Below are 57,392 nucleotides of genomic sequence, written 5' to 3' on the forward strand. Positions count from 1 at the left end.
CTGTTTGTGGAACAGGCATCTTGCCTGTTGGTGCGGGCGGGCTCTCCGGCCCACCCCACAAGAGAATTTACTGTTTGTGGAACAGGCATCTTGCCTGTTCAGCGATAAAGGTGCAACATCTCAGCAAAAAAAAGTTTAAAAAAGGGGTTGACAAACTTAGGCGAGTTTGGTAACGTAATAAATGTCGAGCGAAAGAGATGCAGCGCATCAAGTTTAACGCAGACACAGGATTCAAAGTTTTCAAAGCTTTCCTGGTGCTTATGATGTAATGGAACCACTCCGATCCATCCCGAACTCGGTTGTTAAACGTTGCTATGGCGAAGATACTCGGCGGGTCACTGCCCGGTAAAATAGCTCGGTGCCAGGTTAATAATAAATTAAAGCTCTTTTCCCACAACAACGGAAAGGAGCTTTAGTTTTTTGGGGAAGTTGTTACTCATTGTGAATCAGCAATTTAAACTTTTAATTTATTGGGCAATAAAAAGTGAAACCTATTAGATTAACTAATCATGCTCAGGAACAAGCGATTGAAAGAGGTACAAATGAATCAGAAATTATTGATACCATTATGACGGGTAATCGACAACCTGCTAAAAATGGTAGGTACAAATATCAAGCTACTTTTCAGTATAATAATGATTGGCAGGATAAGTTCTACTCTCTCAAGAAAGTAGTACCGATTGTTGCTGAGACTGATACTGAGTTAGTCGTTATCACAGTATATACTTTTTATTTTTGAGGTGAAAATTTATGAAGATTAGTTATGATTCCGAAATTGACGCTCTCTATATTAGACTTGTAGAAGGTAAGCATCAGTGTCGCACTTTACAGTTAACTGACGAAATTGCTTTAAATATTGGGGAAAATGAGTTATTGGTAGGGATAGAAGTTTTAGATGCTACACAGGTTTTAGGTAGTGGAAATGTACCTAATGTGGTGCTAGAAAATATAGCTTTTACTGTAGCTTAAACAGGGAAAGCGATCGCTACCTGTGCAAATCTAAGTAAGGATGAGTGGAAAAATGATCCGTACTTTTGATGCAAAATCTTATACAGATTTAGTGGTTCGGTATCAACCAAAACCGATCGCCAATGAAGCAGAAAACGAGGCTGCGATCGCTCTCGCTTGCGAACTGGAACACGGCCCTATGCGATCGCAGGAGGAAGAGCTATTTCTGGAGCTTTTGATAACGCTGATTGAAAAATTTGAGGCTGAAAATTATCCAATTCCCGCAGGAAATGGTGGTTCAATGTTGCAACATTTAATGGATGCGAGAGATTTGGACAAATCCGATCTGATTCCTGTTTTGGGAACGGAAACTGAGGTTGATAAAGTTTTTGTTAGTGGAAGGGCGATCGAAATAGATGAAGCCAGAAAATTAGCCGATTTTTTCCACGTGGATATTAGTTTGTTTCTTTAATTGCGATCGCAGTTATCGGTTGGGAAGGGCGGGTTTATCAAGATTATCGGTGGGTGGCAAGAGCGATCGGTGAACCCGCCCTTACAATTTTTATTCAATATCGCCCTTAAACCAACTCCACATCACACTGGAAATGCCGAATGACCGTAGGGGCGGTGCCCCCGTGCCCGCCCGATTATAGCCGTTATCGCCGCGTCAAGCCCTCTACCGAAGTAACCGTATAGACGTTCTCCAAGAAATCTAGGGGATTAGGAGCTCCAAGAAGATCGAATGATAGTTGTTTGTAATCATTAGCAAATAGTCCTCCTCCCCGTCCATTCCCAATCCCAACGTCTAAGAAATTATCCAAGCTTTCACTACCCGGTCCTCCTAGCTCTCTCCCGCGATTTGTCAAAGTGAAATTTAACTCTCCTTGACCCTTTTTATCTTCTGGAATTAGAAAACTGGTAGATCCCAGACCTTTTTGACCACTACCCGTGATCTCTACAATTCTGCTGTCGTTGGCCGGATTCGAGTATTTGACATTCAGGTTAGCAGTCCCCAGATAAGGGATAGCAGACGGTTTTATCTCTATTTTTAAGGAGGCAGTGGCTGGTGCTGGGGGACTTGGATTTGTACTTGGCGGTGGCGGAACTGTCGGAGATTGCGGATCGCAAGCATTGATTCCTAATTCTTTGCGAAGATTAGATGATAGTTCGCCTTTACCATCAAAGAAAAATTTGTTGATGCCACTAAATAAGTTTTGAACTGAATCGCCAATCTTAAGAAGTTTTGTCAGTGGCCCAGGAAGAGGAATTTTATCTTCGGCCGCTCCTGTTACTGCTTTTTTGAGGGCTTCGTCGTTGCCAAACAAAGCTGTACAAATAACACCAGAAGTTTGACTGATTACTTCAAATTCCTCAATGGCACTGCTACTCCCATTTACTGGTAATCGAAATTTTTCCAACACAGATCCAACCTTTGCAGCACCATCTTTCCATTTACTTACCATATCTGCTGTTTGCTCAAATGCGTCACAAAAACCTTTGCCAAAAATGCAACTAATCTCTAATGCTAAATTTCTGGCAAAGTCAGTTCCAAAGTCTCCTATTTTCCCAACTTCGGTTTCGCCTGTCGCACTTTTCTCTATTACGCTGCCTGATTTATTGTCAATTCGTTGCAGGATAACTGAGTTGGAGGAACCTGCTTTTTGAAGTTCGCCTCTTGTCCCATCTGGATTGTAGCGAACTGTGAATGGTTGAAGGCCACTGTTGCCCTGATTCGATGGTGTGTATCTGACAGATTCCTGATACACTTGAGTGTCAGTTTTTTTGATGGTAGAAACAAACTGACTTCCATCACTGCCTGCAAGAGTCATTTCATAAGTATCGGCTGATATCTGTCTGGCTTTTGGGATGTCATAAGTTACAATGTTTGCTTTTACTAAGCGTCCTCGCACGTCTGTTGGTGACACTCCTGCAACTCGACCCAAGATCGCACCAGTAGCACTATTTTTAATTACCGTATCTGAACTTCCTGGTACGATAGAAGCTGCTTCTAAAGTCACTCCTGCTTCTGTTAAACCGTCAGTTAATCCAATAAAATCATCGCCTTTATTGAAGTCGGTGATTATATCGGCAGCAGAGGTCGTGATCGCAGCACTACCACTGGGCAAAACAAAAATATCTTGACCCGTACTGCCAGTCAAAGTATCTATCCCAAAGTCACCGTACAGGACATCATCACCATTGCCACCGTCTATTAAGTCATCACCCTTTCCCCCATAAATTGTGTCGTTCCCTTCGCCGCCGGAAAGATTATCGTTCCCTTGATTTCCGTTCAGAAAATCGTTTCCCGCGCCACCCTTGAGCAAATCAGCACCACCTCGGCCCTCAATTCGGTCATTTCCTTCGTCGCCATAGACGATATCCCCGGATTCTGAGCCTGTAATCGAATCCGCACCGCCTAAGCCTCGCAAACCACCTAAAAGAGTATCGAGCAAGCCAAGGGGAATCGTAAATGTGTCGCTTCCCTCTGTCAAAATGTAAGCACTACCATCGATCGAAAGTGAGCCACTACCGACTTGAGAAGTCGATCGCCCAATATCGCCATCAGCACTACCGGAGATAAAGTCGTTTCCTGTGTTACCATTCAAAAAGTCTTGCGTGACAGAACTTTCTAGCGTATCGTTGCTTCCCAAGCTAAAGATATTCTGGATATTCTGAGAATTTGATAGCGTCTCTTGAGTCGCGGCTTTTTTCGATCCACAGCCACAATCCTCTCGATCCTTGGTGCTGCTACCGTTCAATATGTCATCGTTCTTGTCCAGCAAAGCTAAATTGTCAGGCATACACTGTTGGTTTGTGTTGGTGATTTAAGAAATCTACCTCACCTGTCTCATCTATGTCATGGCTGAAAAAGCCCGAAAAAGACTGAAAAAGCCCGAAGTTTCCTTAACTTTATATTTCTTCACTTAACCCATGCAGCCCAACGACGATCGCCCGTTGCAAGCCGTCCCTGACGATAACGAACTGCTGAAATTGGTCGATGGTCTAATATTTGAAAAAACAGGCAAACATCTCAACACGCTACAACAGTTAGTGTTGCAGGGAATGTATGATGGCAAAACCTACGAAACGATCGCCCGCGACACCCGCTACACTACAAAATATGTCCGAGAAGTCGGCTACAAGCTGCTCAAAACTCTCTCCGCAGTGATGGATGAAGAGATGCAAAAAGGCAATCTCAAAGCTGCGCTAGATCGTAGAAATATCAGCAATACTTCAAACTTCGGCAGAGATTATATTCATCAATACGTCAAATACGTTCACACCCTCAACCTCAAACCCTGTCCTTCTGGACCTAGCAACTCTGACAACAATCGCCCCACTGAATCGAAATTCAAAACTCAGATCGAACGGCTGGAAATTGATGTCGCTGAAGTCGTTTGCAAATTGCACAGTCAAGGTATCGAACCATCTCAAATCGCTCAGTTGCTTGGTTTGCCGGATGCGGTAATCGACAAAATATTGCGTGAATTATCATAGCTAAGGGCGATATTCAATAATTTATGCTGCTTTATAACTTAATTCTTTACTGTCTTCCAAGTACCAGAGAAAAGTATGGGTATCCAGTATAATATTCATGTTTATATATAATCCTTTAAATCTTCGAGAGGTTCATCAAAATCATCAGACATCGAGATTTTATCTTTCCAAATTCCCAGTCCGCCTCGCTTGGCAGCTTTTTCGGTTTGAGGAGCCTCTTGGGCGTATCGGTTAACCATGTATTCCTTCATATCCTCAAGCGGCTCATCAAAGTCATCAGGCAGCGGTAGAACAAACATTCCTTTCATTGTTCCGGCAACTCGACGCTTCTTTGTTGGCTTTTCTTGGGTTGAGTTTTTAGCCTGCTTTTCTATCAAAAACTCAATGTAATGAAGCACTTCTGTCTGAAGAGACTCAGGGAGTTCTTCTAATTTTTCTAAAATGACTGGCTGTATCATGGTTTCTGCTCGCGATCGCCCCATCTACTCCATTAAAGCACCAAAACCCAATGTCAGCAACAGAATAGCCGATTATCTAGCCCGATCGCCCAAAATCGCACTCACACCATCATCATTCTGCAACTTGCCGAAAATCACCCGATCGACTATTATTCCTAGTAGCAGTCCTAGACGCACGGGTAGTCAGAAACCGGGTTTTTTCCGAGATTCTTTGTTACAGCCCAATTCAATCGCAAAAACCCGGTTTCTTGGGTTTTGATGCGTAATTCCTATTGATATAACAACCGACAAAAACATGACAGCAATATTGCCACCTTGGATAGTTTTAGACTCCCTACTGCACAACTGGCTGCTAGAAGATATCGGTAGGGGCGATCGCACAACATCGGCTTTATTCCCCGCAGCCAGCATCCAGGGTACTGCTAAATGGATTGTCAAGGAGGCTGGAGTCGTCGCTGGATTGCCGATCGCACATCGCACATTTAAACTTTTAGACAGCAGCCTCAGTTTCATACCCCAAGTACCCGAAGGGAAACTGTGCGAAAAAGGAGAAGTAATCGCCGAGATTTCCGGCAATTTCGATGCGCTGCTAACCGGAGAAAGAGTTGCATTAAACTTGGCAATGCGTTTGAGCGGCATCGCTACTTTAACTCAAAAATATGTTGACAAAATTGCCGATTTGCCCGTGCAATTAGTGGATACCCGCAAGACAACACCAGGATTGAGATTGTTGGAAAAATACGCGACTCAAGTCGGCGGTGCTTGCAATCACCGCATGGGATTAGATGATGCGGTGATGATTAAAGACAATCATATTGCGGCGGCTGGGGGAATTGCCGAGGCGATCGCCCTAATTCGCAATTCTATCCCCTATCCGCTGACGATCGAAGTTGAAACGGAAACTCTGGCGGAGGTGGAGACAGCTTTGCAGCACAAGGCGGATATCATCATGTTAGATAATATGTCCTTCGATTTGATGCGGCAGGCTGTGGCAATAATTCGGGAAAAGAGCGATCGGGTAAAAATTGAAGCTTCCGGGAATGTGACTTTGGAAACTATTCGGAGTGTGGCGGAAACCGGAGTTGACTATATTTCTACGAGTGCTCCAATTACGCGATCGACTTGGCTGGATTTAAGTATGAAAATCAGTTGACAGTTGACAGTTGACAGTTGACAGTTGACAGTTGACAGTTGACAGTTGACAGTTGTCAGTGGGAGCATCTCAGTTTTTTATCTATAGTGCGAGCGTCCCCGCTCGCGTTTTTTATCTATAGTGCGAGCGTCCCCGCTCGCGTATTGTACAATACGCGAGCGGGGACAGCACTATAATAAGACAAATGCTTTTTATAAAAATGAGATACTCCGGTTTACAACTATCAACTGACTACTGTTAACAGTCAATTATTAGACATCTCCCATAATTGTTGTGGAACAGGCATCCTGCCTGTTCAAAATTGGCATTTTGGGAGGGTTCTATTGGTTAGTTATTACCAATAACAAATAACAAATAACCAATAACCAATAACTACTTCGAGATAAAATGCACCCAAAAATTCCCATCAGCCATACAAACGCTGCGGATTAAGCGATAGGAATAGTGCAAGTAAGAACCGCTGACAGTTGTGTCATAACCCGTGGGGAACCATTCGCCATAGGGATCGTGAACGAAGAATCCTTCGCTGTCGTAGCCTGTGGCAACTATAATGTGACCGAAAGACGTGAAGTATCCGTGGATGACAGCGGGATTTCCGCTGGCGAGCCAATCTTGAACGTCATCAATCGTTGCATTCTCGGTAAAGTAATCTTGAGCGCCGTAATCTCTAACAATTTTGGCTAAATCTCTCGGTTCCCAGCGACTGTAACCTTTGTCGATCGCATATTGGTAGAGTTCATCTTCATATTGTCCGGTTTTTTGGCGCCGGGGAACTCTCAAAAAGTCCAAACACATCGCGATGGAAGTAACATTGCAAGAACCTGTAGGATTGTACAAGTTATCCATTTGCGATCGATAAGGAATGCCCAGTCTGACAGTCGGCGGATTCGGTTTGGGATACAGCAAAACGCCGTCTAGAGTAACTTGAGCGTGTCCTCCGTAAACATACCAAATCCCTGAACCTTTGAAAGACTCGTTGCGGAGAGCAACTCTAATATGGCCGCGAATCGGAGCAAAAGCCAGCAGTTCAAACTCTTTTCCCGCTGGGATTACTTGTTTTTCCGCTTCCTGAAGTTGAGAAGACGCCAGCGGTTTTGATTTAAAAATTGTGTCTTTGAGGATTTTCAGGATGGGGCGAGGTTTGGGAATGTCCGCCGGTTTGGTTTCGATCAGCTTTTGGGCTGTGATTGCTCCCAAAAAACCCGGCTCGCCGCACTTCATCAGGGTTTGAAATCGGTGGAGGGCTGCGGTAGAAAGAGGGCCAAAGATGCCGTCTACTGGAGGTTTCAGTAAACCTAGGTCAATGAGGCGACTTTGAATTTGGCGGCTCAGTTCGTCGTCCGCAGCGATCGCCCTAGAATCATACCTAATTTTTGACTTGAGAAAGTTTTGTAATTTCATGATTCCCTGCGCGCTTCAATGATTCCAAGTTTATCCTCTCAGAAAATTACGGCAATTTTACCGATCGTCCGCACCTTAAGGGCTTTGTATTCATGATTCGATACAAACCTTTAAGGCGACAGCCGATCGAACTTGATATCGTGTCCGGTCGATCGATCGCAATAAGATTGGTTCGTAGTACGGACTTTAGTCCGCTCTTAAGTTGCGGACTAAAGTCCGTACTACGAACCTTTTTTTGTGACGATCGTAGATCGGACGTGATATGACGCAGTATTCTCTAATCTAAGATGACGATAATTTAACTTTTTTGTGCCGTTGCAAGTCTCCCTAGCTTAGCCATGAAACGATCGCGCTGTTTAGCAAAAAGTCGATTTTATGCTTCGCTGGGGCGAATTACCACCACACCCATCGCGTCGGGAGATAGGTATTTGACGGCGGCTTCCCGAAGATCCTCGGCAGTTTGAGCTTGGATGCAGGCGGCATAGTTGAGGGCGGGAGCGATATCTCCTACCATCGACTGATAGTAACCGTACAAACTTGCTCGATCGCTCGGAGTTTCGTTACCGAAGATAAACCGATTTGCTACTTGGGTGCGGATGCGGGAAATTTCGGCATCTGTCACCAGTTCGGTTTGCAGGGTGCGGATGTGTCCGACGATGGCTGCTTCCACTTCTTCTATATTTTCTGTCGCTAGTTGAGCAGAAATCGAGAATACACCGCCCAGCCGCTGAGTCATGTTGCTGACTGAAATTGACGAGACTAGCCCTCTGTCTTCGCGCAAATCCTTAACCAAGCGAGTTGTGCGCCCGTGGCCCAAGACTGTCGCCAAAACGTCGAGGGCATAGGTTTCGGACATTTCCACGAAACCTGGCACCCGCCACATGACAATCAGTCGGGCTTGCTGAAGTGCTGAGTCTACAAATTCGCGGCGGACTGTTTCGGTAAATGGCGATTCTTGGCCGTAGTTGAGAATTTCCGATTCTGGGTGAAAGCTGCTGACGGCGGGCAGATTTATGGTGCTGTTTTGTGCTGTGCTTTTGGCGGCAAAACTTTCTGCGACAATTTCAATTAGTCGATCGACCGGCAAGTTACCTACAGCGACTGCTGTCATCGCCCCTGGCTGGTATCTGCTGCTGTGAAAATCCCGCATTTGTTGGGCGGTAAGATTTTCGATGACGGAAGTCGGGCCGAGTACGGGTCGTTTGTAGGGCAGGACTTCAAAGGCTAATTGCATCGATCGCTGATAGGTGCGGCGGCGCGGATTGTCTTCGGATCGTCTAATTTCTTCTAATACTACCAGCCGTTCGCGATCGAAGGCGTCATCGGGAATGCTGGCGTTGAGCAAGACATCGACTTGCAGCGGGGCTAGTTCGGCAAAATCTTTAGGAGCTGTAGTGATGTAATAGTTCGTGTAATCTTGGCTGGTAGCTGCATTAGTGACAGCGCCGCGTTGTTCGATCGCCCGCTCAAATTCTCCGCTCGGAATGCTGGGAGTTCCCTTAAAAATCATGTGTTCTAAAAAGTGCGCCATACCGTTGATTTCGTCGGATTCAACGGCTGAGCCTAAATTCATCCACACGCTGAGGTTAACGGCATCGACCGGCAAGTGTTCGGCTATAACTGTGAGGCCGTTGGGGAAATGGCGCACTGTTGGGGCGTTGAGGGGCGATTTGGAGGAGGCTTTGAGTAGGGTTGATGTCATGCGCTTTTAAAATTATCTTGTTATCTATATCTTAAAGGGTCTTTTACGAAGGGATCGGGCATTTGGCATCTGCCATTGGCTATAAAAACTGCGATCGTTCTGGTTTTTCACTCTTGGACGCACCAAATGGCTAAAAACCCGGTTTCTTCCTAGATACCTCGTTACCAAACCGAATATTCTGCGAGAAACCGGGTTTTTTCCTCACTCCTAGGCGGAAGTCCTGTTAAGATTTCTGCGATGGCTGCTCCGTCGTTGCCGATCGCGATCGTTAATTTATTTTAATAATTTGTGCAAAGTCCTCAGTTTTTTGGTGACAGCACTCAATGGACAATCGAAAATTGCATAAAAATTTAATATTTTCACAGCCTGCTTGGCAGCGATTTGGGCGATCGACCTCTGGGAAAATCGGCTTAATTTTGACTGTAGCGCTGATTGTTGTGGCAGTGTTAGCCCCCCTAATTTACCCTTATAATGCTGCGGTCGATCGCGATTATTTGTCGCGCTTAGTGGCTCCTAGCGTCAAACATTGGTTCGGAACCGACAGTTTGGGGCGAGATTTGCTGGTGCGGGTATGGCACGGATTGGGGATATCTTTGATTGTCAGCCTGGTTTCTGTGGGTGCGGGATTATTTGTGGGCTCTCTGTTGGGGCTCTTCGCTGGGTATTTTCGAGGGTGGGTGGAAGGTGCGATCGGGATTTTGGCGGATATTTTGCTAGCTTTCCCTTCGATCTTACTGGCGATCGCCATTGTTACCGTCACCGGGCCCAGCTTGCAAAGCGTAATTATCGCCGTCAGCGTCGTCCAAATTCCGATTTACATCCGCCTCACACGCAGCATGGTGCTATCCCTGCGAGAACAAGAATTTGTGTTAGCTGTCAAGGCCTTAGGCGCCAGCGACTTGCGGATTATTTTTCGCCACATTTTGCCGGGAAGTCTCGCCCCGCTTGTTGTACAAGCAACTCTTTCCACAGGTACAGCGACGCTAGAAGCTGCTGGTTTGGGTTTTCTCGGTTTGGGCGCGCAGCCACCAGCCCCAGAGTTGGGGACGATGCTTTCCGATGCTTTCAAAGGCGGATACGCTCTTTCGTCTCCTTGGACGATTTTGTTTCCCGGTTTGCTGATTACCTTGACAGTTCTGGGTTTCAACCTTTTAGGCGACGGGCTGCGAGACGTTTTAGACCCCAGGGGGAATTAAAGGGGAGAGTCGGACAGTGGGAGAATTTATACTTTTGGCTTCAAAATCTAAAATCTAAAATCTAAAATCTAAAATCAACTTGACTGGTGTCACAATGTACGCGAAACTTTACATACAACTGATGTATTGCTTCTACCTATTAATAACTTCTGTTAAGTTGTGACTCAAAACCTATCAATTAGTCAAAATTGATATAGCGGTTTGTCAGTCCGCCAACTCTTAAGAAGCGACCTCAGGAGGCATCGTCCCCGGCTTGCTGGTGTCGGTGTCATTATTGTTCCTATTCAGTCAGCCCGGATTATGGAAACACTAGAATTTGTCATTTATCCAGATGGCCGCGTACAGGAAACAGTCACCGGCATTGTCGGTGCTTCCTGCGCTGAGGTAACGGCAGCAATTGAAGCCCAGCTCGGTGTGGTGCTTCATCAAGAGTCAACATCTGAATATTTCGCGCAAGTGCTGCATCAGTCAGCCGAAGCGACGGCCCAAGTGGCTTTTAGCGATTGGTAATCTTTTTTGTTCAGTTCACTTAAATTTTTTTGGAACCACCATGTCACACTTTAGCCAAATTAAAACCCAGATCCGCAATTTGAATTCTTTGGAAGCTGCTTTAACTGACTTGGGTATCGACTGGAAGTCTGGCCCCACTGAGGTGCGCGGCTATCGCGGCCTCACCAGCACTGCTGAGGTGGTGATTGAGCAAAAAAACGGCTATGACTTAGGTTTTAGCTGGAACGGGACTGAGTATGAATTGGTGGCGGATTTGCAATTTTGGCAGCAAGCTTGGTCTGTCGATCGTTTTCTGAATAAGGTGACTCAGCGCTACGCTTACCATACTGTGGTGAATGAAAGCGCTAAGCAGGGTTTCCAAGTTTCTGAGCAAAAGCAAAATCAAGACGGTTCGATCCGCTTGGTGGTTCAGCGCTGGTGCGCTTAAGGGTTGTTTGAGATTTTTACAATTCAAGTCTCATCTCAAGTCCGCCCGTGCGGACTTATTTATTATCAGAAAATTGGGTTGAAAACCCTGTCCTTGTAGCACGGCTTTTTGCCATTTTTAAGTAAAATAAAAAATCCATCTTCACCGAATAGCGGGGGTTTGAAGCCCCTGCCTTTAGGCAGATTGTGATAAGAACGGAGTTTAAATCTCCGTTCTTATCACTTCGCTGTCAACTGTCAACTGTCAACTGTCAACTGTCAACTGTTTAAAAATGAATATGGTAGGATAAACAAATCAGACAAGATTTAAAAACCTACCCCCGGACTGGGGGAAAGTCTACGCCCAAAACATTTTTGAGGAGATATGACTACGCACTTGAGAGTGCAAACGTAGTCAGCCTGGGAACCCACGCTTGCGCGGGATATTTTGACAGAAATGTCTTAAGAATCCCCGTACCTTTAGGTCGGGGAGTGTCAATATTGTGAGGGATCTAAATGTCTGAGCTTTCTGGACTCGGAATAGATACAGCAGGCGATCGCACTGGTTTAGAACCGGAGTTGGGCGGATTTTTGCGGGATGCGCCCGATCGCACTGGTTTAGAACCGGAGTTGGGCGGATTTTTGCGCCAAAAAGGCGTCTATGTTGACGAGATTACCTGCATCGGCTGCAAGCATTGCGCCCATGTTGCTCGCAATACTTTCTACATTGAGCCGGATTACGGGCGATCGCGCGTAGTCCGACAAGACGGAGATTCCGAAGAGTTGATTGCTGAGGCGATCGACACTTGTCCGGTAAATTGCATTCACTGGGTTGACTACACCGAACTCAAGAACCTCGAAGAAGAGCGTAAGGATCAGGTGATTCCCGTAGTTGGTTTTCCCGTGGATATGGCTACAGTTCAGGCGGGTGTTCGCCAGCGCCAGAAGGCTAAGGGCGATCGTAAGTTCAAACACAACTATTGAAACCCACAATCAAAATCCACAGCTTGAAACCTGTGGCGACAAAAACAAAGCCCGCCTGCGCGGGCATTTTTTATACAAAATATAACTTTCTCCGACTCTTAGTCCGCGGAGGCGGACTTCGTTTGTATAGCAGCGGTTTCAACCGCCGAGTCAACCCCCAAGTTATGAACAACAGATTATTTCAAAGGATGGTGATCCGCGAGAATTTTCTCAACTCTAGCCTCATCAATTCTCGCAGTCAATCTAGTTGCCTCATTGTTATCCCGAATCGTTTTTGCTAAAGTAAAAGACGAACCAACCGAAAAAGTTAAACCCATACCCACGAAACTTTTTACCCAGATATCTACGGGCAGATAAATGACACCTATAGCCGTAGTGGAAATAGCTAGAATAAAGGAAACCCAGCACTGTAAAATCCAAGCATTAGTATCTCTTTGACGTACAATTTGTTGCTGCATAATGCCTCTATCTAAAATATATCTTTTGGTTCATTAACTTCAATAATAGAGAGTATAAATGAAGCGATCGGGAGAGATAGGGACAGTTTGGATAAGTGCACAGGGCGATCGATATTTTTAGTAAAAATGCGATCGCTGTAGATAGGGTTTAAGGCTCTCTAAAGACTTGGTGGGAGTAGACAGTTAGGAAACTGCACTAAGGGAGATTGATTTGGGATGATTTACTCACTGGTTTTAGAGCATTCTCAAAAGTTCTTTTCGGTTCTTGCAGGGCTTTACCAAACCCGACTGGTACACCTTAGCGATGAAAGGTGATTGATTCCCACGAATAAATCGTTGCATATTTTCCAAGGCATTTACAAAAGCTTGTGCCACTACAACTCCAGAAACATCGCCACCCACAAATGCAAACAGCCGTACATTACCTTGAGCCACAGCCAATAACTCCAAAGGACGACTAGCAATTTTCTTGTCCTTTGTAAGTACAACCCAATTGCTTTCTCCAACTATCCTCAGCCAATCCTCATCCTTGACATCTTGCTTAAAATGATCGTCATGAATTTCTACTGTCGCCCCCGCATTTCGTAATGAATCTGCCAGTTTTTTTCCTAAACATCTGTCAATAAAAAATATCTCATTCATGCTACTAGCGGAAGTTCGCAGCGAATACCTTCCTCTATTTGGAGGCGCGAGCAATTGTAGTCCTCGGCAAGTTCGTCTATGGAATCACCCGCCTTGTAACGTTCTGCCAGCATAGCTGTAGGAATGCCAGTTCCAGCTAAAACAGGGCGGCCAAAGGAGATTGTGGGGTCAATCATCACTGTTTTAGGTTCGTCGGAACCTGGTAGCTTCGTGAAAGGGAAGAGTTTGATAGGTAATCCAGCTTCATCTCGTACAATGCGATCGAAATAAGTGTCTAGAATCTGCCTCGCTTCCTGCTTCCTGTCCGATGTTGCAAGCTTCTGTCCGCATTTCTCAAACAAAAGAGCAATTCCCTCGACTTGAAACTCAATTCGAGCGTATAAGTGAGGATTAGAAAAATTACGGTTGACGCATTTGAGAGCCGTACTAAGTTCCTGGCGGGAGAAGCCTGTAGCCTTAACAATAGCAATCAACACATGAGCCTCTACCAAATTGGTGAAAGAAAGTAGTCTAGTTTTGGACTGGGGCAGCAGTTCAAGATTATTGTGTTGAGGTAACTCAATCAACGGCTCAAAGAAGTGCTTGTCCGTTTTTGTTTGCGAGTACCAGCCAACAACCCAATGTCGCAACATATCTCTCCGCAGCCTGAGATATTGTGCTGCTTGAGGGATAGAATATATCGGAATATCCCGCAGTTCAAAGTTGTTAGTATCAGCCATAGCAGTTGTCCTAATTCTAAATACTTATATTTTTGCACAGTTCGCGGGCGATCGCAAAAATCTCTCCCGACCATACCCAGATACCCGACTTCTTCAAGAAACCGGGTATCTAAAGCAACCTATTTAGCTGCTGACAGCGCTGCGGATTACTTATTTTTCTGCTGAGTCTTGGCTTGTTCGATCGCAATTTCCCTCACAGCTTGGAAAGAACTCAAATTCGACGAACCCTCAATCGCCTTCACCGCCAAATCTTGAACCTGTTTCAAAGCAGAATCAAGCTGTTTCGACAAACTCGCAATCCGCGATTCCTGATTTTGAATTGTCTGCAACATTCCTTGAATTTGCAATTCATAATTTTGCTTTTGTCCCTCGATATCCTTAGCAGACAAATCAGCCTTAACCTTAGCTTGATAATTGCCAATATTGCGACCATTATCTTTCCCATTCTTGATATTAGCTTCCAGTTCCTTCGGGAAAGCTTCCACCTTAGCCTTAACTTCAGCAGACAATTTTTCCCGTTCCGAAATAGATTTTTCCCGTTCCGCCCACTGTTTCTCCTGTTCCTGACGAAACTCTTCAATTTCTTGATACAGTCTTTTCTGACGCTGTTCGTATCCTTCGATATCCAAATCTCGCTGAAGATTCAGATCGTAATCATACAACTCTTCATCCCGATCGCAATTTTTTTGCTGATTCTCATTGCGTTCTGTAACAGCCAACTTTTGCAACTCCTGCTCTTTTTCCCAAGCTAGACGCTGTTCCAGCAATTCCTGTTCAACAGTATCGCGCTGTTCGGTGAGTTCGTTAGTAAAAGTTTTCGCACTTTGTTCGTACTGTTGAATTAAATTATCCAGCGTATCTTCCGCAACATCTTCTAAACTGTGCAACTCTTGCAGTTGTTGAACTTCCTCCCCCACAGTGCGCCGCAATTCTTCCAGTTTAGCAGCTTCCGAAGTTAATTTTTCCGACAACTCGCTGACAGCGCCACCAAAGCCAAATTGTAGCAAGATTAAATTATCAATTGTGGACTGCATTTTTTGTTGAGATTGACTTAAAGCCATTGGTTTTTGTGCCTCCACAATAGGTTTTTCTGGTGCTGCTGCTGCTGCTGATGGTTGTTTTGGAGAAGCATTTAGCTGTTTAATTTGCAATTCTAACGCAGCTTTTTCTTGCGCGGCTTCCTTGTACGCTTCTAAGATTTCAGCCTTAGTGCTTTTGTCCGTAAGTTTTTTGTTCATGGCTTTTCATTTGTTAATATTTGGGAATTTGTTTCGTAGTAAGGACTTCAGTCCTCAAGTGTTGAGAAAATAATGAATAAAGTCCTCACTGCGAACCGGGGAAAGGACTAAAAGCCTCACTACCAACCGGATTTTAAGCTTTGCTCGCAAAAGCTTTCATTGCCAAATCTTGTGCTTGCTTCATCGTAGCTTGCAGTTGTGCAGAAATTTCGGCGATTTGTTCAGTTTGGCGCTGCATTGTCTGCTGTAAAGATTGTACTTTCAACTCATATCCCTGCTTGCTTCCTTCCCATTCTTTATCCGCTAAATCTGCCTTGACTTTAGCTTCGCGGGAAACTTCTTGAATTGCTTCTTCTTTAGCTTTGATGTAAGCCTGTTTGAGTTCTTCTTCAAATCCCGCAGCTTTGGTCTGATTCTTTTCAAACTCCGCTTGATTGTCGCTGAGGACTTTTTCTCTTTCTGCCCAGTTTTTATCTTTTTCGCGGGTAGACTCTTGCAATTCCCGTTCTAGTTTGCGCTTCGTTTCTTCGTATTCGTCGGTTTCAATTTTGCGATCGCGCTGCAATTCGTATTGATAATCTGCCGCTTCCTGCTGGCGCTGTTTAGTTGTGAATGCAGTTTTTTCGGAAACTGCGGTGTCAAATTCTTGCTGTTCTTTCCCCCAAGTCTTGCGTTTTTGGGTCGTGTCTTTTTCGATAATTTCACGTTGGTTCGCAGCATTTTGTTCGAGTACAGTCAATTTTTCTTGATGCTCTTGAGTTAAAATGTGGAGGGCATCTGCTACAACTCGAATTTGCTGCAACTCCTGTAATTGTTGAGCTTCAATGTCGATCGCCTTTTTTAACTCATCTAATTTTGAAGATTCCGCCTTCAGTTTTTCGGAAAGTCCGCTGGTGATGCTACCGAAATCTAATTGTAAGTCGGCCAAGCCTTTGACAATGCTGTCAATTGTGTAGGTAGAGGCGACTTCGAGGAGTTGTTTGTTTTTAGCTTTTTCGGCTGATTGTTCTTTCGTTTCGACTTTAGATTCAATTTTTTTCTTTTCAGCTAAAATCTGCTGAAAATTTTGCAAAATTTTGGCTTTGCTATCTTTAACATTTGCTAGTGTCATAATGCTTGTTGCTCCTGATTCAAACTTTTCGAGACCTTGTTACTAAGACGTGTTGAACTATCCTAAGTTCCGGAGTTGGCTGAGAATAGATCGATATTTTTTGGCTGCATTTGGTGGGAAGTTTGGATGATTGCTCTCAAGAGATTTGAGAATTTTTTTACAGCGAGCGCACCGATTGGCTTGCCAGCACTCGCAATCGTCAACTATACTTACAAGTGTGTCTTTAAGCAGTTGATTTTCTGAGAGCAAAGCTTGGTAATTTCGCCGGATAGATTCGGCAACTACACTCATGTGCTGGAAGTCTTCGGTGAGACTTTCGATGTCGTTAATTGTATCTGCCCGAATTTGGTCGAGTAGCTCGCAATTTTCTCGCAAACGGCTTTCTTGCAGGTTTGGTTTGGTTTTAATTTTCGTTAATTTCTTCATTTTACTTTTCGCTGTCACAGTTACGGAAAAGGCGCGATTAAATCGCGCCTTTTCCACAAAATTAGAACAAGTCAGCAGTTGCTCTGTCTTCCGCTGATGGCAGCGACATATTACCGTTGGAATTCAAAGCAATAGCATCGCTTTCACCGTTGGCGTGAGCGGCCATCAAGGATGCAACTTGTGCTGCTGGTAGGTTATCTAAACAAATCATAGCCCTGGTTCCTTCCAAGTCAATCATCCGCGATTGATTGCTCAGATCGGATAAAACTGCTGCTGCTTGATCGATAACTCCCCAGTCTTTTCGCTCCATCCACGACCATTTTAAACTGTAGTAATTAATCGGTTTTACTACTCCGCTGTCGTCGGGTTTTTGACCGGAATGTTTGACAAATTCGGGGATAAAAATTCCGGTTGCTGGCTCTACGCCGCGCGATTGAACTGATGCGACTAAACGGTTAAAATCGTTCAAGCTGCGGTTTTTGATGTAGGTCACCATCACAACTCCTTGGGGCAGTTCGCCTGTTTCTGCGACGAACCAAAGTTGACCCCAAAGTGTGTGGGAAGTTTGACCGAGGGAACCGAAGAATTTGGCAAATTTGAGGATGGTGATCGAACACTTGGAACCGTAGTCTGTGTCGCCGATCGCCCATTGGCCGCTTTGGCAGTTGTTGCGAACTGCGATCGGGATTTCTGGTACTAGCAAAGCATTGCTCGGTTTGGCTCCAAATACTGAAAATGTAGGTCTTTCTTTTGTAGTAGTCATTGTTCGTTTTTCCTTGGTTATTTATTTGCTGGTAATTGGTAATGGGTAATTGGTAATGGGGAATTGGTAATGGGTAAGTCACAAAAATCTAATTATTTCTCTTCCCTCTTTCCTCTTCCTTCTTCCTTCTTCCCTCTTCCTTCTTCCTTCGATTGATTACCGAATAAGATGTGTTGTCGCTTTTGGTTCTGGATATGTGTACTCAAGCATCGCCTCTTGTTGAGCTTGAATAATTCGCAGCGCGGTGAGCAAATGCTCTAACGTTTCTAAGTGCGCTGGGGTGAAGTGGATGCTGAAGCCTTCGCCATCCCGTGCGTAGCCCGGACAAACCAGTGAGGCCGAGCTTTGTTCTTCGTGGGTGGCGATGTATAGCCAGTCATCGTCTTCGAGCTTGTAATGCGTGTCTGTCCAGGTTCTCAGCATTTGCTATCTGTTCCTCCTTAATTTGCTGCGTACAAGCGTTTTGACGCCCAGCGCCGATCGCTCCTCTAAAGTTAATGGTGCTATATCTAGTGTTTTGTCTGGGATATTTTGCACCCTCAACCATACCTGTGCGGTTAAGTTGGTTGATTAAACCGTCAACTAAACCTATGGTAGCCTGTGTTGATTTTCCCGTCAAGTATTTTGTTGAACTTTTCATCAAAACAGGCTAGAATGCCTGTCAGGAGGCGAAAAACCGTGGAACAAACATTTGGAAGACTGATCCGTCAAGCTCGCAAGGACAAAGCTTACTCACAACGTGAGCTAGCGGGTATGTTAAGTGTGGATTTTACTTATTTGTCGAAGCTGGAGAACGATCGCGCCGATTATGCGCCAAAAGAGGAGGTAATCCGAGCATTAGCGCGGAATCTCGATATCAACGAAGAGGAATTGATTTTTCTGGCGGGGAGACTGCCTCAGCAGTACGAAGCGCTGCTGAAGCAGAATCCGAAGGAAATGCAGGCTCTTTTCCGGCGGATGCAAGAAAATCCAGATTGGCTCAAACAATCTTTTGAAGCGTAACAGAGGCCTATCACAGTGAGTATTTTTAAACCGTATTGCTTCTATCCCAAAGAATCGATCGAGCGTTTGGCTTCGGACATCCTGATGCAGATGCAGAAAACGCAAAATTTTGCTCCGAAATGGCCTTTTGAAGCGACAACGGTGGCTGATTTCCTGGATTTGGGCGTAGTCTGGGACTGCATTGAGCCCGATGAGGAAGGTGCGATCGCCGCCAGGATTTTACCCCAGCAGCGGTTAATCGAAATCAACGAATTGATTCTCGAAAAACCGCCGGGGTTCATCGAATCGACGATCGCCCACGAAATCGGCCACTGGGTGCTGCACGTCAATCAAGACGAAGCAGACGGAACTGTGAAACAGTTGGAACTCAACCTGGGCGATACAGAAAAAACCGCCCAGGATGTCGAGGAACCGTTTGTGTGTCGGGGCGCGGGTGCGGATAATAAGGTTTTGTCGATCGAATGGCAAGCGCAATATTTCGCAAGCTGCTTGTTAATGCCCCGATGTATTTTGGAAGATAAAAGACAGGGACGGGATTTAACAAAGTGGTCGCATTTATACAAAATGAGAGATGAATTGGGAGTGAGCATTTCCAATTTAACAAACCGCTTGCAAGAGTTTGGTTGGATTTACATTCCCAAGGGAACCCGCGAGATTTATGCCGGGAAAGAGGCAGCAAACGGTCAGCAGCGGTTGTTCGGGTAAAATTTGATTGAATTTGAGATTTGAGAGAGATTCTCGAATCTCAGCTTTTTTTGGTGTCAGGAATGGCGGAAATAATATCAGGGAATAGCGAAGAAGAGCGAAACAGGAGACAAGACAAGCTGCTTACCAAGCAGGAGATTGAGAGATTGAAAATAGGAGGAGTTGACATTCACGAAATCAAAAATGAAGAAAATGCTTCTAAAAAAGACCTTTACAAAGACAGAGATGGAAACATCTACGTCAAACCTAAATGCGGCATGAGTCCGGGCGAACCAACAGATCTAAACATTAATGATTTCTAATCACATTTAACAGGAGTCTGAGGATGGAATCAGAAATTTACGCTTATTTTGCCTTAATTGGAACTGACTTATCTCCAGAAGAGGTAACAGAAAAAGTGGGCATAAAACCAACTAAAACTTGGAAAATTGGCGACTTAATTCACTCAAAGGCTACTATCCGCAAAAAGTATAATGGCTGGAGAGTAGATTCTCAACTTAGCAAGTCGGACGACTTAGAATCTCACATTAAATCTGTGATGGAACAACTTCAACCGGGATGGCTATCTTTGGTAGAGTTGTGCAAGCATTGTAAAGCCGAGATTGCTTGCGTCATTTATTACAGAAGTGGCAGTGTGCCAGCGATTCATTTTGATAAAAGTATCGTTGAAAAGGTACATCAATTGAATGCGGCAATTGATGTTGATTTTTTTGTTTTGCCAGAGGAGACTGCCTCGGATGAAGCAGTAGCAGCATGAGGGGCATAGCCTTGTGCACACACAAAGAGCGATCGCCCTTCTGGGTTCCTTGCTTCCTACTGTGGTACAGTATGAATGAAAAAAATCAGGGCTTACCAGAAAGAATTGGTTGAAAGCCCCAAGCCGGAGCGGGGAGAAATTAAAATTAGACTATTCATTACTCCAATCCTCTTCCTTCTAGGTAGAGGTCGCTCTCAAACTGTCAACTGTCAACTGTCAACTGTCAACTGTCAACTGTTGAAGCATGGTGGCTAGAAACCGGGTTTCTACGATTTTTACATTGAGTGACGAGAAATAGACGAAGAAACCCGGTTTAGTAAAGTCAGCGCGCGCAACTCATAAACAAATATACTGTGCAAATTATGCAGACAAATATCAGTCTGATTCTCGAAGCTTGTCAAGAGTTAAATATCAGTTATGAAATCCTCGCACCAAACCAAAACTTAGTTAGAATCAAACTGAACGGTCAAGACTATTATTTTGTCAATTTCAGTATGCCGTTTAACAACGAGCAAATCGTACACATATTTAAAGACAAAGAATATACCTATCACTTGCTAAAAGGCAAGATTCAAACTCCTCACACCCTAGGATTTCTCTCGCCTTTTTGCGAGGAAAAGTATCACAAATATTTAGAGTTTAAAGATTGTGCAGAAATTGCAGCCGAAGTGAGTAAAACATTTTCGCTACCCGTGATTGTGAAAAGAAATCGCGGTTCGGCGGGAAACAATGTATTGCTTTGTGAAACGAAAGAGCAAGTTCAAGCAGCGATTGAACTTGTATTTAATGTCAATAGCAAAGATTATGACTATGTTTGTCTAGCTCAAGAGTACATTGATATCCGACACGAATATCGGGCGGTTTTTTTCAATCACAAGCTGGTTTTGCTGTATGAAAAAGATAAATCAGACGCTAAATTTGCGGGGAATTTAAGCCCGCTGCACTGGGAGGGTGCAAAAGCTAAGCATATTACCGACTCAGAGATTATTTCGGAAATTGAAAATTTTGTTCGCCCTGTTTTTGAAGAGATTCGGATTAATTATGGTGGGTTTGATATTGCGCTAGATACAAATGGGAAATATTGGTTAATTGAAATTAATTCAAGTCCTAATTTTGAGATTTTTGTGAGAGATAATCATCGCCGGATTGCTGTAAAGATGTTTAAAGATATGTTGGAGAGCTTGACTATTAATCAAAAGCCGTAAATGTTCGATTTTAGAGATGCGCTACAATTAACTAAATCCAACAATTACACAAGAAAACATAATGACAGGACAAGTATTAGAAGTAGAGGGTACGTGGGAAGAGATTGTAGCCCTATCCGAAAAATTTGCTGGACGCAGAGTTCGCATCATCCTTCTTGCTAACGAAGACGAAGAAGCACTCCCATCTCCAGAAGAGAGCTTTCGGCAAGCATGGCTGGAAATAAAGACCGGAAAAACTAGACCTGTATCGGAACTGTGGGAAGGTATTGATGCAGCGATCGAGATGATGGAGTCTCTGCCAGAAAATTTACAGCAGCAAGTAGCAGAATACTTGAAAGAGTATATCGCAGACTTAAAAGATGAGCTTCAATGGGAAGAATCTTTCAAAAAAACACAACCGCAACTTGTGGCGGCTGCCAAACGCGCAAAACAAGAAATTGCTCTTGCTAAGGAACCGCTGAAGTCAGCAGAAGAGTGTTTTCGCCAAGGATGGTACGAAGCAATGACAGGGCAGACTATACCGCTTTCTGAACTGTGGGATGGAATTGATGCAGAATAATCCTCCTTTAAGGCAGATTATACCCACGCGAGAATTCCAACGCGACTTACGCGCTCTTTCTAAAAAGTACCGCCATATCCGATCGGATGTTCAGCCAATTATTGAAAAACTGCAAGCTGGAGAGTTGCTGGGAGTTCCGATACCTGGGATTGGTTACGAAATATTTAAGGTGCGTGTTAAAAACAGCGATGTTCAAAAAGGAAAAAGCGGTGGATATAGATTCATTTACTACCTTCAAACAATGACGATCGTTATCTTGATTGCCATTTATTCAAAATCAGAACAATCAGATATTGCCGCCGATCGAGTTTTAGCAATTATCAGCGAATTTAACGAGTTGATTGAAGACGCAGGAGAAACGACAGAAGAAATACAAGATAAGGACTAAAGTCCTCACTACAAACCTTAGATTACATCCTCTCCAACACTTGAATCCCTAACAATCCTAATCCTAACTTCAAAGTCCGTGCCGTCAAATCGCACAAAATTAACCGCGAAGTCCGTAACGGTTCCTCCGCTTTCAACACCGGACATTGCTCAAAGAATTGATTGAACTTTTGACTTAATTCAAACAAATACTGACAGATTCGATTCGGCAACAAATCGCCGCCAACAGCATTTACAACTTCATTCAACTGCAATAAATGCTTGGCTAAAACTAACTCCGCATCCGACTCCAAAATTACTTTTGCACTAGCATCTAAGTTGTCAAAATTAATCTCACCTTTGCGACGAATTCCCTGCACGCGCACGTAAGCATACAGCATATAAGGTGCGGTGTTTCCTTGCAATGCGAGCATTTTGTCGTAACTAAATACATAGTTGCTCGCCCGGTTTTGACTTAAATCGGCGTACTTAACGGCGCTCAAACCAACTATGTGAGATACGTTGGCTATAAACTCTTCTGTCTCCTGTCTTTCTTCTGTGACTAATCTCTCTTCTAAATCTTGGCGCGTGCGGACGATCGCCTCATCGAGCAAATCTTGCAACCGCACTGCATCCCCAGAACGAGTTTTTAATCTTTTGCCATCTTCTCCGCATACCAAACCGAAGGGAATGTGGACAATCTCGACATCTTCGGGAATCCAATTGGCTTTTCTGGCGACTGCAAATACTTGGGCGAAATGGTTGGATTGTCCGGAATCTGTGACGTAAATTATGCGCTTTGCCTTGTCGTTTTGAATGCGGTAGCGGATGGCAGCTAAGTCTGTTGTGGCGTAGTTGTAGCCGCCGTCGGTTTTTTGGACGATTAGCGGTAATGGTTCGCCTTCTTTGTTGGTGAATCCGTCTACAAATACGCATTTGGCGCCGTCACTTTCTACTAGCAAACCGAGATTGGTTAAATCTTCGACTACTCCGGGCAATAATGGATTGTAAAATGATTCGCCGCGTTCGGTTAATTTGATGTCGAGCAAATCGTAGATTACTTGGAATTCGCGGCGGGATTGATCGCACAGCAGTTTCCAGGCGCGTCTGGTGTCTTCGGCGCCGGCTTGCAGTTTTACGACTTCTTGTCTCGCGGTTTCTTTGAAGATTTCGTCTGCGTCGAAGCGCTGTTTTGCTTGGCGGTAAAATGCAACTAAATCGCCTAAGTCTAGGGCGTCAGCAGTTGTTAAAGCTTCGGGGTGAACTTCGCGCAAATAGGCGATTAGCATTCCGAATTGGGTGCCCCAGTCGCCGATGTGGTTGATTCTGATTACGTCGTGGCCTTGAAATTCGAGGGTGCGGGCGATCGCATCTCCGATGATTGTCGATCGCAAATGTCCGACGTGCATTTCTTTGGCGATATTCGGGCTCGAAAAGTCGATCGCGATTCTCTGAGGCGTTTGAGTCGGTGAAATCCCCAAACGGGTGTCGGCGGCGATCGCGCTTATCTGCGCTTCCAAATAAGCCGGTTTCAGCTTCAAATTGATAAAACCCGGGCCGGCGATTTCTGGAGTTTCGCAGATGTCGGCAATATCTAGGTTTTCGACGATCGTAGAGGCGATCGCCCGCGGTGGCTTGCCTAACTTTTTGCCCAAACTCATCGCCGCGTTGCACTGAAAATCCCCAAACTTGGGATTATTCGCAGGCGCTAGCATCAGATCCGTATCGGCATAACTCTCGCCGAATGCGGAGGTGAAGGCTTTTTCAAATCTTGTTTTTAACTGTTGGGCGATCGAGTTCATCTTTTATATTTTGATTGGATACTTATTTTAAACTCTAGATTAAGCACTTTGTGTCAATAATACTCTTACAACTCAGGCAATTTCCCTCTCCCCCTCTTTCCCTCTCCCCCTCTTTCCCGATTCCCAATAAAATTTTGTGTGCTTAGGTTTGAGCTGCTGGTGCAGTCGAAATCACTGACCGCATTAACACATAGTACATTTTATCACAGTTGCGATCGCTACACAAAGCAAAAAAGATCACATATAGTCAACGATCGCGATCGCTAGATAATTTATTTAAATGAGTTACATTAACGTATGTTAATATTTTTTTAATGCTCCCGAAAATTCTACCCAAGGAAGTAGTTATGTTATCTCAACCTGTTTTTGGCGATCGTTCTCTGACCCAAGCCTTTTATCAAGCTGTAATCGATCGCTTCGATGACCCTCTGAGTCTTTCGACTCAAGCACTATTACGAGAGTGTACCCTCGGTTTCGCCCCTTGTCCCGAGGGAGTCAAAACCTTTTTCATTATCGCGCCGAGTCTGGAGGCTGCCGAGCAACTAATTGGCAAAATGGACAACATTTTAGAGCGAGTTGCCGAACTCATGGCTGGAGTCGGACAAGTTGCCCTGTGCATCGTTCCCCCCGGCAGCGAGGTCGAGGAACAAGTAGATCTGCAAAACTTAGAAAAAGTTCCCCCCGATTGTCTCGCTTGCAAATTCTTTACAATTATGTGTGCTGATGCTGCGAGCGATCGGTAAAATTGACACTTAGCAACCAGCAACTTGCTGTGTTGCGCCGAACCTGTGCCAGTACCGGCGCGGGAGACATTGCCTACTTAGTAACAATCCCTGGAATCATCAGGGCAAAGCGTGCAGGTAATTCGATCGAAAGCAAGGTTGCACTCGCTATCAAAGATTGTTCAACAAGCAGGCACAATTAACATACCTTCATGCCCGCTTATCAGTCGATCTGATTTTTACCTGCCGGCTCAAGCAGCCGTGCATCTACTTTTTAGCTCCCCAATCAAAGCCGCCAAAAAGCCGCACTAACTTTCCTCGGTGTCTCGCTTCAAAAGATAGCAAACAGTTGACAGTTGACAGTTGACAGTTGACAGTTGACAGTTGTTAGCTGTTAGTTAGTTGGTAGGGGCGGTGGATGGTGCAGGCCCGCCGTCTTAGTCATCAGTCATCAGGAAGAAGGAAGTTCATCCGAACTTGCAATGTACGGAATGTAACGGATTTAAAAGTCAAGGAAGAGAGAAGAAGGCTTGCTTCGGCTACGCGATCGCGTCAAAAGAAGGAAGAGGTTCGAGGGCAGAAGATATACACAGCAAGCTTTTTAACAAGAGATATTTTAGGTTGAATTAGGTGCATTTACTGCTCGTTGCAAAAGAGAGTTTTGCTTGACATTCATTAAGTTTGCAGCGAGCAGAAATATTGGAAAAAATAGATAGTTAGTAGTTAGTAGGGTGCATCAGTCGGGTGCATCTGGGTTTGGCGAATACATCCGTAGGGGCGAAGCATGACCGCAGAAAATATGGGATGATAACTAATAATTTATATGCGGTCATGCTTCGCCTCCCAAGTTTTGACACAATTTAAACACAGAGAAACTGACGCAGTTTACCAAGAAGAATGGGTTTAAAGCCTCCTCCTTAAGCAGGGGGAAATAAAACAAAATTATTTACTGCTTCAATACTCGGACTTCTAGGTAGAGGTCGATCTCAAACTGTCAACTGTCAACTGTCAACTGTCAACTGTTGAAGGGGATATATAGTGCGATCGCATCCCAGGCTCATAGAATTTGTTAAAAATTTAAGTTGAAAAATTGAATTATTAAATTTTATGCCTAGCATTGGCGATAAAATCTAAGATTGCAATTCTCAAATCTCCAATCAAGCCATCATGGTAAAACTGACACCGAACCCTAGCTTTAGTTTAACGATTCGCGTTGCTCTGCCGAACCAGCCGGGAATGCTAGCAAGCGTCACCAGTGCGATCGGCTCTGTGGGCGGCAACTTCGGCCAAATCGACTTGATCGAGCAAACCCGCGCCACTACAGTTCGCGATATCACCGTCGATGCTTACAGCACCGAGCACAGCGAAGAAATAGTCCAAGCAGTGAAAGCGCTAGCGGATATCAAAGTGATCGACGTGTACGATCGCACTTTCAACCTGCACCGCGGCGGTAAAATCAGCGTAGAAAGCAAAATTTCCCTCAAACGCCAGTCAGATTTGGCAATGGCCTACACTCCAGGAGTCGCTCGCATCTGTACTGCGATCGCCAATGACCCCCAACAAGTTTACAACCTGACTATCAAACAAAATACTGTTGCCATTGTTACCGACGGTAGCGCAGTTTTGGGACTGGGAAACTTGGGGCCCGAAGCCGCCCTGCCAGTCATGGAAGGCAAAGCCATGCTATTTAAAGAATTTGCCGGAATTGACGCCTTTCCTATCTGTTTGAATACCCAAGATACTGACGAAATTATTCGCACAGTGCAGAATATCGCCCCGGTTTTTGGTGGTGTTAACCTCGAAGATATTTCTTCACCTCGCTGCTTTGAAATTGAAGCAAGATTGCGGGAAACCTTAAATATTCCGATTTTTCACGACGATCAACACGGAACTGCGATTGTTAGTTTGGCAGCATTAATTAATGCCTTGAAACTCGTCAAAAAAACAATGGCAGAAGTGTGTATCGTAATTAACGGCGCCGGTGCGGCCGGAGTCGCGATCGCCCGTTTGCTGCGGAAAGCAGGTGCCGAAAACATCATCATGTGCGACTCCAAAGGCGTCCTTTCCAAAGATCGCACGGATATGAACCCAGAAAAACTGGAATTTGCTGTAGCTTCGAGCGGTACTTTGGAAGATGCGATCGCCGGTGCGGATGTATTTTTAGGTGTCAGCGCCCCTGGCGTGCTCACGCGATCGATGGTGCGATCGATGGCCGAGAATCCGATCGTTTTTGCCATGGCAAATCCCATTCCCGAAATTCAGCCAGAATTAATTATGGAGGATGCGGCGATTATTGCTACCGGACGCAGCGATTACCCGAATCAAATTAACAATGTTTTGGCGTTTCCGGGGATATTTCGAGGTGCTTTGGACTGCAAAGCTCGCACGATTACGACCAGTATGTATCTAGGTGCAGCTTACGCGATCGCCTCTTTAGTCAGTCCTTCACAGCTTGACAAAGAACACATTATACCCTCAGTTTTTGACGAGCGAGTTGCCATTGCTGTCGCCGGTGCAGTGCAGTTGGCCGCCCGATCCGAAGGTATCGCCCGCGATTAACAGAAGGAACAGTTGACAGTTGACAGTTGACAGTTGACAGTTGACAGTTGACTCCGAAAGCAGGAAAGCAGTTGACAGTCGAGAATAGTTGACAGTTGAGGGAGAAAAGAGGGAAGAGGGAAGAAGGAAGGGGGAAGATACCATGTATAAATTCATGGTCTTTGTCGCAGTTTTGTACTTCTTGTTTTGGGATTTTTCTGGTTTATTCTCATTCTCCGTTTCCTCCTTCCCGTTCATTCTTACTCCTTTTTTCTTCCCCATCCTCTCTTTGTCCCTCTCTCCTCCCTCAGCGGATCGGCATTAAATTCCGTACACTGCTAGTTGCCGAACTTCCCTCGAACCTCGAACCTTTAACCTCTTCCTTCTGCCCCCGAACCTCAACATCTATCCCTTACCAGAAATCATTGGTTGAAAGCCTCTCCGTTTTAGGGATAAATTAAAATCAGACGATTCATTACTCCAATCCTCGGACTTCCAGGTAGAAGTTGCCCTCAAGCGGTCAACTGTCAACTGTCAACTGTCAACTGTCAACTGAATGAAATCCGTTATACAATCCGTTGCCGAACTTCCTTCTTCCTGCTTTTTTGCTGAGTGATAAAAATCACACCAATAAACCAGATAATCGACATAATAAAGATATAATTAATTATCCCAAGCCCAGCTAGGTCAGATGCAAAGCCAGTTAGGAGAAGAGCGCAGCAACAGCAAATTATTAGAACCGTCCCCGCTCGGGCTGGCATTGTGCCGGACGGACGGGACTTTTCTTGACGTAAATCCAGCTTTTGCGAATATTATTGGTCGGACAGTTGTAGAAACTCTCAACCTCAACTACTGGGAAATTGTGCAAACACAGTGTACTGCCAGAGACAAGTATCTAGAAATTCCAACCAAAAATAGGTGCGCGGGCACGTGTGCAGCAGCATACAAACATAAAAACAACCATCTCGTACCCGTGCGAGTGTCGGAGCGGGCAATTGAAACAGACGGAGAGTGGGCGATTTGGTTGAGTGCTGAACAAGTTGTTAATTGGGAGCCTGAAAATAGCGAGCTGCTGGAATCAGCGCCGCCGCACTGCAATTGTCATCTAGAAAAATTGCTGGAAAACCAGAATACTGAGTTGGCAAAAACTCACGAACTACTCCAAGAAAAAATCGCCGAACTCGAACTTGCAAAATCGCAACTGCAACTCCAAAATCAGATTTTAGAGCAAATTCGCGAAGCCGTAATTTGCACGGATGCTGGCGGCTCAATCACCAGTTGGAATAAACAGGCTCAAAGACTCTACGGATATGAGAATAGTGAAGTAATCGGTCAAAATATTGCTCTACTTTATCTGCAAGAACAGCGAGAATTACTATCTATATTAGTGGCTCAACAGCTAGAAGAAACAGGCGAGTCGGATCTAGAGATTACCATGCAGCGCAAGTCTGGAGAAAATTTTTACTCGCACTTGTCACTTTCTCTGTTAAAAGACGTTCGTGGCGAAATTATTGGAAGTGTCGGCTGCATCAGAGACATTAGCGATCGCAAAAAAATAGAACAAGAATTAGCACAGAGACAAGCACTATTTGATTCCTTTTTGCAGGAGGCACCCGCAGGATTTTGCATTTTTGATTCCCAACTTCGGTACGTGCAAATTAATCAATTTCTAGCCGAAATAAATAGCCTGAGTCCTGCTGAACACATTGGCAAGACTTTACGCGAAATATTGCCGGAAATCGCTCCAATGGTAGAGCCTTTATACGAACAAATATTGAGAACCAAGCAACCTCTAATTAACATGGAAATGAGCGCTGAGAATCCCAGAAATCCGGGGATTATGCGACACATGACAGCTTCTTATTTTCCTCTACTCGACAAAGACGGTGAGGCGATCGGCATGGGTGCACTGGTTATTGACATTAGCGATCGCAAACAAGCAGAAGCAGCCCTCCAAAAAAGCGAACAGCTCTACCGCACTATGGCAAGCAACATTCCCAACAGTGCGGTGATGCTGTTCGATCGCGAAATGCGCTTTACCCTGGTAGAAGGCACAGAATTAGCAGGAGTCGGGCTTTCTAAAGAGTTAATGGAAGGCAAGACAATCTGGGAAGTATTCCAGCCGGATTTTTGCGCTGCTGTCGAGCCAAATTATCTGGCGGCCCTGGCTGGAGAAACAGTTGTTACAGAATTTACCTATGGCGATCGCATTTACCTCGCTTATACTTTGCCAGTCAGAAACGAACGGCAAGAAATCACCGGCGGATTGCTAATGACTCAAAACATTACGGCTCGCCAATTAGCAGAAGAAGCCCTCAGAGAAAGCGAAGAAAAATATCGCTGCATTGTCGAAACAGCCGATGAAGGCATTTGGATGATCGATGCGGAGGGTAAAACTACTTTTGTCAACCAAAAAATGGCTGATATGCTAGGCTGCACCGCAGAGGATGCGATCGGGCAGTCACTATTTGCTTTCATGGATGCAGAAGGCATCGCGATCGCCCAAGCCAATCTCAACCGCCGCAGTCAAGGAATTCGCGAACAGCACGATTTTAAGTTCCTGCGCCGAGACGGGAGCGAGTTGTGGGCGATGCTTTCTACTAATCCATTGCCAGACAAAGAAGGGCGCTATATCGGCGCTTTGGCAATGGTTGCCGACATTACCGATCGCAAGCAAACAGAAGCCGCATTACAGCAGTCAGAAGCCAAATTTCGATTACTTTACGAATCAACCAGCTTGGCTGTTTTAATGTTAGATGAAAACGGTATCCGCAATGTCAACAACGCCACCATAGAACTATTTGGAGCCACTAGCCAAGGGCAGTTTGTCGGCAAGAATCCAGGCGAATTGTCGCCTCCTTTCCAACCCAACGGCAGAGACTCTTTGAGCATGGCGAATGAGATGATGGCGATCGCCTTTGAATGTGGTAATCACCGTTTTGATTGGGTTCACCAGCGTTTAGACGGTACGAATTTTCCCGCAGAAGTCGTGCTGACAGTCATCGAAGTTGGAAATGAAAGCGTTATTCAAGCAGTCGTCCAAGATTTAACCGATCGCTTCCTTGCAGAAGAAACATTAGTGCGATCGGAACAAGCCCTCAGACAGCAAGCTCAGAGAGAACAACTACTCAATCAAATAGCCAACCAAATTCGCATTTCTTTAGATTTAGACACAATTTTAGCAACCGCCGTTCAAGAAATTCACAATCTCATGCAGCCAGATTGGTGCATCTTCACTTGGTACCGTCCCAACAGCAATCCTCCGGTTTGGAATATAGTCTGCGAAGCCAAAAATGTAGCTTTGCCAAGTTTCCTAGGTACTTATGTTGTAGAGGACACATCTAGTGCAGGAGTAGAACAAATTTTGCGCCGAGAAATTCTGCAAGTTGATGATGTTAGCACTTTTGACAATGTAGAATTGCGCCAAGCTTTCCAGGCAATAGAAGTTAACTCAGTGCTGTCGCTACCAATTCACACTGCTTCCGGCGATATTGGGGCGATTACGTGCTATCAGGCTTTGTATGTGCGACATTGGAGCGACTCAGAAGTCGAACTGATGCAAGCGGTGATTGCTCAAATTGCGATCGCGATCGACCACGCAAAATTGTACACCCAAACCCGCACAACCGCTCGATTAGCTCAAGCTCAAACTCAACAGCTAGAACAAACTTTACACCAACTTCAACGCACCCAAACTCAATTAATTCAAAGTGAAAAAATGTCTAGTTTGGGACAATTAGTAGCAGGTGTCGCCCACGAAATCAACAACCCAGTTAACTTTATCTACGGTAATCTCAGCTACGTCAGCGAATACACTCAAAACTTGCTAAAAATGCTGCAATTTTACCAGCGTGAATACCCCGAGCCTAGTGCAGCAATTTTAAATGCCAGAGAATCCTTGGAAATTGATTATATTTTTGAAGATTTACCAAAAATTGTCACATCTATGAAAGTCGGAGCCGATCGCATCCGCGACATAGTTTTGAGCCTGCGGACTTTCTCAAGATTGGACGAAGCCGAAATGAAGCAAGTTGACATTCACGAAGGCATAGAAAGCACGCTGATGATTTTGCAAAATCGCCTAAAGAATAAAGCCGATCGCCCGCAAATTAATATTATTAAAGAATACGGTAACTTGCCTTTAGTTGAATGTTATCCCGGCCAGTTAAATCAAGTATTTATGAATTTGTTGAGCAATGCGATCGACGCATTGGAAATGGAGACAAATAAACCAGAATGCAAGGAAGGGAAGGATTTAGCAATTAGAATTCGCACCGAAGTAACCGACAATAACTGCGTAATGATGCGGATAGCTGACACAGGCCCCGGGATGAGCGAAAACGTGAAACGGCGCTTGTTTGACCCATTTTTCACCACAAAACCCATCGGCAAAGGCACAGGCTTAGGATTGGCGATTTCGCACTCTATTGTCGTAGAAAAACACGGAGGCGAGCTGACCTGCAATTCTGTATTGGGAGAAGGTTCCGAATTTGCGATCGAGATTCCGCTGCGGCAAAAAAGAAATTAGTTATTGGTTATTGGTTATTGGTTATTGGTTATTGGTTATTCGTAGGGTGCGTCAGTTAGGGATTCAAATAGCACAGAAAATGGGAGCATCTCAGTTTTGCAAGAAGCATTTTTTCTTGTAGTGCGAGCGTCCCCGCTCGCGTGCTTGTAAGCACGCGAGCGGGGACAGCACTGTAAATACAAAACTGAGATGCTCCCCAGAAAATCCTGTAAGCTGACGCACCTTTCAACAAACTATGGTGCGTCAGCCACTAGCTTCTCAACATCACCAAATATCGCGCATACTGACGCACCCTACGACACTACGACAAACTACCCTTTACCACCAGACGCACACCGCCAGCGGGCGCCATTGTCAAACCGCGACGTACTGGCAAAATCGGACGATTTTCTGCAAGTTCCAAAGAATATCGCGACAGCACTTTCGCCAAAACTAACTTCATTTCAAACATCGCAAATGCCGCGCCAATACAGCGACGGTTCCCTCCCCCAAACGGCAAATATTCGTAAGGTGAAAATTGCCTTTCTAGAAAACGTTCTGGTTTAAAACGATTTGGTTCGGGGTAAAGATCCTCTCGGTGATGAACCAAATAAATGCAGGTAGAAAGCATGACTCCTTTGGGAATATCATAACCCATTAACTGCATCGGAGCTTGCGGAACGCGCGGAAATGCAAAAAATACGATCGGATAAATTCGCAGCGTTTCCGAACAGACAGCATTCAAATACGGCAGTTTAGCAATTTCCATCCCATCGCAATTGTCAACATCAATAGAAGAGAGTTCTTGCAGCAGTTTTTCGCGAACTTCCGGGAGATAGTGAATCCAATACAAAGCCCAGGCTAAAGCTGTAGCTGTAGTTTCGTGTCCCGCGAATAACATTGTCATTAATTCATCGCGCAATTCAACATCGCTCATCGGCTCTCCGGCTTCGTCGCGGGCTGAAACCAACAAGCTGAGGATGTCTTCGCCCAAGGGTTGAGATTGAGTTTTGCGATCGCGAATTTCTTGATAAAGCAGTTCATCCAAACGCTGTCTCTGCCGCAAAAACCGTCCCCAAGGACTCCAAGCCCCCAAATCTTTTTGCAGTGACTTTACCAGCAAAAAGGTAGCATTTAATGGATTACTAAACACGCTGAACATATCAACCATTAATTGGTGAATTTGTTGGTAGCGTTCTCCTTCGCTCAGCCCAAAAACTGCGTGCAAAATCACATCCAAAGAAATGTTTTGCATGGTTGCTTGGGCGACGAAAGTATTACCAGGAGTCCAAGTATTAATTGCTTTTTCGGTGATGTCGCGGATGATTTCTCCGTAAGCTTTCATACGTTCACCGTGCAAAGGTGGCATTAAAAGCTTGCGCTGCTGCAAATGTTGATCGCCATCTAACAACAATAAGGAATTGGGGCCTACTAAAGGTAACGTTACTTGGTTTCCCGTACCAGATTCAAAGAATTTACTATCCGCTGTGAAAATTTCTTGAATTGCTTGAGGATTGCTAATAACTACCTGGGGCGGAAAGTTGCTGAATTGGGTGGTGAAAATGTCGCCGTATGTCTTATAATTTTTCTCTAAATAATAGAGGGGATTTAAAATCCCCCGGACTGTCTGAACAAATCTCCCCTGTTTAGGGCCGTCTAGCAATTTGTTGCTAGTGTTATTTTGAGATTGAGAATTTTCTGTGAGGATAGTCATTGGTTTTTATCCTGCTTTTGTTGTTTCAGATGACTGAAAGCATTATTACTATTTCCAAGCGATCGCGAATCTCTATTCTAGCTTGTTGACGCCGAGAGATTTTACGTAAACCCGATCGCACCTTGCTGTTTCCACACCCGTTGTCGGTAGATATCCGCTAGTTTCGTACATTTTAACAGCTTCTTTGAGAACGCTAGCAGTTTCGATCCAGATTTCATCAAAGCCGCGAGCCATTATTTTACTTTCCAATTCTTGCAGTAAAAATTTCCCCAAACCTTGTCCCCTTGCTGCTGGCAAAATATACATTTTGCGAATTTCCACAGCATTCTTCCCGCGCTCGATGGGATAGTAAGCCGCCGTACCGACTATTTGATCGTGCTTTTCAACTACCCAAAATTCCCCGCCCTTCTTCTGATAGTGTAGTTCTACATCATAGACATCTCGATCTGCGCCATGAACTTCGCATTGTAAACCGTACTCTACCAAAACATTCTGAATTAAATGGAATGCCTCAGCCCGATCGCGCGTTTCCCACGAACGAATTAAAAAATCCCGATGTTGGGTTCTCATTAGTTGTTACTAATTATACTTATTTTTGGACTTTGGCAACTGTAATTTTACTGATAATTAGTGTTTTACAGTCTGGAAATGCACCCAACTTTTAACTATGAATTCTCGGTTCAGGATAAAGAGTTGCCAGCAACTCGCTCTCTATCAATGATAATTGCTCCAGCCGCTCAATAACAAGAGCGCGATCGAAATAAGTTGTTGCCAAAATCCAATATACCCCGTAATGGCGCGCTTCCGAAGCCATCAAACTGCGGTAAAACTTAGCTAATTCTGCGTCGGGACAGTGTTCGCCTAGCAGCCCCAACCGCTCGTGACTCCGCGCTTCAATCAAACCAGAAACCAACAAAGAATCCAAAAGTCTCTCCGGTTCCTGCTTGCGAATTTGGGCGGACAAACCCCCACCGTAGGGAGGCGCAGCCAAAGGGCCCAAAGCGATCCCGCGCTCTTCTAAGCGCTGGTTGACTTGCTCGAAATGCTCCAATTCTTCGCGGGCGATGGCGGTTAACATCCGCACCAATTTTTCCCGCGCTGGGTAGCGAAACATTAAATTTAACGCTACTCCGGCCGCTTTCCGCTCGCAGTGGGAATGATCTAATGAGATTGTATCCAAATGGGCGATCGCCTGTTCGATCCAAGCTGGCGAAGTCGGCTGTTTCAAAAACTTAATTGTTGGCAGTGTTGAACTCATATTATTTGACATTTTAGATGTGAGATTTTAGATCATTTCCGTTTAATTCGTCCTGGTATTCGATCGAGTTCTGTAGGGGCGGGTTCGCCGAAATATTAGATAAGTATCGACAAATTATATAAACCCGCCCCGCCCCTACGCCCGACGATGTAACCGGATTTGATTTGATATGATATCATGTCCGGTCGATCGTAATATCCGGTCGGGGCGGGTTTATTGGATTTAGGATTTGTGTTGAATATCAGGGTGAACCAGCCCCTACAACAATCACGATCTATTGACCAGATTTGATACAATCTAGTTTATTTTTGCCTCGGTAAGGATAGGCAACCGAGGACAATCTACTGTGCCGTTTTCCTACTTCTGGGAATTGACTTTACCTAACTTTTCAAACACCGCATACATATCACCAGCAAACTTTTTCGGATTCCACAACGGCGACAAATTGGCTGCGTCTTTAGATTTCATCAACTGTGCTTGAATTGCCTTTCTTAATTCACCATCTTTACCCAATTTTACACCCATATCCACATATTCAGCCCAAGACCAAGCCACACCAGTTTCAATTCCCAAAGCCTGCAAAAACGAATAACCCATTCTCGACAAAAACTGTTCTCCCGTGCGAGTCACCACCGGCAAATTAAACCACAAAGCCTCTAAAGTGTGAGTACCTCCATTGTAAGGATAAGAATCTAACAAAACATCGGCCAGCAAATAGACAATTCTGTGTTCTTCCTCCGTAGCAAACCTGGGCAAAAACTTAATTCTGTGCCGGCTAACTCCCTCAGCTTCACAAGCTTGATGGTACGCACCTTCAAATACGGCAGCATCGCCCAAAGCTTTGTGAATTAAAATACTGTTCGGCACTTGTTTGAGAATCGCAATTTGTGCTTTTACTAAGTCGGAATTGAATTTTCTGCCGGGAGTGACGCACAAGTAAACTATTTGATCTAAACCGATGCGATTCGACTTTCTCAACGCCACCGGATCGACTCCATACCTCTGAAAACCTGACACTGCGACAAAGGAATCCGGCATTCTAATTAGCTGCTCGTCATAATATTTTTCCCTACCTGCTGGGTGCGAATGCCAGTCGGTAAGAAAGTAATTTTCTGAGGATATGTAAGGGGCGTCAAATCCGAGCCAAGAGACACAAACTGGTGCGGGTTTTTGGTGAAGAATTTCAGCGTGAATTGGGACGCAGAGAGAATCTAAATCGACTAAAATATCCAATTCATCTTGCTGAATTTGGTTGATAATTTCTGCGGAATTGGCAAGTCCATTTGGGTAAGTTTTAGGGAAAGTGAGTTTTCCCAAACTATCAAATTGCTGAGTGCGATCGTCAGGAGTAATTCTTTCGGAAGCGTACAGATATAAATTGGGTGTGAACTCGGACAATTCGCGAATGATGTCAGCGCTGCACCAACCTACAGAATGACGGCTGAAGTGATTGGACAAAAACCCGATTTTTAATTTGCTGGCTGGGGATTGTGGTTTTAAACTGTAATTTGCGGGTTGAGAAAAATTAGGTTTGATACATTTTTCGATATATTTTTGGGCAATTAATCTGTAAAGTTTAGAGTTTGCTACTAAGTCGTCTCGCACATAGGGCGTGCTGAATAAGAAGTTTGCATAAAGCGATTTAATTTCTACCGAGCTAGCCGTTTCTAAGTTCTGCTGCAAGTACGACTCTAACTCTAAAAATCGATCGCCCGCAATTTGATTCAATCCCGAGACTTGATAGGTGCTGACGTAGTAAATCGCCGTCATAATTGGATCGGTTTCGGCGCACATTTGGCTGTATTTGTGTACGGCTTGCCGCGCGGCTGCTAAATCGCTAGTATCTCTGAGGATGCCGCACAAATGTTGGTGGGCGGCAATAAAATCTGGTTTGATTTCTAGGGCTTTTTGCAGGTTGGGTATGGCTTCTTTTGCTTTGCCCTGGTGGCGCAAAATTATGCCAATTTGACAGTAGGCTTCGGGTAAATCGGGTTTAAATGCGATCGCCTGTTGCCATGCAGCCACAGCCTCGTCTAACTTCCCTTGCCGCGCTAATTTATCGCCTAAATTTATGTGAAAATCTACCTGAGCTAGATGGGGATTGAGTTCTAGGGCTTTTTGCTCGTAGGCTACGGCTGCATCCGACTGCCCTTGCTGCTTCAGTGCGCCTGCCAAATTCCAGTAAGCAGCAGCCAAAGTTGGTTTAAGTTCGATCGCCTTTTGGTAATTGACGATCGCCTCCACGAAATGCCCTTGTTTGTAGAGCATACTCCCCAAATTAGCATAAGCCTCAGCAAAATCGGGATTCAGGGCGATCGCCTCCGAATAAAACCGCATTGCTTCCTGAATCTGGCCGCTTGCTTGCTGCACATTGCCCATTGTCACGTAAGCCGCCGCCCAATTCGGTTGCAATTCCAGAGCTCGGCGACAAGCAGCCACGGCGGCTGCTAAATTGCCTTCAGAGTAATAAGTTTCTGCAACGACAGTCAGCGATGCAGCATCTTCTAATTGGGGTGTTTCGGATTGGTTGCGAAAATCGGAATTCATTTGGCGCCCTATCTGTGCTATCAAGTTAAAGGTTGAATTTAGATTATTTTGCAGAGTAGCAGTTTTATCGGAACTACGGGCGATCGTCACAGATAATTTATGAGCGAGAAGCAAGCGACACAGCGCCAACATCACATCAAGTGGAAACCAAACCTCCTGCTGGGGATACTCTTGTTAGCCTTAGCAATCCCCTTACCCTTTGCCCAAAAGACTCTCGCGCAAAAGCAGACAGCCGACTTTCGGCAGCGACTATTTCAAACAGCCCTTTATTTCACCCTATATTTTGAGGGCGGATTCAGCAATCACCCCGCAGATAAGGGCGGCAGAACCTATCGGGGCATCCTGCAAACGGAATACAACTCCTACCGCTACAGTCGCGGGCTGCCACCCCTCGACGTGACGCAGATGTCGGAAGCAGAGCTCATGGAAATTTATAAATATTACTGGGATTCGAGCCTGTCGGGTACGATGCAGCCTGCTTTGGCGATCGTCATGTTTGACACTGCTGTTAATTTTGGTATTAACAATTCTATTACATTTTTGCAGCAAGCTTTAGGATTGCCGCAAACTGGTGTTTTTGATGCGCGCACGAGGGATGCACTAAAATCTGCTAATAACAAAAATACGGCGCTGCAAATGATTAACGAACGGATTATTTACCGCTACAAACGAGTGCAAGAAGATCCGAGTCAAATGGCTTTTTTCCGGGGTTGGCTGAGTCGCGATTACAGTTTGTGGGGCTACGTAAACAAGATTAAGTAGTTGGGAATTGGGAATTGGGAATTGGGAATTGGGCATTGGGCATTGGGCATTGGGGAGCATCTCAGTTTTGCATTTACAGTGCTGTCCCCGCTCGCGTATTGTACAATACGCGAGCGAGGACAGCACTACAATAAAAAAAATGCTTTTTACAAAACTGAGATGCTCCCGGGCATTGGGCATTAATAGCCGTTTCTCCCTCTCTTCAATTCTCCAATTCTCCCCTTTTTCCCTCTTCCTTCTTCCTTCTTCCTTCCTTCTTCCTTCTTCCTTCTTATTCCTTCTTAAGATTATCTCTCTCTTATCCTCTGCGCTCTCTGCGCCCTCTGCGGTAAAATCATCCAGAAAAAATCGTAGTTGCGAGATTCCCCACTCCTTGCAAAAGTAGGGAATCTAAAAAAATGAATCTACAGCAACACGAAATCCGATGCAGTAACCAAACTATTGAACCCAGTCACCGTTGCCAACACTTGATTATCTGCCGCTGATAAAATCGTTACCGCTGGCGCCGATTAAAGTAACGCTACGATCGGTACCGAGTCGATCGCACTTTGCTGTAGTTATAGAAGGAAGACAGCCCTTCGGCTTCGCTCTGGGTAAAAAGCTAACTAAGGATTTTTTTTAATTGGGTACAGTCAAAATTGCAACGTGCTAATTTGGGAATATATTCTCTATTTAAAACTTGTACTTGATACAATAATCGCAACTATGAATCATGTCAATTCATAAAAGTCATAACTTAAAGTCATAAAAGTCATATTTATAAAAATATATTTCAATCAGTAGACAAAGCTATCAAAGTTAAGTCAAATCATGTATAACAGAAACTTAAGCATAGAAAAATGCGTGACTCCCGTACAAATCACTTAAAATATGAAGCCTATGACGGTAGAAGAAGCAATAACTTTTTTGGACAACCTGGTATACCAACAAACAGAAAAAAACCTGAGTCGGTTGCAGCAGTCGATAATTAAAGGCGTTTTAACTGGTTTGACGTATCAAGAAATTCAGCAAAACGATCCGATCGCCCGCGGGTACACAGTGGGATACCTGGGGCGATATGTCGGCTACAAATTGTGGAAAGACCTCACCAAGGTATTGAAGCAAGCAGAAATTATTCGACCAGAAGAAAGAGTAGTCGGAGCAAATCTTTGGGACTGTATCATGAGATCTCTAGAAAAAGGCACAAAACCTGTTAAATCTGTCGATCCGATCTTGCAAAGGCTGCTGCGGATGCGTTACCGAATCCGAGAACACTTAGTCAGCACCGAGTACAGCGATACATATCTCGCTGAAGATGAAAATTTGCCCGATCGACCTTTGTGTCTCGTCAAGCGCCTGAAAAGCCAGTCAGAGAAAACCAGCAAGCTATTCGATCTAGAAACGCGAGTGTTATATCGCTTAGGCCAACACGATCGCATACCAGAATTGTTAGCTCGATTTGAAGAAGATGGATATTTTTATTTAGTCTATCAATTCATCGAAGGACAACCACTGTATCAAGAACTCATCGAAGGTCAACCCTGGAAAGAACATCAAGTTATTGCTTTGTTGAAAGATATCTTAGAAGTGCTAGTCTTCGTTCACAAAGAAAATGTAATTCACCGCGATTTGCACCCTCAAAACTTAATCAAGCGCTCACCAGATAACAAGATTGTATTAATTGACTTTGGGGCCGTCAAAGAAATTAATACCTCCCAAAATAGCAACGGTCAAACCAAATCGCGCGGCGGCGGCACTCATCAAGAATACATTCCTCCCGAACAAGCCATCGGCGCACCGAAATTTTGCAGCGACATTTATGCTGTTGGGATCATCGGGATTCAAGCCTTGACAGGGATGCGCCCGAAACAACTCAAAGTCGATAATTTAGGCAATCTTATTTGGCAGAAAAATGCAACCGTGACGCCGGAGCTTGCTAGCATTTTAGACCAGATGGTGCTGTACTCTTTCCCCCAGCGTTACCAGTCAGCAACCGAAGCTTTGGAAGCAGTTCAAAATTTGGTCTGTAGTCATTAGTCATTAGTTATTGGTTATTGGTTATTGGTTATTGGTTGTTAGTTATTAGTTATTGGTTATTGGTTATTAGTTATTGGTTATTTCGTGCTAATAACCAGTAACTAATAACCAGTAATATCGTTAATTACTTACTAACAACACACAACCGTTAACTAATTACTAGCAACAGTCAACAGTCAGCAGTCAGCAGTCAACAGTCAACAGTCATTAATGAAAGAAGGAAACCCAACACCGTTGAGGTCAGATTTGATACCAAATCCGGCTTGAATATCCCCCTCTTGAGTCTGCGAAAGCGGACGAAAGTTTGTGTAGGATTGGTTTCAAGCGCACAGTTTTATCTTTTGTGAGGTTAGCGGAGCCAACTGATAGCAGAACACGAACCACAGCGACAGCAGCCGGTTGACAATCCGACTGCTATTTTTGTTGTGAGCGCCCTGCGGAGTCGATCGCACAATCCTTTACCATTACCCCTCGAATGAGTGAGTAAAAACACTCTGCCCGGAAGATGAATCGGGCGATCGCACTTTTTACCACCTCGCAGGAACAAGGAATAAGTAACAAACAATAAGGACAAATCCGAAAGAAAAAAGAATTTTTTATTTTAACTAACAATCAAGAAAAATTATTGAATTCTGACCAATGCCTTATACATCAAAGCCTGTTACTTTAGTTGACACTCTATCTCAAGTTAGATAACATAGTTAGTATTATGTGCTATCTACGCAGTTTTAACAATCTCTTAAGCAGCTTGGTATATCTAGCAACAATATAAGTAGAGTGTTTATTGTTACCTTCAACACCTAGAAACCCACATAATTTGAGGGAGCGAGAAATTGGAATTTTTTGAACGATCGCAAAAAGTGCAGCCGCCCTCAACCCCAATTGCAGCACTCCAGTCTTTTTCCAAAAAGGCTGGTATTGCAGTAATCGCGATCGGCTGTACAGTCATGTTGGGTTGGATCTTCGACCTGCAACTCTTAAAGAGCATTTTTCCAGAACTCCCAAGCATGAAAGCGAACACAGCGTTCTGCTTTATTTTGAGCGGATTGTCTCTATTTCTGCAACAGCGCAGGCGCGCCAAATCAACAATAATTAAACCTCAGAAAATAGATAAAGCTTTAATTGTTTCCAGTTCACTTTTAATTATATTAATCAGTCTATTCACCCTAATTCAATATAGCTCTAATTTAGACTTAGGCATCGATCAACTGCTATTTAAAGACAATTCTAACCTCACAAGTATCTCAGCACCGGGACGGATGGCGCCGAATACTGCCACTGCTTTTTTATTGCAGGGAACTGCCTTGCTGCTGCTGTCTCTACGCCGCCCCAAATACCTGCGGGTTCAAATCTTAAGCTGTTGTGCATTTTTAATTGCATATCTGGGTTTGATCGGCTACATCTACGGCAAACCTTTCTTTTACACAATTGGCTATACAGGAATGGCTTTGCACACCTCCGTAGCATTTATGTTACTGAGCCTGGGGATTTTATTTGCCAGTCCAGAGCGAGGATTGATAGCAGTAATTGTGAGCGATCGCGCGGGCGGCATCATGGCAAGGCGGTTGTTGCCACAGGCGATGGTTATTCCGACTTTGGCAGGTTACTTCATCATCTCGGGAGAGCGGTTGCAAGCCTACTCCCCGGAGCTAGGAATATCGCTGTTAAGCATATTGAACGCGATCGTTTTTACTGTTCTGATTTGGCAGAATGCGAAAAGTCTCTGCACCGCAGACCGAAGGCGCTATCGAACCCAACTGGGGCTGATCAAAGCTAAATCAGACTTAGAAAGTCAAGTTGAGAAACGGACTCTTGAACTCCAACTTGCTAACGAGCAATTGCAGCAGCAAATTCTCGATTCTCACACAACAGAGCAGGCGCTCCAAAAAAACTACAACCTGTTGCTCACAGTCATTAACAGTACGCCGACCGCCCTATTTGTCAAAGACATTCAGGGCTGCTACATGATGCTCAACGCTGCGGGAGCTAGCATCATTGGCAAGTCTTTTGACGACATTATCGGCCGAGATGACAGCGAGTTATTTCCTGCGGAAATTGCGGCCAATATTACCAAAACCGATCGCCAGATCGTGACAGCGGGAAAAACGCAAGTAATGGAAGAAGAATTGCCAGTTCAAGGAAAATTGCGGACATTTCTTTCGACAAAAAACGCTTACCGAGACGGGCAAGGAAAAATCAGCGGTATAGTTAGCATCGCGCGGGATATTACCGATCGCAAACAAGCAGAAGTCGCCAACAGAAGTCTGGCAGCAATTCTCGAAGCAACGCCGGATTTTGTAGGTATCTGCGATCTCGACGGGCACGCTGTTTACATGAACAAAGCAGGCAGAAAAATGGTGGGTATCGACGAAAACGAAGATATATCGAACAAACAAGTTGGAGAATTTGCCGCAGCCTCAGCCCGCAGCACCTTCCAGCAAGCGATCGCCACCGCAATCTCAGGCGGTGTTTGGAGTGGAGAAACAGCCTTCGTGTCAGCCTCGGGAGTTGAAATTCCCGTCAGCCAAGTCATCATCTCCCACTCAGCACCAGACGGCCAACTCGCATATATTTCTACCATCGCCCGCGACATCAGCGATCGCTTCCAAGCCGAAACAGCCCTGCGTTTAAGCGAGCAAAGATACCGATCGCTGATCGCTGCTACCGCGCAACTCGTATGGATCACAGACGCACAAGGAAAGCCGATCGCGCCCACAGACTGGATGGCATATACAGGCCAAAGCTTGGAGGAAGCCACAAACAACTGGTTTTCGGCAATTCACCCAGACGATCGCGATCTCACGCTGCAAGCTTGGATGCGCGCAGTCGAAACCAAAAACCTCTATGAAGTCGAACACCGCTTGCGGGCGTCTGACGGCAGCTACAGGCACTTTTGGGTGCGCGCAGTCCCAGTTTTAGCAACAGACGGCAGCATTCGCGAATGGGTGGGCACGCACACGGATATTAGCGATCGCGTCCAAGTATTGGAAGCACTCAAGCAATCAGCAGCACAGTATCGATCGCAAGCAGCCCAGCTCGAAAAAGCTTTCCGCGACTTGCACGAAACCCAAGCGCAACTAATCCAAACCGAAAAAATCTCTTCACTCGGCCAGCTAGTCGCCGGAGTCGCCCACGAAATCAACAACCCGATTAACTTCATCTACGGCAACATCACCCACGCCAGCCAATACGCCAAAGACTTGCTAAATCTGCTCAACCTTTACCAGGAAAAATACCCAAATCCCGTCACGGAAATTGCTTTATCAGCCGAAGAGATAGAAATTGATTACTTAATAGAAGACTTTCCGAAGATTTTGGAATCAATGAAAGTAGGAGCCGATCGCATCCGCGACTTAGTTGTATCCTTGCGTAACTTTTCCCGACTCGACGAATCGCAGATGAAGCGAGTAGACATTCACGAAGGAATCGAAAGCACTTTAGTAATTTTGCAGCACAAGCTCAAAGCTAATGCAGTTCGTCCGGCGATCGAGATTATCAAAAACTACGGCAGCTTCTCCAAAGTCGAGTGCTATGCAGGTCAGCTCAATCAAGTATTTATGAATCTGTTAGCAAATGCGATCGATGCCCTCGAAGAATACAACAGCAAGCGTTCTCCAACAGAAATATATGCTAGCCCCAACACCATTCAGATTAACACCAGTGCAAATTCAGACACAGTAACCATTCGGATTGCCGACAACGGGATGGGAATCAATCCTGAAGTTATGAGCAAATTGTTCGATCCATTTTTTACTACCAAACCCGTCGGCAAAGGCACTGGCTTAGGACTATCAATCAGCTATCAAATTATAGTTGAAAAACACCGAGGAAAATTGAAATGTGTTTCTGCACCCGGGAAAGGTGCAGAGTTTATCATAGAGATTCCCATTTCCCAGAATCTATCAGCCCAAGCAACGGAAAACATCAAGGAAAAGGAAATGGTCAACAGTCATTAGAAAAAGGCACGTAGTTGCGCTTCAGCGCTCTTAGGTACGTAGTTGCGCTTCAGCGCTCTTAGGTACGTAGTTGCGCTTCAGCGCTCCGAGGCACGTAGTTGCGCTTCAGCGCTCTTGGGGCTAAAGCCCAACAACATACCAACCAGGTACGTAGTTGCGCTTCAGCGCTCTTGGGGCTAAAGCCCAACTACATACCCAGTAATTGCGATCGCCACAGAAAACACTCCGCAGTAGCAAGCGTCGCACCTTGCAAAATAGTCATCTCCCCGTCTCAGTCGATCGCCCAAAATCGAAATAATTCTTTACAATACAAGAGTAAATATAATTATTCACTTAAAAAAATCCCTTGAAAATGCCCATAAACCAACTTTCTGCAACAACAGCCTCCGCGCAAACACCGGAATTAGACTTTGATATCGCGATCGTCGGAGGCGGCATAGTCGGCGCCACCTTAGCGTGCGCCCTCAAAGATTCAGGATTAAAAATAGCCATCATAGAAACCCAACTCCCCGCAGCAGCAGCAGCCAAAAAACAAGCCTATGCAATCACCCTGCTATCGGGAATGATCTTAGAAGGCCTCGGCGTGTGGGAGCAAATCTTGCCGCAAATCACCACCTTCGAGCAAATTAGCCTCTGCGACGGCGACTATCCCGGTATCGTCGAATTCCACCGCCCGGATTTGGGAAATACTGGCAAATTACCCGTACCAAAAACAGCATTAGGTTATGTTGGCGAGCATCGAGTCATGCTGTCAGCTTTGCAAGAATCCTTAGCAAAAAACCAGAATTTTAGTTGGGTTTGTCCGGCGGAAGTAGTCGAGGTAAAATATTTAACTAATTGCGCCGAAATTCAAATCAAACAACAGGGCGAAACTCGCACAATTCGCACTAAATTATTAGTCGCCGCCGACGGTTCTAAATCGCGCATCCGCAGCGAAGCCAACATCGGCACCCACGGCTGGAAATACTGGCAATCCTGCGTTGCTATCACGATTAAAGCGGAAAAACCGCACAATGATATTGCCTTTGAGCGCTTTTGGCCGAGCGGCCCGATGGGAGTCTTACCATTACCGGGGAACCGTTGTCAAGTAGTTTGGACAGCACCCCACGCGGAAGCAAAAGCTTTGCAGTCTATGGACGAAAAAGAGTTTTTAACTTTGTTGGAACAGCGCACGGGCGGGATTTTAGGGCGCTTGGAGTTGGAGAGCGATCGCTTTTTATTCCCAGTGCAGTTAATGCAGAGCGATCGCTACGTGTTGCCCAGATTAGCACTCATTGGCGACGCGGCCCACTGCTGCCATCCCGTGGGGGGCCAGGGATTGAACATGGGCATTCGAGACGCAGGTGCGATCGGGCAAATCTTGCAGCAAGCCCACCAGAAAGGCGAAGACATCGGCGATTTGCGAGTATTAAAACGGTATCACAATTGGCGAAAAAAAGAAAACTTAATCGTGTTGGGATTTACCGATTTTCTCGATAGATTGTTTTCCAATACTTGGATGCCAATTGTAGCATTTCGCCGCTTTGGATTGTGGTGTTTGCGGACAATTCCGCCAGTCAGGTTTTTAGCATTGCGCTTGATGACCGGCTTAATGGGGAAGCCGCCAGAATTAGGGCAGAATTAGGTTCTTTCATACATCCCCGTAGGGGCGGGTTCACCAACCATAATCGCCCAAAACAAACAATCTCAAAAACCCGCCCCCACCCAACGATAAATCATCATGTAAATTTTGGTGATGCGATGTAAATTTCAGGTTGACGTGGGCGATCGGTGGTGTGGGGACGGGTTTATATAGATGGTTGGTAATTGTTAGATATTATTGGTGAACCCGCCCCTACAAAATATCGTATAATACCATCAAAGAAACCGGGGTTTTTCCTGGAACTTTGCAATTTTAAGAAGTTTGTCGCAAAAACGCGATACAATGATCTACTCAGATCGAACACTGCCCTGACAGCAGTAGAAAAACCATGCAACCCGAACAAGAACAAGAAATTCTCAACCTGCGCGATCGGCAATTAACGCCCAAACAAATTGCCCGAAAGTTAGGATTGAAAGCATCCGAAGTCAGTACATTTCTGATATCTCAGGCAGAACAAACAGCCCTCGCTAGCGCCGAAAAAGGAGAGTTATTGCCCGTTGCTCAATGTCTCGTCGATGTAAATTTTGCGAAGGTATTGTTGGGCAATGAAACCTCTGAAATGAGCGGTTTGGGTTTAGTGATGGTTACCCGTTCCAAGGGCTACAATCGTTTTGTTGTAACCTCTTATTTGATCGACTACTGGTGCTTGGGAGTGAAGGATGCCATGCCGCCACGTAACTGCAACGATAGCCAATATAAAAATCTTGTTGAGAATGCTTACTCGCAGTTTCTGGGATACGAGGAGATTAGTTTAGAGCAAGCACAAGCTTTGGTTTGGGGCGCGATCGCCTATGCCAAAAAATTAGGCTTTGAACCGCATCGCGATTTCGAGCAGTCGAAGGCTCATTTAGGAGAATCAACCAGCGAAATCGGCTTGAATTTCGGTCGCAATGGAGAACCTTGTTATGTTGAAGGGCCTTACGATAATACAACGAAAATTATCAATACGCTTAGAAACTCTGTGGGAGACGGTAATTTCGATTTCTTGCACGAGATTGGGTAGAAATTGATACGGTTCCGCACGATCGAAGAAACCGGGTTTTTTCCCATCTCTTTGCCTGTCATCAAATATTCTCGCAAAAACCCGGTTTCTGGCCACCGAACCCATCGAATCATGGTAAAATAAACATCGGTGTAACTAATTCATACCCTGCTGACTTGCCCCAACGGTGAAGAAAATCAAATCTTGAATGCAAACTCGGAATTGGTGGATGCTGAGTTAGTACAAATGATGCGGGTTATTGCAGCCCAATTTTCGGAAAACAATCAAGAAAATGCGGGTAGTTTTTTATTGCAAACTGCCACTCAAATCGCTAATTTTTTGGGAATGAACGATGACGGAGATAGCGATAACTCAGAAAGTGAAGATTCCCAAGAATATGTAAACTTTATCCTACAATTATTGCAAGCAGAACAAGATAGCCATAGCGATATTCAAGTAATTTACCCGATGCTGGCCGGGCGGCAAGATCTCCTCAATCTGCGTTTTGCCGAGACTTTACAGCAAGTAGCCGATAATTTAATTGCCCAACATCCCGAAGCAATTTATGACATTCTCACCCTCATTGCAAATTTGAGTATTGATATTTATCAATTTCCGCGCGGGAATAGAGCGAAAAATATTGAAATTACTATAACAGGTTATCAAATAGTTTTAAACAATCGGCAACCGGGGAGCGAAGAATATGCTGGAACTCAAAATAACCTAGCTGCTGCCTACAGTGACAGAATCAACGGTTCGCGAGCGGATAATTTAGAGAGGGCGATCGAGTTTTATCACGCTGCTTTAACAGTCCGTAATCGTAAGAATTTCCCCGAACAATGGGCAGCGACTCAAAACAACCTAGCTATTGCCTACAGTGACAGAATCAACGGTTCGCGGGCAGATAATTTAGAGAGGGCGATCGAGTTTTATCACGCTGCTTTAACCGTCTATACTCTTGAGGATTTCCCCGAAAAATCCGCAATGACTCAAAACAACCTAGCCCTTGCCTACAGTAACAGAATCAACGGTTTGCGGGCGGATAATTTAGAGAGGGCGATCGAGTTTTATCACGCTGCTTTAACAGTCCTTACTCCTGATGATTTCCCCGAAGATTGGGCAATGAATCAAAACAACCTAGCTATTGCTTACAGTGACAGAATCAACGGTTCCCGGGCGGATAATTTAGAGAGGGCGATCGAGTTTTATCACGCTGCTTTAACAGTCCTTGCTACTGAGGATTTTCGCGAAAAATGGGCAGCAACTCAAAACAACCTAGCCCTTGCTTACAGTGATAGAATCGACGGTTCGCGGGCGGATAATTTAGAGAGGGCGATCGAGTTTTATCACGCTGCTTTAACAGTCCTTACTCCTGATGATTTCTACGAAAAATGGGCAACGACTCAAAACAACCTAGCCCTTGCCTACAGTAACAGAATCAACGGTTCGCGGGCGGATAATCTGGAGAGGGCGATTGAGTTTTATCACGCTGCTTTAACTATCAGAACTCGCGAAGCTTTCCCGCAAGATTATACAGAAACTTTGTTTAATTTAGGTAATCTTTACCAAAACAACCAGCAATGGCAACTGGCTTACGATACATATACCCCAGCTATTGAAACAGTAGAATTTTTACGGGGCGAGATTGAATCTGGGGATGAAACCAAACAGAAATTAGCCGAAGAATATAACAGAATCTATAGTGGCATGGTAGAAATTTGCATCGAACTGCAACGCTACACCGAAGCGATCGAATACGTCGAACGCAGCAAAGCCCGCAACCTTGTAGAACTCTTTGCCAACCGTGACATCAAACCTAAAGGCAATATCCCCGAAACTGTTCTCAACGAATTGTCGCGCCTCAGTCGAGAAATTGAGGCCGAACAGCGACGACTGGAAATCGAACAGATAAACAGTAACAGTAATGGCGGCAGAATATTGGGAGAACGCAGCCTCCAAATCGACAGCCTAACAACTAGCCGCGATTCTACTCATCTCACCAAATTACGTAAACAACTCGATGAATTGATTGCTCGTGAAATTACACCGATCGATCCTGATTTTAGCCTAACCCAAAAAGTTAAGCCCATCCTCTACAAAGACATTCAAACTCTGACAGGTGAAAACACCGCTATTCTTGAGTGGTACATTACAGGTGACAAATTCCTCACCTTCATCATCACCCCGCAAACGCCAACACCCATCATCTGGCAATCTTCAACAGCAAACTTTGAAGCCTTGGTAAATTGGTATGACGAGTATAGAAAAGACTACGAAGAGAGTAAACCACCTGAAAGAAAACCGCAATGGCAGGAAAAACTAGCCTCTCGCCTCCACAATCTAGCTGAGATTTTGCAGCTAGATCGGATTTTAGAGAATATTCCGAAACAGTGCGATCGACTAATTTTAATTCCCCATCGTTTCTTGCATCTTTTCCCTCTTCATGCGTTGCCAATCTCTCACGAAAGGGATGTTGAACGTGGATACACCGATGAACAGAATTCTGCTACTACTGTATCCCTATCCAAATCAGATTTATGCTTTCTCGACTTATTCCCAGGTGGAGTCAGCTATGCCCCCAGTTGCCAACTGCTGCAACAGGCGAAACAGCGACAACGCCCCAATTTCTCTCACCTATTTGCGATTGCTAATCCTACCAAAGATCGCTATTTACTTGAACTTCAAGCCGCGAATATCTGCGAGAAATTCAAATCTAATGATTTCTTGGCAAAAGATGATGCTAATAAGAACGCAATTCTAAACGCGAAACTCAATTTTGCCAACTGCGCCCATTTCGGTTGTCACGGCAAGTTTGAGCCTGACTCGCCTTTGGAATCATCCCTGGTATTCGCAAATAAAGAACGTTTGACACTGTTGGAAATCTTGAATCTTGACCTAAATCAATGTCGTCTTGTCACCCTCTCCGCCTGCGAAACTGGATTGACAAAATCCAAAACTAGCGATGAATATATTGGCTTACCTTTTGGCTTTCTCTTGGCTGGTAGCCCTAGTATAGTCAGCACGCTTTGGGAAGTGGATCAAGTCACCAGCACTTTATTACTAATGCGGTTCTATGAAAACCTAGAAAGTATGTCAACGGTTACTGCTCTCAATGAGGCACAGCAATGGCTGCGGAATCTGACTTCAGAGGGGCTGGAAGCCTTATTAAAAGACCTCAAACCCCAAATTGACAAAATTTTTGATCGACTACCCCTAATGGAACGCACGCGCTATGTTCAAGCTCCTCTGAAGGGCGCAAAGAACCGCAAGCCATTTCCCTTTGTTGAACCTCATTACTGGTCTGGCTTCATTGCGATCGGTGTTTAGGACTCCTTACAAAACTCATCCAGATTTTTCTCGTTTATGTAAAGAATTATTAATATTAATAATGCTGGAATACCAACATAAGGCATTAGCAAAGTCATTGCACCACCAAAACCCTGTTTTAATGATTCTCTAAAGGCTGAGGTACAAATATAAGGACGCAATTTTTGAGTTGACTTTTCTAACCAGCTAGGTTCATTCGGATCTTCCTCGCTCAACTTGTCCGGTAATTCTCCTGACTCAATTGCTATAGTTTCGGCGGCATATTCTAAATCGCCTTCACACCCTTCGAGCACCTCAAGGCCTTTCAGAGCATCGGGATATTCTTGTAGTTGGGAGCGATATTGTTCAATTTGTGCTTGGGTAACAGTAGTCATGGGGATAATGGCGATCGATTAAATGAGTAATTATTATTTTGCCATAAAATGTATTTTTTGTGCACGCAAGTTTCCGTAGTTAAAGAGTATTTTGTATCGTGCGTCGCTGTCAGAAGTTCGATCGCATTTAAATATATCTGATAGCGACGCACCCGACGATACTCGCGCAAAACCACAGAAACCGGGTTTTTTCCGAAAGCTGGGAGTTGTCGCCAAGTCTGTCGCAAAAACCCGGTTTCTCGCCACCCACCCACAATCCAAAATCTAAGAAACCGGGTTTTTCCCGAAATCTAGGAGTTGTCACCAAGTCTGTCACAAAAACCCGGTTTCTCGCCACCACTTTTAGAATAACAACGGCTCAATTTTGGTCTGTACCTCCTCAATCACATCTTCAGATACAGATTCAACAAATCGAACACCGCGAACTTTCCAGTCTAGACACTTGATTTGATCTGCAAGAATAACTCCCTGAACTTTTAATCCAATTGGTAAAGCAACTTCAAAAGGATACCCTTTTTGTTGCTTGGTAATAGGCATAAATAAAGCTAAAGAACTTTTCTGATTATAAGCACGAGGCGACAGCACAAAAGCAGGTCTAAGTCCTTTTTGTTCGTGTCCTTTAGTGGGGTCAAAGTCTAAATAAACAATATCGCCTCGACTCGGAATGTAGGGATTTGATTGTGTCACCAAACTTCATTCCCCACAGCAACTCCACTGTCAATCTCAGTATGAAGATTTTCTGGGGTAATGGCCTCAATCAACTCCTCAAGCGAATACCGCCGACGAGTTATCGGCTCGATCGTCAGCCTACCATCTATCAAGACAAGCTGCACTTGGGAACCTTCCACTAAGTTAATCTCTTTAGCTAAATGCTGTGGAATCCTAACAGCAAGACTGTTTCCCCACTTTGCGATCGTCCCAACCATAGCCCAATCCTCTAGCTAGTGATATTATTCTGAGGACTTCACCCTTTTTTGAGGATGTATATACAGAGTGTCTACAGTATAGCAACTAAAATCCAAGAAACCGGGTTTTTTCCCGAATCTTCGCCTGTAACCAAATATTCTCGCAAAAACCCGGTTTCTGACTACCCACCCATCAAAAACAAAACAACCGCCAACAGTCAAAGCCATCAACAGTTGTTTCATATATTCAATGCGGATGGCGAGACTCGAACTCGCAAGGACATAATGCCACACGCACCTCAAGCGTGCGCGTATACCAATTCCGCCACATCCGCTTTTTCCGACAATCTCTGGGATTTTTTGCGTTACGAGTTAAAGATTCACAGGTTGAGGTTCCTGAAATTTAACTTGTGACTAGCCCTTTGAGACCACCGATTTAAAACCATAGCACAACTACCACCAAATTGTAAAATAAATTTTTATTAAGAATTTATGGGAAACCATTATCCAGAAGATACCGAAAGGGATTATTGTACAGAATATTGAGTGAATTAAGCAGCGAAGATGGGGTTCTCGAAAATTTTAATCGCTAATCGGGGGGAAATCGCCCTCCGCATACTACGCACCTGCGAGGAAATGGGGATTGCCACAGTCGCCGTTCATTCCACTGTAGATAAACACGCCCTACACGTTCAGTTGGCAGACGAAGCCGTTTGCATCGGCCCCCCCACCAGCAGCAAAAGCTATTTAAACATCCCCAACATCATCTCGGCCGCCCTGACGCGCAACGCCGCAGCGATTCACCCGGGCTATGGCTTCCTCGCGGAGAATGCCCGATTTGCGGAAATCTGTGCGGATCATCAAATTACTTTCATCGGCCCAAGTCCGGCTGCGATGCGGGCGATGGGCGACAAATCCACCGCCAAAGAAACCATGCAGCGGGTGAAAGTCCCCACAGTACCCGGTAGCGACGGATTGCTGGCGGACGATCGCGAAGCTCTAGCAATAGCCCGCGAGATCGGCTATCCTGTGATGATCAAAGCTACCGCCGGCGGTGGAGGCCGCGGTATGAGGCTAGTCCGAGAACCATCCGAACTCCCCAAACTCTTCTCAGCAGCCCAAGGCGAAGCCGATGCAGCCTTCGGCAATCCCGGAGTCTACCTCGAAAAATTCATCGAAAAACCGCGCCACATCGAAATTCAAATCCTCGCCGACAACTACGGTAATGTCATCCACCTCGGCGAAAGAGATTGTTCGATTCAGCGCCGACACCAGAAACTCCTGGAAGAAGCGCCCAGCCCCGCCCTCAGCCAGAAACTGCGAGATCAAATGGGTCACGCTGCGATTGCTGCGGCTAAATCCATTAACTACACGGGTGCTGGAACTGTTGAATTTTTGCTTGACAAATCGGGCAAGTTCTACTTCATGGAAATGAACACCCGGATTCAGGTCGAACATACCGTCACGGAGATGATTACAGGGCTCGACTTGATCGCCGAACAAATTCGGATCGCCCAAGGAGAAAAACTGCAAATTAAGCAAAACCAAGTAATTCTCAGCGGCCACGCGATCGAGTGTCGCATCAATGCTGAAGACCCCGATCGCAATTTCCGGCCCCATCCTGGCAGAATCACCGGCTTTTTGCCTCCTGGTGGCCCTGGCGTGCGGATGGACTCTCACGTTTACACCGATTACGAAATACCGGCTTACTACGATTCATTAATTGGTAAATTGATAGTCTGGGGGCGCGATCGACCTTCAGCCATCCGGCGCATGAAACGGGCATTGCGGGAATGCGCGATTACCGGCGTCCCCACCACCCTCAGTTTCCACCAAAAAATCCTCGATAGCCCCGAATTTCTCAGCGGCGAAGTTTACACGAATTTCGTCGAACAGTTCATGAATCAAAATAGTCAGTAGGCAGTTGACTGTTAACTGTTAACTGTTAACTGTTGACTGTTGACTGTTGACTGTTAACTGTTGACTGTTGACTGTTGACTGTTGACTGTTAACTGTTAACTGTTAACTGTTGATCCATGCCCAATGCCCAATGCCCAATGCCCCATTCCCCATGCCCCATTCCCCATTCCCCATGCCCCATTCCCCATTCCTACATCATCATCGTCAAAATTCCTTGCTGGCCGAGCATCATTTCCCGGAGCAAGCTACAGATGCCCACCCAAATAATCGGTGTAATGTCCACTCCGCCGATCGGCGCTACAATTTTTCTGGTTAGGACTAAAAAAGGTTCCGTCGGCCAAGCAATCAGACTCAACGGCAACCTGCTCAGGTTCACGCCGGGATACCAAGTCAGGACGATCCGAAAAATAAACAGCAAAGTCATCACCACTAGGACAGAGCCCAGAATCCAACTTGCAACGGTAATACCAGTCATGGGTCTTATCTCGAAAATCTTAAGTTTTGTTACGTCAGCCTTTCATAATTTTAACCGTTTCACAGGTGCGATCGAACACGATCGACAAAATTTTTCCGGCCTTATACCTTCGGATGGAAAGAGTTAGAGGGTTTGAGGGTGCGAGACTGAGAGTTTTCCAGGGTAAAAATATTGCTGGTAGCACCACATCCCTTGCAAAATCCATTGCCGAACTTCTCCCTGAGAACTGACTGCTGATAAAATTAATAAAAATCAAATTGTTGTAACAAAGGCTTTGAATTTATGACTCCTTCACTCGCTAACTTTTTGTACAGCCTGCTTGTGGGCATTTCGCTGGTAGTCATTCCAGCAACGATCGCCCTGATCTTTATCAGCCAAAAAGACAAAATCAAGCGCACCTAAAAAGTCTGCGGGTTTCAAGCGTCCGGCGCGCGAGTCAATTTTGGGATCGCACGATCGGGCATTTCCCCGCTTCCAAAACCTCGGCTACCAGCAACTGTGAAGGCAAAACCTTCAGTTGACGGCCAAGCTGAGGTTTTTTCCCGTTAAACTCATTACTATAAGGTGCGCGAACCTCTTCTGAAAGCCCGATCGGAGGCTGCCCTGTGAAACCACAGTCGGAATAACAGACTGACAGACTTAATGATAGAAGTAAAATCTAACTCGCTAACATAGGAAAGACATAGGAGATAGGCTAATGGTCAATTTAGGATTGAACTTGAGCAGCCTGTTAGGGATCATCCTAGCAGTAGCAGGGGCAGGACTGTACTTTCTGCGATCGTGGCGTCCCAAACTAGCCCGAGACCACGATATTTTTTTTGCAGCCGTGGGCTTGCTCTGTGGCGGTATTCTGTTATTTCAAGGATGGCGGCTTGACCCAATTCTGGCATTCGGTCAATTTCTGCTTGCAGGTTCCGCCATATTTTTTGCAGCCGAAAGCATCAAATTGCGGGGAGCGACCACAGCCCAAGCTAAAAGTCGATCGCAATACGTAGATGAAGAGCGACCAGTCAGCAACGCCTACGCTTACGACGGCTACGATAACGACTTCGACCAGATAGAACCAGAGGAAGACTACCCGCAGCGTCCCCGGATTAGAGGTAGTCAAGAAAATCGTTCCTCGCGGGAAACCTACGACGATGAGCCCCGCCGCCGTCCTTCGTCGAATCGCAACGGTAGCGCGAACACATCTCGGGAGTCGATCGATCGATCGGCCTCACGCAAACGTCCGGCGCGCCCAGAAGCCCCGCCCGCCCAAGGCTCTGACAACTGGGACGTTTCAGACAACCCCGAAGAAAGACCGGCCCGCAGCAGCCGCAACCGCCCCCCAACTTCGGAAAACCGCAGTTCTGACGCGCCGCCGAGAACCAAAAAACCTCGGCCAGCGGAAGCATCGAGGTCTCGCCCCAGCAACCGTGACGTAGAAGCACCGCCATCGGACTACGTGGAATATCGCCCCGTAGAATACCCGGAAGACCAACCGGATAGTTCCCCCAATTTCGACAAATAGGCACAGATAAGTAGGTGGGTTAAACTAAACATTTCTCCCGCGAGCAAGACAAAAATTAAGTTGCGTTTATTGATGCCCATCTACTTATTCTCATATCTTAGAATGTTTAAATAACTATAAAATAAAATTTTAAAGACAGCTCAATCAATCGATTTTAGATTTTAGATTTTAGATTTTAGAGGCGACCCCACGGATAAATTCGAGGGCTTGAGGATTTTCGATTTTCGATTTGGGATTGATTCCATGGATAAATCACGTGGCGGGTACCATCAAGAAATTCTTGGTCAAGTAAAATAACCATAAAATTCCCAAAAAAAACTATTTAAATATATTTAATAGTATTCCTATAAAATAATCCTTATCAGGTTCGTAGTGAGGACTTTAGTCCTTCTTTATGCGGACTAAAGTCCTCACTACAAACCTGTTCTGATTTTTGCGGACTAAAGTCCTCACTACAAACCCCTTCGATCGCATAAAATACAACCTCTGGAACTAACTCAAAGTACAATAGTCTAAAATCTAAAATCTAAAATCTAAAATTAGCAATATGCCCTTACTGGAAATAGGAGATCCGGCGCCTTGGTTTTCGATTGCTTCCAGCAATAACCCCTTATTTCATTTCTCGACGGTTGGCGGCCGGCGAGTCGTGCTGTTTTTCTTTGCTAGCGCAGCTTTTGAACAAATCCAAGTTATCCTCAAAAGCTTTCAAGAGCTTTCAGAAGAATTCAAGACTTTGCAAGTACCGCTGTTGGGAGTGAGCGTTGATGCAGCAGACAAAGAACAAAACAGAGTCACACTAATGGCTCCGTCATTCATCTTTTTCTGGGACTTCGACAAAAAAATCAGCCAGCAGTACGGTGTTTGCCAAGATGTAGAACAAAATGGAGTTGGGGGAGTTCACTATGCACCCCAAACTTTTATTCTCAACGAAAACCTTCAGATAATTAACATTTTACCGATGGGCGAACCGCACCAACACGCCCAGCAAGTATTGGATTTTATCAAAACTTTGCCCCCAATTGAGGAAGCCCGACCAGCGACTCGCCACGCCCCGGTGTTGGTAATTCCTAACGTTTTGGACAGAGAATGTTGCCGCAGTTTGATCGATATATACAAAGCTGACGGCGGCACTCCCTCAGGTTTTATGAGGCAAATAGACGGGAAAACTGTTGGCATTCACGATGATAATTTCAAGAAACGTCGAGATTTATTTATTGAAAACCCGAATTTGCAGCGAAAATTGAGTGCGATTATTCTGCGTAGGGTGGTACCGGAAGTACAAAAAGCTTTCCAGTTTAAAATTACTCGGTTTGAACGGTATTTAATAGCTTGTTACGATGCCCAAAGTGGCGGTTATTTTCATCCACACCGCGACAATACGAGCAAAGGTACGGTGCACCGCAGGTTTGCGATGACTTTGAACTTGAATGTGGGGGAGTACACGGGGGGATTTTTGCGGTTTCCGGAGTACGCGCCGCACGGTTATAAAGGAGATTCTGGCACGGCGATTATTTTTTCGTGTTCTTTGCTGCACGAAGCGACGGCGATGATTAGCGGTGAGCGTTTTGCTTTGCTGTCTTTTTTCTACGGCGATGAGGATGCTTTGGTGCGGGACGCTAATTTTAAGTATATTGTCGATCGCTCGCCAGAAGATTCGAGAATTGCCGAAACTGCTGGCTTATCTTAGTTTTGCAACCAAACTCTGGCCCTATAAGTCGATCGATTTACCAAAAACTCAGCAGCAGGCTAAATCTTAAAGCAATCTCAAGCTTAAATTTATCAATAGCCCTCTCCAAGTCCTAAAATAATTACAGGCCATAGTTAGCAGTTGACCCGAACACCTAACTACTAGCTGCCGATCGTTAAAAAATACTAATTCACGCTCATGAATTTCAAACTTCTAAGTTTAGCGGTATCAGGAATTTTCATAGTTGGGGTTGCAGCCAGGGCTGCTGCGGTTGTTAAGGTGCCCCCCCGACAGCAGGAGGCAAATTTAGCGGAATTTAACTCTGTGCGTTTCCCAGGCGCGATCGCCCAAAATGCCGAAGAACAAACGAATATTCGGGTATACGAAAAAGCCAGTCCGGCGGTTGTTACCGTCGATACAGCTAAATCTAACGGTAGCGGCACAATTATCAGCCCCGACGGCATGGTGTTAACCAACGCCCACGTTGTTTCTGCCGGCGGTACCGTAAATATAATTTTGTCAGACGGCAGAAAACTGGTCGC

The 57,392-nt window shown here is 45.1% G+C and carries 56 protein-coding genes, 1 tRNA gene and 1 rRNA gene (1 of these 58 only partly in view); 33 read left to right on the top strand and 25 right to left on the bottom strand.

Features of this window, described 5'->3' with window-relative positions:
* The first annotated feature begins 250 nt into the window (after nt 1-250).
* The 4 genes from rrf to JGK36_RS07210 all read left to right on the top strand — a co-directional run bounded on the left by rrf (nt 251) and on the right by JGK36_RS07210 (nt 1,420).
* A 5S ribosomal RNA gene (gene rrf / locus JGK36_RS07195) occupies nt 251-367 on the top strand.
* 117 nt (nt 368-484) lie between these two features.
* Nucleotides 485-739: a DUF4258 domain-containing protein gene (locus tag JGK36_RS07200; protein ID WP_293196602.1), complete on the top strand. Its 255-nt coding sequence runs from the start codon at nt 485-487 to the stop codon at nt 737-739.
* An 11-nt stretch (nt 740-750) separates the two neighbouring features.
* Nucleotides 751-969 (top strand): DUF2283 domain-containing protein, encoded by a 219-nt coding sequence (locus tag JGK36_RS07205; RefSeq protein ID WP_106332875.1) that lies wholly within the window; start codon nt 751-753, stop codon nt 967-969.
* Between the two features lie 40 nt (nt 970-1,009).
* Nucleotides 1,010-1,420 (top strand): transcriptional regulator, encoded by a 411-nt coding sequence (locus JGK36_RS07210; RefSeq protein WP_293196604.1) that lies wholly within the window; start codon nt 1,010-1,012, stop codon nt 1,418-1,420.
* A 184-nt stretch (nt 1,421-1,604) separates the two neighbouring features.
* Here JGK36_RS07210 and JGK36_RS07215 read toward each other — a convergent pair whose 3' ends face one another.
* A complete protein-coding gene (locus JGK36_RS07215) occupies nt 1,605-3,749 on the bottom strand; it encodes a calcium-binding protein (protein WP_293196606.1) in 2,145 nt (714 codons plus the stop codon).
* 130 nt (nt 3,750-3,879) lie between these two features.
* Between JGK36_RS07215 and JGK36_RS07220 the strand changes: the two genes are divergently transcribed.
* Nucleotides 3,880-4,446, top strand: a complete 567-nt coding sequence (locus JGK36_RS07220; RefSeq protein WP_293189468.1) for a hypothetical protein — start codon at nt 3,880-3,882, stop codon at nt 4,444-4,446.
* A 101-nt stretch (nt 4,447-4,547) separates the two neighbouring features.
* Here JGK36_RS07220 and JGK36_RS07225 read toward each other — a convergent pair whose 3' ends face one another.
* Complete coding sequence (locus tag JGK36_RS07225) at nt 4,548-4,904, bottom strand: DUF2281 domain-containing protein (RefSeq protein ID WP_293189466.1); 357 nt, start codon at nt 4,902-4,904, stop codon at nt 4,548-4,550.
* A gap of 295 nt (nt 4,905-5,199) precedes the next feature.
* Between JGK36_RS07225 and nadC the strand changes: the two genes are divergently transcribed.
* Complete coding sequence (nadC, locus tag JGK36_RS07230) at nt 5,200-6,057, top strand: carboxylating nicotinate-nucleotide diphosphorylase (protein WP_293196608.1); 858 nt, start codon at nt 5,200-5,202, stop codon at nt 6,055-6,057.
* 372 nt (nt 6,058-6,429) lie between these two features.
* On the opposite strand, the gene JGK36_RS07235 is transcribed toward nadC, so the two are convergent.
* Nucleotides 6,430-7,458, bottom strand: coding sequence for a C39 family peptidase (locus JGK36_RS07235; protein ID WP_293189462.1), 1,029 nt, complete (start codon nt 7,456-7,458; stop codon nt 6,430-6,432).
* 373 nt (nt 7,459-7,831) lie between these two features.
* Nucleotides 7,832-9,160, bottom strand: a complete 1,329-nt coding sequence (locus tag JGK36_RS07240) for a pitrilysin family protein (protein WP_293189460.1) — start codon at nt 9,158-9,160, stop codon at nt 7,832-7,834.
* Nucleotides 9,161-9,483: 323 nt separating this feature from the next.
* Here JGK36_RS07240 and JGK36_RS07245 point away from each other — a divergent pair, with 323 nt between their 5' ends.
* From JGK36_RS07245 to JGK36_RS07260, 4 genes are all read left to right on the top strand, one after another.
* Nucleotides 9,484-10,356 (top strand): ABC transporter permease, encoded by an 873-nt coding sequence (locus JGK36_RS07245; protein WP_293189458.1) that lies wholly within the window; start codon nt 9,484-9,486, stop codon nt 10,354-10,356.
* 300 nt (nt 10,357-10,656) lie between these two features.
* Entirely contained in the window at nt 10,657-10,866 is a 210-nt protein-coding gene (locus JGK36_RS07250) for a DUF2997 domain-containing protein (protein ID WP_194071124.1), read from the top strand.
* Between the two features lie 40 nt (nt 10,867-10,906).
* Entirely contained in the window at nt 10,907-11,293 is a 387-nt protein-coding gene (locus JGK36_RS07255) for a DUF1257 domain-containing protein (protein ID WP_293175346.1), read from the top strand.
* A 494-nt stretch (nt 11,294-11,787) separates the two neighbouring features.
* Entirely contained in the window at nt 11,788-12,255 is a 468-nt protein-coding gene (locus JGK36_RS07260) for a ferredoxin (protein WP_293175344.1), read from the top strand.
* A gap of 176 nt (nt 12,256-12,431) precedes the next feature.
* Here the strand turns inward: JGK36_RS07260 and JGK36_RS07265 are convergent, their stop codons facing one another.
* The 9 genes from JGK36_RS07265 to JGK36_RS07305 form a co-directional block, all read right to left on the bottom strand.
* Entirely contained in the window at nt 12,432-12,713 is a 282-nt protein-coding gene (locus tag JGK36_RS07265; RefSeq protein WP_293149023.1) for a YiaA/YiaB family inner membrane protein, read from the bottom strand.
* 234 nt (nt 12,714-12,947) lie between these two features.
* A complete protein-coding gene (locus tag JGK36_RS07270) occupies nt 12,948-13,355 on the bottom strand; it encodes a hypothetical protein (RefSeq protein ID WP_293175342.1) in 408 nt (135 codons plus the stop codon).
* Complete coding sequence (locus JGK36_RS07275; protein ID WP_293175340.1) at nt 13,352-14,074, bottom strand: DUF433 domain-containing protein; 723 nt, start codon at nt 14,072-14,074, stop codon at nt 13,352-13,354. Before JGK36_RS07275 ends, JGK36_RS07270 begins: the two co-directional genes overlap by 4 nt.
* Before the next feature lie 146 nt (nt 14,075-14,220).
* A complete protein-coding gene (locus tag JGK36_RS07280; protein WP_293189456.1) occupies nt 14,221-15,312 on the bottom strand; it encodes a hypothetical protein in 1,092 nt (363 codons plus the stop codon).
* A 133-nt stretch (nt 15,313-15,445) separates the two neighbouring features.
* Nucleotides 15,446-16,423, bottom strand: a complete 978-nt coding sequence (locus JGK36_RS07285; protein WP_293189454.1) for a hypothetical protein — start codon at nt 16,421-16,423, stop codon at nt 15,446-15,448.
* Between the two features lie 57 nt (nt 16,424-16,480).
* On the bottom strand, nt 16,481-16,849 hold the full coding sequence (locus JGK36_RS07290; RefSeq protein WP_293175334.1) for a hypothetical protein: 369 nt from the start codon (nt 16,847-16,849) through the stop codon (nt 16,481-16,483).
* A gap of 61 nt (nt 16,850-16,910) precedes the next feature.
* Nucleotides 16,911-17,612 (bottom strand): hypothetical protein, encoded by a 702-nt coding sequence (locus JGK36_RS07295; RefSeq protein WP_293175332.1) that lies wholly within the window; start codon nt 17,610-17,612, stop codon nt 16,911-16,913.
* Between the two features lie 156 nt (nt 17,613-17,768).
* Nucleotides 17,769-18,035, bottom strand: coding sequence for a hypothetical protein (locus tag JGK36_RS07300; protein ID WP_265234661.1), 267 nt, complete (start codon nt 18,033-18,035; stop codon nt 17,769-17,771).
* A complete protein-coding gene (locus JGK36_RS07305; protein ID WP_293175327.1) occupies nt 17,989-18,252 on the bottom strand; it encodes a hypothetical protein in 264 nt (87 codons plus the stop codon). Before JGK36_RS07305 ends, JGK36_RS07300 begins: the two co-directional genes overlap by 47 nt.
* Before the next feature lie 38 nt (nt 18,253-18,290).
* Between JGK36_RS07305 and JGK36_RS07310 the strand changes: the two genes are divergently transcribed.
* From JGK36_RS07310 to JGK36_RS07345, 8 genes are all read left to right on the top strand, one after another.
* Nucleotides 18,291-18,614: a helix-turn-helix transcriptional regulator gene (locus JGK36_RS07310; RefSeq protein WP_190739559.1), complete on the top strand. Its 324-nt coding sequence runs from the start codon at nt 18,291-18,293 to the stop codon at nt 18,612-18,614.
* 15 nt (nt 18,615-18,629) lie between these two features.
* Nucleotides 18,630-19,319: an ImmA/IrrE family metallo-endopeptidase gene (locus JGK36_RS07315; RefSeq protein WP_293175325.1), complete on the top strand. Its 690-nt coding sequence runs from the start codon at nt 18,630-18,632 to the stop codon at nt 19,317-19,319.
* 62 nt (nt 19,320-19,381) lie between these two features.
* The gene (locus tag JGK36_RS07320; RefSeq protein ID WP_293196610.1) at nt 19,382-19,621 is read left to right on the top strand and encodes a polymorphic toxin type 33 domain-containing protein; all 240 of its coding nucleotides are present in this window, start codon (nt 19,382-19,384) and stop codon (nt 19,619-19,621) included.
* A gap of 23 nt (nt 19,622-19,644) precedes the next feature.
* On the top strand, nt 19,645-20,076 hold the full coding sequence (locus JGK36_RS07325) for a DUF4279 domain-containing protein (protein WP_293196612.1): 432 nt from the start codon (nt 19,645-19,647) through the stop codon (nt 20,074-20,076).
* A gap of 75 nt (nt 20,077-20,151) precedes the next feature.
* Nucleotides 20,152-20,331: a hypothetical protein gene (locus JGK36_RS07330; protein WP_293175319.1), complete on the top strand. Its 180-nt coding sequence runs from the start codon at nt 20,152-20,154 to the stop codon at nt 20,329-20,331.
* A gap of 107 nt (nt 20,332-20,438) precedes the next feature.
* A complete protein-coding gene (locus JGK36_RS07335) occupies nt 20,439-21,281 on the top strand; it encodes a YheC/YheD family protein (RefSeq protein ID WP_293196614.1) in 843 nt (280 codons plus the stop codon).
* Nucleotides 21,282-21,342: 61 nt separating this feature from the next.
* Nucleotides 21,343-21,840 (top strand): hypothetical protein, encoded by a 498-nt coding sequence (locus tag JGK36_RS07340; RefSeq protein WP_293189450.1) that lies wholly within the window; start codon nt 21,343-21,345, stop codon nt 21,838-21,840.
* Nucleotides 21,830-22,228, top strand: coding sequence for a type II toxin-antitoxin system RelE/ParE family toxin (locus JGK36_RS07345; protein WP_293175313.1), 399 nt, complete (start codon nt 21,830-21,832; stop codon nt 22,226-22,228). The genes JGK36_RS07340 and JGK36_RS07345 overlap by 11 nt, the downstream gene beginning before the upstream one ends.
* A gap of 22 nt (nt 22,229-22,250) precedes the next feature.
* Here the strand turns inward: JGK36_RS07345 and argS are convergent, their stop codons facing one another.
* Nucleotides 22,251-24,008 carry an arginine--tRNA ligase gene (argS, locus tag JGK36_RS07350; RefSeq protein WP_293196616.1) on the bottom strand — a complete coding sequence of 586 codons (1,758 nt, stop codon included), beginning with the start codon at nt 24,006-24,008 and terminating at the stop codon, nt 22,251-22,253.
* A gap of 347 nt (nt 24,009-24,355) precedes the next feature.
* On the opposite strand from argS, the gene JGK36_RS07355 reads away from it, so the two are divergent.
* The 3 genes from JGK36_RS07355 to JGK36_RS07365 all read left to right on the top strand — a co-directional run bounded on the left by JGK36_RS07355 (nt 24,356) and on the right by JGK36_RS07365 (nt 31,796).
* Nucleotides 24,356-24,751 carry a hypothetical protein gene (locus JGK36_RS07355; protein WP_293196618.1) on the top strand — a complete coding sequence of 132 codons (396 nt, stop codon included), beginning with the start codon at nt 24,356-24,358 and terminating at the stop codon, nt 24,749-24,751.
* 1,146 nt (nt 24,752-25,897) lie between these two features.
* Nucleotides 25,898-27,289 (top strand): malic enzyme-like NAD(P)-binding protein, encoded by a 1,392-nt coding sequence (locus JGK36_RS07360; protein WP_293175307.1) that lies wholly within the window; start codon nt 25,898-25,900, stop codon nt 27,287-27,289.
* A 670-nt stretch (nt 27,290-27,959) separates the two neighbouring features.
* Nucleotides 27,960-31,796, top strand: coding sequence for a PAS domain S-box protein (locus JGK36_RS07365; protein WP_293196619.1), 3,837 nt, complete (start codon nt 27,960-27,962; stop codon nt 31,794-31,796).
* A gap of 301 nt (nt 31,797-32,097) precedes the next feature.
* Here the strand turns inward: JGK36_RS07365 and JGK36_RS07370 are convergent, their stop codons facing one another.
* From JGK36_RS07370 to JGK36_RS07385, 4 genes are all read right to left on the bottom strand, one after another.
* Nucleotides 32,098-33,489, bottom strand: coding sequence for a cytochrome P450 (locus JGK36_RS07370; protein ID WP_293196620.1), 1,392 nt, complete (start codon nt 33,487-33,489; stop codon nt 32,098-32,100).
* Between the two features lie 72 nt (nt 33,490-33,561).
* A complete protein-coding gene (locus JGK36_RS07375) occupies nt 33,562-34,059 on the bottom strand; it encodes a GNAT family N-acetyltransferase (RefSeq protein ID WP_293189440.1) in 498 nt (165 codons plus the stop codon).
* Nucleotides 34,060-34,150: 91 nt separating this feature from the next.
* A complete protein-coding gene (locus tag JGK36_RS07380) occupies nt 34,151-34,747 on the bottom strand; it encodes a tRNA isopentenyl-2-thiomethyl-A-37 hydroxylase MiaE (RefSeq protein WP_293196621.1) in 597 nt (198 codons plus the stop codon).
* Between the two features lie 357 nt (nt 34,748-35,104).
* Nucleotides 35,105-37,294 carry a tetratricopeptide repeat protein gene (locus tag JGK36_RS07385; protein ID WP_293196622.1) on the bottom strand — a complete coding sequence of 730 codons (2,190 nt, stop codon included), beginning with the start codon at nt 37,292-37,294 and terminating at the stop codon, nt 35,105-35,107.
* Nucleotides 37,295-37,393: 99 nt separating this feature from the next.
* On the opposite strand from JGK36_RS07385, the gene JGK36_RS07390 reads away from it, so the two are divergent.
* The 7 genes from JGK36_RS07390 to JGK36_RS07420 all read left to right on the top strand — a co-directional run bounded on the left by JGK36_RS07390 (nt 37,394) and on the right by JGK36_RS07420 (nt 49,979).
* Nucleotides 37,394-38,056 (top strand): glycosyl hydrolase 108 family protein, encoded by a 663-nt coding sequence (locus JGK36_RS07390; RefSeq protein WP_293175294.1) that lies wholly within the window; start codon nt 37,394-37,396, stop codon nt 38,054-38,056.
* 457 nt (nt 38,057-38,513) lie between these two features.
* Complete coding sequence (locus tag JGK36_RS07395; RefSeq protein WP_293175292.1) at nt 38,514-38,678, top strand: hypothetical protein; 165 nt, start codon at nt 38,514-38,516, stop codon at nt 38,676-38,678.
* A 248-nt stretch (nt 38,679-38,926) separates the two neighbouring features.
* The gene (locus tag JGK36_RS07400) at nt 38,927-40,072 is read left to right on the top strand and encodes a serine/threonine-protein kinase (protein WP_293175290.1); all 1,146 of its coding nucleotides are present in this window, start codon (nt 38,927-38,929) and stop codon (nt 40,070-40,072) included.
* 833 nt (nt 40,073-40,905) lie between these two features.
* Complete coding sequence (locus JGK36_RS07405; protein WP_293175288.1) at nt 40,906-44,028, top strand: PAS domain-containing protein; 3,123 nt, start codon at nt 40,906-40,908, stop codon at nt 44,026-44,028.
* Nucleotides 44,029-44,380: 352 nt separating this feature from the next.
* The gene (locus tag JGK36_RS07410) at nt 44,381-45,652 is read left to right on the top strand and encodes an FAD-dependent hydroxylase (protein WP_293189434.1); all 1,272 of its coding nucleotides are present in this window, start codon (nt 44,381-44,383) and stop codon (nt 45,650-45,652) included.
* Nucleotides 45,653-45,998: 346 nt separating this feature from the next.
* Nucleotides 45,999-46,673 (top strand): DNA-binding response regulator, encoded by a 675-nt coding sequence (locus tag JGK36_RS07415; protein WP_293189432.1) that lies wholly within the window; start codon nt 45,999-46,001, stop codon nt 46,671-46,673.
* A 183-nt stretch (nt 46,674-46,856) separates the two neighbouring features.
* Nucleotides 46,857-49,979 carry a CHAT domain-containing protein gene (locus JGK36_RS07420; protein ID WP_293200862.1) on the top strand — a complete coding sequence of 1,041 codons (3,123 nt, stop codon included), beginning with the start codon at nt 46,857-46,859 and terminating at the stop codon, nt 49,977-49,979.
* Here JGK36_RS07420 and JGK36_RS07425 read toward each other — a convergent pair.
* The 5 genes from JGK36_RS07425 to JGK36_RS07445 form a co-directional block, all read right to left on the bottom strand.
* Nucleotides 49,976-50,353: a hypothetical protein gene (locus tag JGK36_RS07425; protein ID WP_293189428.1), complete on the bottom strand. Its 378-nt coding sequence runs from the start codon at nt 50,351-50,353 to the stop codon at nt 49,976-49,978. The genes JGK36_RS07420 and JGK36_RS07425 overlap by 4 nt on opposite strands.
* Entirely contained in the window at nt 50,350-50,607 is a 258-nt protein-coding gene (locus tag JGK36_RS07430) for a hypothetical protein (protein ID WP_293189426.1), read from the bottom strand. The genes JGK36_RS07425 and JGK36_RS07430 overlap by 4 nt, the downstream gene beginning before the upstream one ends.
* 88 nt (nt 50,608-50,695) lie before the next feature.
* Nucleotides 50,696-51,040: an endoribonuclease MazF gene (gene mazF, locus JGK36_RS07435; protein ID WP_293175280.1), complete on the bottom strand. Its 345-nt coding sequence runs from the start codon at nt 51,038-51,040 to the stop codon at nt 50,696-50,698.
* A complete protein-coding gene (locus tag JGK36_RS07440; protein WP_293148968.1) occupies nt 51,037-51,279 on the bottom strand; it encodes an AbrB/MazE/SpoVT family DNA-binding domain-containing protein in 243 nt (80 codons plus the stop codon). The genes mazF and JGK36_RS07440 overlap by 4 nt, the downstream gene beginning before the upstream one ends.
* 230 nt (nt 51,280-51,509) lie before the next feature.
* Nucleotides 51,510-51,593: transfer RNA gene (locus tag JGK36_RS07445), tRNA-Leu, on the bottom strand.
* A 229-nt stretch (nt 51,594-51,822) separates the two neighbouring features.
* On the opposite strand from JGK36_RS07445, the gene accC reads away from it, so the two are divergent.
* A complete protein-coding gene (gene accC, locus JGK36_RS07450) occupies nt 51,823-53,178 on the top strand; it encodes an acetyl-CoA carboxylase biotin carboxylase subunit (RefSeq protein ID WP_293189424.1) in 1,356 nt (451 codons plus the stop codon).
* 190 nt (nt 53,179-53,368) lie between these two features.
* Here accC and JGK36_RS07455 read toward each other — a convergent pair whose 3' ends face one another.
* Both JGK36_RS07455 and JGK36_RS07460 read right to left on the bottom strand, forming a co-directional pair.
* A complete protein-coding gene (locus JGK36_RS07455; protein WP_293175276.1) occupies nt 53,369-53,653 on the bottom strand; it encodes a YggT family protein in 285 nt (94 codons plus the stop codon).
* Between the two features lie 34 nt (nt 53,654-53,687).
* Entirely contained in the window at nt 53,688-53,858 is a 171-nt protein-coding gene (locus tag JGK36_RS07460; protein ID WP_293175274.1) for a hypothetical protein, read from the bottom strand.
* A 77-nt stretch (nt 53,859-53,935) separates the two neighbouring features.
* Here JGK36_RS07460 and psbX point away from each other — a divergent pair, with 77 nt between their 5' ends.
* The 4 genes from psbX to JGK36_RS07480 all read left to right on the top strand — a co-directional run.
* Complete coding sequence (gene psbX / locus JGK36_RS07465) at nt 53,936-54,055, top strand: photosystem II reaction center X protein (RefSeq protein ID WP_293175272.1); 120 nt, start codon at nt 53,936-53,938, stop codon at nt 54,053-54,055.
* Nucleotides 54,056-54,350: 295 nt separating this feature from the next.
* The gene (locus JGK36_RS07470) at nt 54,351-55,163 is read left to right on the top strand and encodes a Ycf66 family protein (protein WP_293175270.1); all 813 of its coding nucleotides are present in this window, start codon (nt 54,351-54,353) and stop codon (nt 55,161-55,163) included.
* A gap of 547 nt (nt 55,164-55,710) precedes the next feature.
* Nucleotides 55,711-56,850, top strand: coding sequence for a redoxin domain-containing protein (locus tag JGK36_RS07475; RefSeq protein ID WP_293175268.1), 1,140 nt, complete (start codon nt 55,711-55,713; stop codon nt 56,848-56,850).
* Nucleotides 56,851-57,048: 198 nt separating this feature from the next.
* On the top strand, nt 57,049-57,392 hold the start of the coding sequence (locus JGK36_RS07480; protein ID WP_293175266.1) for a trypsin-like peptidase domain-containing protein. 1,105 nt of this gene lie beyond the right edge of the window; 344 of the gene's 1,449 nt are visible here — the first part of the coding sequence; it begins with the start codon at nt 57,049-57,051; the stop codon falls past the right edge of the window.

This window comes from Microcoleus sp. PH2017_35_SFW_U_B (genome assembly GCF_020737865.1).
GTDB lineage: Bacteria > Cyanobacteriota > Cyanobacteriia > Cyanobacteriales > Microcoleaceae > Microcoleus.

Excerpts from the sequence above, each read along its gene's own strand:
- JGK36_RS07205 (WP_106332875.1), top strand. The coding sequence starts at position 751 with ATGAAGATTAGTTATGATTCCGAAATTGACGCTCTCTATATTAGACTT.
- JGK36_RS07210 (WP_293196604.1), top strand. The coding sequence starts at position 1,010 with ATGAGTGGAAAAATGATCCGTACTTTTGATGCAAAATCTTATACAGAT.
- JGK36_RS07215 (WP_293196606.1), bottom strand. The coding sequence starts at position 3,749 with ATGCCTGACAATTTAGCTTTGCTGGACAAGAACGATGACATATTGAAC.
- JGK36_RS07220 (WP_293189468.1), top strand. The coding sequence starts at position 3,880 with ATGCAGCCCAACGACGATCGCCCGTTGCAAGCCGTCCCTGACGATAAC.
- JGK36_RS07225 (WP_293189466.1), bottom strand. The coding sequence starts at position 4,904 with ATGATACAGCCAGTCATTTTAGAAAAATTAGAAGAACTCCCTGAGTCT.
- nadC (WP_293196608.1), top strand. The coding sequence starts at position 5,200 with ATGACAGCAATATTGCCACCTTGGATAGTTTTAGACTCCCTACTGCAC.
- JGK36_RS07235 (WP_293189462.1), bottom strand. The coding sequence starts at position 7,458 with ATGAAATTACAAAACTTTCTCAAGTCAAAAATTAGGTATGATTCTAGG.
- JGK36_RS07240 (WP_293189460.1), bottom strand. The coding sequence starts at position 9,160 with ATGACATCAACCCTACTCAAAGCCTCCTCCAAATCGCCCCTCAACGCC.
- JGK36_RS07245 (WP_293189458.1), top strand. The coding sequence starts at position 9,484 with ATGGACAATCGAAAATTGCATAAAAATTTAATATTTTCACAGCCTGCT.
- JGK36_RS07250 (WP_194071124.1), top strand. The coding sequence starts at position 10,657 with ATGGAAACACTAGAATTTGTCATTTATCCAGATGGCCGCGTACAGGAA.
- JGK36_RS07255 (WP_293175346.1), top strand. The coding sequence starts at position 10,907 with ATGTCACACTTTAGCCAAATTAAAACCCAGATCCGCAATTTGAATTCT.
- JGK36_RS07260 (WP_293175344.1), top strand. The coding sequence starts at position 11,788 with ATGTCTGAGCTTTCTGGACTCGGAATAGATACAGCAGGCGATCGCACT.
- JGK36_RS07265 (WP_293149023.1), bottom strand. The coding sequence starts at position 12,713 with ATGCAGCAACAAATTGTACGTCAAAGAGATACTAATGCTTGGATTTTA.
- JGK36_RS07270 (WP_293175342.1), bottom strand. The coding sequence starts at position 13,355 with ATGAATGAGATATTTTTTATTGACAGATGTTTAGGAAAAAAACTGGCA.
- JGK36_RS07275 (WP_293175340.1), bottom strand. The coding sequence starts at position 14,074 with ATGGCTGATACTAACAACTTTGAACTGCGGGATATTCCGATATATTCT.
- JGK36_RS07280 (WP_293189456.1), bottom strand. The coding sequence starts at position 15,312 with ATGAACAAAAAACTTACGGACAAAAGCACTAAGGCTGAAATCTTAGAA.
- JGK36_RS07285 (WP_293189454.1), bottom strand. The coding sequence starts at position 16,423 with ATGACACTAGCAAATGTTAAAGATAGCAAAGCCAAAATTTTGCAAAAT.
- JGK36_RS07290 (WP_293175334.1), bottom strand. The coding sequence starts at position 16,849 with ATGAAGAAATTAACGAAAATTAAAACCAAACCAAACCTGCAAGAAAGC.
- JGK36_RS07295 (WP_293175332.1), bottom strand. The coding sequence starts at position 17,612 with ATGACTACTACAAAAGAAAGACCTACATTTTCAGTATTTGGAGCCAAA.
- JGK36_RS07300 (WP_265234661.1), bottom strand. The coding sequence starts at position 18,035 with ATGCTGAGAACCTGGACAGACACGCATTACAAGCTCGAAGACGATGAC.
- JGK36_RS07305 (WP_293175327.1), bottom strand. The coding sequence starts at position 18,252 with ATGAAAAGTTCAACAAAATACTTGACGGGAAAATCAACACAGGCTACC.
- JGK36_RS07320 (WP_293196610.1), top strand. The coding sequence starts at position 19,382 with ATGGCGGAAATAATATCAGGGAATAGCGAAGAAGAGCGAAACAGGAGA.
- JGK36_RS07325 (WP_293196612.1), top strand. The coding sequence starts at position 19,645 with ATGGAATCAGAAATTTACGCTTATTTTGCCTTAATTGGAACTGACTTA.
- JGK36_RS07330 (WP_293175319.1), top strand. The coding sequence starts at position 20,152 with ATGAAAAAAATCAGGGCTTACCAGAAAGAATTGGTTGAAAGCCCCAAG.
- JGK36_RS07335 (WP_293196614.1), top strand. The coding sequence starts at position 20,439 with ATGCAGACAAATATCAGTCTGATTCTCGAAGCTTGTCAAGAGTTAAAT.
- JGK36_RS07340 (WP_293189450.1), top strand. The coding sequence starts at position 21,343 with ATGACAGGACAAGTATTAGAAGTAGAGGGTACGTGGGAAGAGATTGTA.
- JGK36_RS07345 (WP_293175313.1), top strand. The coding sequence starts at position 21,830 with ATGCAGAATAATCCTCCTTTAAGGCAGATTATACCCACGCGAGAATTC.
- argS (WP_293196616.1), bottom strand. The coding sequence starts at position 24,008 with ATGAACTCGATCGCCCAACAGTTAAAAACAAGATTTGAAAAAGCCTTC.
- JGK36_RS07355 (WP_293196618.1), top strand. The coding sequence starts at position 24,356 with ATGTTATCTCAACCTGTTTTTGGCGATCGTTCTCTGACCCAAGCCTTT.
- JGK36_RS07360 (WP_293175307.1), top strand. The coding sequence starts at position 25,898 with ATGGTAAAACTGACACCGAACCCTAGCTTTAGTTTAACGATTCGCGTT.
- JGK36_RS07365 (WP_293196619.1), top strand. The coding sequence starts at position 27,960 with ATGCAAAGCCAGTTAGGAGAAGAGCGCAGCAACAGCAAATTATTAGAA.
- JGK36_RS07370 (WP_293196620.1), bottom strand. The coding sequence starts at position 33,489 with ATGACTATCCTCACAGAAAATTCTCAATCTCAAAATAACACTAGCAAC.
- JGK36_RS07375 (WP_293189440.1), bottom strand. The coding sequence starts at position 34,059 with ATGAGAACCCAACATCGGGATTTTTTAATTCGTTCGTGGGAAACGCGC.
- JGK36_RS07380 (WP_293196621.1), bottom strand. The coding sequence starts at position 34,747 with ATGAGTTCAACACTGCCAACAATTAAGTTTTTGAAACAGCCGACTTCG.
- JGK36_RS07385 (WP_293196622.1), bottom strand. The coding sequence starts at position 37,294 with ATGAATTCCGATTTTCGCAACCAATCCGAAACACCCCAATTAGAAGAT.
- JGK36_RS07390 (WP_293175294.1), top strand. The coding sequence starts at position 37,394 with ATGAGCGAGAAGCAAGCGACACAGCGCCAACATCACATCAAGTGGAAA.
- JGK36_RS07400 (WP_293175290.1), top strand. The coding sequence starts at position 38,927 with ATGAAGCCTATGACGGTAGAAGAAGCAATAACTTTTTTGGACAACCTG.
- JGK36_RS07410 (WP_293189434.1), top strand. The coding sequence starts at position 44,381 with ATGCCCATAAACCAACTTTCTGCAACAACAGCCTCCGCGCAAACACCG.
- JGK36_RS07415 (WP_293189432.1), top strand. The coding sequence starts at position 45,999 with ATGCAACCCGAACAAGAACAAGAAATTCTCAACCTGCGCGATCGGCAA.
- JGK36_RS07425 (WP_293189428.1), bottom strand. The coding sequence starts at position 50,353 with ATGACTACTGTTACCCAAGCACAAATTGAACAATATCGCTCCCAACTA.
- JGK36_RS07440 (WP_293148968.1), bottom strand. The coding sequence starts at position 51,279 with ATGGTTGGGACGATCGCAAAGTGGGGAAACAGTCTTGCTGTTAGGATT.
- accC (WP_293189424.1), top strand. The coding sequence starts at position 51,823 with ATGGGGTTCTCGAAAATTTTAATCGCTAATCGGGGGGAAATCGCCCTC.
- JGK36_RS07455 (WP_293175276.1), bottom strand. The coding sequence starts at position 53,653 with ATGACTGGTATTACCGTTGCAAGTTGGATTCTGGGCTCTGTCCTAGTG.
- JGK36_RS07460 (WP_293175274.1), bottom strand. The coding sequence starts at position 53,858 with ATGGATTTTGCAAGGGATGTGGTGCTACCAGCAATATTTTTACCCTGG.
- psbX (WP_293175272.1), top strand. The coding sequence starts at position 53,936 with ATGACTCCTTCACTCGCTAACTTTTTGTACAGCCTGCTTGTGGGCATT.
- JGK36_RS07470 (WP_293175270.1), top strand. The coding sequence starts at position 54,351 with ATGGTCAATTTAGGATTGAACTTGAGCAGCCTGTTAGGGATCATCCTA.
- JGK36_RS07475 (WP_293175268.1), top strand. The coding sequence starts at position 55,711 with ATGCCCTTACTGGAAATAGGAGATCCGGCGCCTTGGTTTTCGATTGCT.